General features: G+C 59.2%; 45 protein-coding genes and 1 pseudogene (2 of these 46 cut by a window edge). 10 read left to right on the forward strand and 36 right to left on the reverse strand.

Annotated elements, in window-relative coordinates:
* The 4 genes from EN885_RS01110 to EN885_RS01125 all read right to left on the reverse strand — a co-directional run.
* Window positions 1-1,072 carry the 5' portion of an ABC transporter ATP-binding protein gene (locus EN885_RS01110; RefSeq protein ID WP_128241565.1) on the reverse strand. Its footprint begins 548 nt before the window's first position, so only the first 1,072 of its 1,620 coding nucleotides appear in the window; its start codon is at window positions 1,070-1,072; its stop codon lies off the left edge, out of view.
* A gap of 1 nt (window position 1,073) precedes the next feature.
* A complete protein-coding gene (locus tag EN885_RS01115) occupies window positions 1,074-2,195 on the reverse strand; it encodes an ABC transporter permease subunit (protein ID WP_095486241.1) in 1,122 nt (373 codons plus the stop codon).
* A complete protein-coding gene (locus EN885_RS01120) occupies window positions 2,188-3,111 on the reverse strand; it encodes an ABC transporter permease subunit (RefSeq protein ID WP_095486240.1) in 924 nt (307 codons plus the stop codon). Before EN885_RS01120 ends, EN885_RS01115 begins: the two co-directional genes overlap by 8 nt.
* Before the next feature lie 168 nt (window positions 3,112-3,279).
* The gene (locus EN885_RS01125; protein ID WP_095486239.1) at window positions 3,280-4,872 is read right to left on the reverse strand and encodes a peptide ABC transporter substrate-binding protein; all 1,593 of its coding nucleotides are present in this window, start codon (window positions 4,870-4,872) and stop codon (window positions 3,280-3,282) included.
* A 384-nt stretch (window positions 4,873-5,256) separates the two neighbouring features.
* On the opposite strand from EN885_RS01125, the gene EN885_RS01130 reads away from it, so the two are divergent.
* On the forward strand, window positions 5,257-5,736 hold the full coding sequence (locus EN885_RS01130) for a TadE/TadG family type IV pilus assembly protein (protein ID WP_245492955.1): 480 nt from the start codon (window positions 5,257-5,259) through the stop codon (window positions 5,734-5,736).
* Window positions 5,737-7,521, forward strand: a complete 1,785-nt coding sequence (locus tag EN885_RS01135; RefSeq protein ID WP_245492956.1) for a pilus assembly protein TadG-related protein — start codon at window positions 5,737-5,739, stop codon at window positions 7,519-7,521. It abuts the gene before it with no gap.
* A gap of 15 nt (window positions 7,522-7,536) precedes the next feature.
* Here the strand turns inward: EN885_RS01135 and EN885_RS01140 are convergent, their stop codons facing one another.
* The 10 genes from EN885_RS01140 to EN885_RS01185 all read right to left on the reverse strand — a co-directional run bounded on the left by EN885_RS01140 (window position 7,537) and on the right by EN885_RS01185 (window position 23,610).
* Window positions 7,537-9,165 carry an alpha-glucosidase family protein gene (locus tag EN885_RS01140; RefSeq protein WP_128241566.1) on the reverse strand — a complete coding sequence of 543 codons (1,629 nt, stop codon included), beginning with the start codon at window positions 9,163-9,165 and terminating at the stop codon, window positions 7,537-7,539.
* Window positions 9,165-11,192, reverse strand: coding sequence for a glycogen debranching protein GlgX (glgX, locus tag EN885_RS01145; RefSeq protein WP_128241567.1), 2,028 nt, complete (start codon window positions 11,190-11,192; stop codon window positions 9,165-9,167). Before glgX ends, EN885_RS01140 begins: the two co-directional genes overlap by 1 nt.
* Before the next feature lie 11 nt (window positions 11,193-11,203).
* The gene (locus EN885_RS01150; protein ID WP_128241568.1) at window positions 11,204-12,832 is read right to left on the reverse strand and encodes an alpha-D-glucose phosphate-specific phosphoglucomutase; all 1,629 of its coding nucleotides are present in this window, start codon (window positions 12,830-12,832) and stop codon (window positions 11,204-11,206) included.
* A 3-nt stretch (window positions 12,833-12,835) separates the two neighbouring features.
* Window positions 12,836-14,281, reverse strand: a complete 1,446-nt coding sequence (gene glgA, locus EN885_RS01155; protein WP_128241569.1) for a glycogen synthase GlgA — start codon at window positions 14,279-14,281, stop codon at window positions 12,836-12,838.
* A 3-nt stretch (window positions 14,282-14,284) separates the two neighbouring features.
* A complete protein-coding gene (gene glgC / locus EN885_RS01160; RefSeq protein ID WP_095486215.1) occupies window positions 14,285-15,550 on the reverse strand; it encodes a glucose-1-phosphate adenylyltransferase in 1,266 nt (421 codons plus the stop codon).
* A gap of 35 nt (window positions 15,551-15,585) precedes the next feature.
* Window positions 15,586-17,799: a 1,4-alpha-glucan branching protein GlgB gene (gene glgB / locus EN885_RS01165; protein ID WP_095486094.1), complete on the reverse strand. Its 2,214-nt coding sequence runs from the start codon at window positions 17,797-17,799 to the stop codon at window positions 15,586-15,588.
* Window positions 17,800-17,851: 52 nt separating this feature from the next.
* Window positions 17,852-20,314, reverse strand: a complete 2,463-nt coding sequence (locus EN885_RS01170; RefSeq protein ID WP_128241570.1) for a glycogen/starch/alpha-glucan phosphorylase — start codon at window positions 20,312-20,314, stop codon at window positions 17,852-17,854.
* A 275-nt stretch (window positions 20,315-20,589) separates the two neighbouring features.
* A complete protein-coding gene (locus EN885_RS01175; protein ID WP_029355791.1) occupies window positions 20,590-21,372 on the reverse strand; it encodes an ATP-binding cassette domain-containing protein in 783 nt (260 codons plus the stop codon).
* A gap of 2 nt (window positions 21,373-21,374) precedes the next feature.
* Window positions 21,375-22,439 carry an ABC transporter permease gene (locus EN885_RS01180; protein ID WP_128241571.1) on the reverse strand — a complete coding sequence of 355 codons (1,065 nt, stop codon included), beginning with the start codon at window positions 22,437-22,439 and terminating at the stop codon, window positions 21,375-21,377.
* A 154-nt stretch (window positions 22,440-22,593) separates the two neighbouring features.
* A complete protein-coding gene (locus EN885_RS01185) occupies window positions 22,594-23,610 on the reverse strand; it encodes a sugar ABC transporter substrate-binding protein (protein ID WP_164897763.1) in 1,017 nt (338 codons plus the stop codon).
* A 234-nt stretch (window positions 23,611-23,844) separates the two neighbouring features.
* On the opposite strand from EN885_RS01185, the gene EN885_RS01190 reads away from it, so the two are divergent.
* The 4 genes and pseudogenes from EN885_RS01190 (at window position 23,845) to EN885_RS01205 (ending at window position 27,525) form a co-directional block, all read left to right on the forward strand.
* Window positions 23,845-25,071 carry an ROK family transcriptional regulator gene (locus EN885_RS01190; RefSeq protein ID WP_126103160.1) on the forward strand — a complete coding sequence of 409 codons (1,227 nt, stop codon included), beginning with the start codon at window positions 23,845-23,847 and terminating at the stop codon, window positions 25,069-25,071.
* Between the two features lie 16 nt (window positions 25,072-25,087).
* A pseudogene (locus tag EN885_RS01195) lies at window positions 25,088-25,216 on the forward strand (transporter); the annotation flags it as partial.
* Window positions 25,213-26,136: a carbohydrate kinase gene (locus EN885_RS01200; RefSeq protein WP_128241573.1), complete on the forward strand. Its 924-nt coding sequence runs from the start codon at window positions 25,213-25,215 to the stop codon at window positions 26,134-26,136. The pseudogene EN885_RS01195 and the gene EN885_RS01200, both read left to right, overlap by 4 nt.
* A gap of 246 nt (window positions 26,137-26,382) precedes the next feature.
* Complete coding sequence (locus tag EN885_RS01205; RefSeq protein WP_095486100.1) at window positions 26,383-27,525, forward strand: DegT/DnrJ/EryC1/StrS aminotransferase family protein; 1,143 nt, start codon at window positions 26,383-26,385, stop codon at window positions 27,523-27,525.
* A 131-nt stretch (window positions 27,526-27,656) separates the two neighbouring features.
* On the opposite strand, the gene EN885_RS01210 is transcribed toward EN885_RS01205, so the two are convergent.
* The 5 genes from EN885_RS01210 to cysD form a co-directional block, all read right to left on the reverse strand.
* Window positions 27,657-28,085, reverse strand: coding sequence for a type II toxin-antitoxin system VapC family toxin (locus EN885_RS01210; RefSeq protein ID WP_127288725.1), 429 nt, complete (start codon window positions 28,083-28,085; stop codon window positions 27,657-27,659).
* Window positions 28,085-28,324, reverse strand: coding sequence for a type II toxin-antitoxin system VapB family antitoxin (locus tag EN885_RS01215; RefSeq protein WP_128241574.1), 240 nt, complete (start codon window positions 28,322-28,324; stop codon window positions 28,085-28,087). Before EN885_RS01215 ends, EN885_RS01210 begins: the two co-directional genes overlap by 1 nt.
* A gap of 319 nt (window positions 28,325-28,643) precedes the next feature.
* Window positions 28,644-29,432: a 3'(2'),5'-bisphosphate nucleotidase CysQ gene (gene cysQ / locus EN885_RS01220; RefSeq protein WP_164897764.1), complete on the reverse strand. Its 789-nt coding sequence runs from the start codon at window positions 29,430-29,432 to the stop codon at window positions 28,644-28,646.
* A gap of 10 nt (window positions 29,433-29,442) precedes the next feature.
* Window positions 29,443-31,380, reverse strand: coding sequence for a sulfate adenylyltransferase subunit CysN (gene cysN, locus EN885_RS01225; protein ID WP_164897747.1), 1,938 nt, complete (start codon window positions 31,378-31,380; stop codon window positions 29,443-29,445).
* A gap of 2 nt (window positions 31,381-31,382) precedes the next feature.
* On the reverse strand, window positions 31,383-32,288 hold the full coding sequence (gene cysD / locus EN885_RS01230; RefSeq protein ID WP_095486105.1) for a sulfate adenylyltransferase subunit CysD: 906 nt from the start codon (window positions 32,286-32,288) through the stop codon (window positions 31,383-31,385).
* 564 nt (window positions 32,289-32,852) lie between these two features.
* On the opposite strand from cysD, the gene EN885_RS01235 reads away from it, so the two are divergent.
* On the forward strand, window positions 32,853-34,040 hold the full coding sequence (locus EN885_RS01235; protein WP_128241587.1) for an O-antigen ligase: 1,188 nt from the start codon (window positions 32,853-32,855) through the stop codon (window positions 34,038-34,040).
* Window positions 34,041-34,056: 16 nt separating this feature from the next.
* Window positions 34,057-35,004 carry an NAD-dependent epimerase/dehydratase family protein gene (locus EN885_RS01240; protein ID WP_128241577.1) on the forward strand — a complete coding sequence of 316 codons (948 nt, stop codon included), beginning with the start codon at window positions 34,057-34,059 and terminating at the stop codon, window positions 35,002-35,004.
* On the opposite strand, the gene EN885_RS01245 is transcribed toward EN885_RS01240, so the two are convergent.
* From EN885_RS01245 to EN885_RS01255, 3 genes are read right to left on the reverse strand one after another with little or no spacing between them, the layout of a single operon-like run.
* Window positions 34,992-35,531: a sugar transferase gene (locus EN885_RS01245; protein ID WP_128241588.1), complete on the reverse strand. Its 540-nt coding sequence runs from the start codon at window positions 35,529-35,531 to the stop codon at window positions 34,992-34,994. The two genes, EN885_RS01240 and EN885_RS01245, sit on opposite strands and share 13 nt — an antisense overlap.
* Before the next feature lie 9 nt (window positions 35,532-35,540).
* Window positions 35,541-36,533: a glycosyltransferase family 2 protein gene (locus tag EN885_RS01250; RefSeq protein WP_245492957.1), complete on the reverse strand. Its 993-nt coding sequence runs from the start codon at window positions 36,531-36,533 to the stop codon at window positions 35,541-35,543.
* A gap of 20 nt (window positions 36,534-36,553) precedes the next feature.
* Complete coding sequence (locus EN885_RS01255) at window positions 36,554-38,557, reverse strand: nucleoside-diphosphate sugar epimerase/dehydratase (RefSeq protein ID WP_164897765.1); 2,004 nt, start codon at window positions 38,555-38,557, stop codon at window positions 36,554-36,556.
* A gap of 363 nt (window positions 38,558-38,920) precedes the next feature.
* Here EN885_RS01255 and EN885_RS01260 point away from each other — a divergent pair, with 363 nt between their 5' ends.
* Together EN885_RS01260 and EN885_RS01265 are read left to right on the forward strand one after the other, a co-directional pair.
* Window positions 38,921-39,640 (forward strand): ABC transporter permease, encoded by a 720-nt coding sequence (locus EN885_RS01260; protein WP_245492958.1) that lies wholly within the window; start codon window positions 38,921-38,923, stop codon window positions 39,638-39,640.
* The gene (locus tag EN885_RS01265; RefSeq protein WP_128335150.1) at window positions 39,640-40,404 is read left to right on the forward strand and encodes an ABC transporter ATP-binding protein; all 765 of its coding nucleotides are present in this window, start codon (window positions 39,640-39,642) and stop codon (window positions 40,402-40,404) included. The genes EN885_RS01260 and EN885_RS01265 overlap by 1 nt, the downstream gene beginning before the upstream one ends.
* Before the next feature lie 138 nt (window positions 40,405-40,542).
* Here EN885_RS01265 and EN885_RS01270 read toward each other — a convergent pair whose 3' ends face one another.
* The 14 genes from EN885_RS01270 to EN885_RS01330 all read right to left on the reverse strand — a co-directional run.
* Entirely contained in the window at window positions 40,543-41,268 is a 726-nt protein-coding gene (locus EN885_RS01270) for a class I SAM-dependent methyltransferase (RefSeq protein WP_128244071.1), read from the reverse strand.
* 45 nt (window positions 41,269-41,313) lie between these two features.
* On the reverse strand, window positions 41,314-42,093 hold the full coding sequence (locus tag EN885_RS01275; protein WP_128244070.1) for a methyltransferase domain-containing protein: 780 nt from the start codon (window positions 42,091-42,093) through the stop codon (window positions 41,314-41,316).
* 22 nt (window positions 42,094-42,115) lie between these two features.
* Window positions 42,116-46,780 (reverse strand): class I SAM-dependent methyltransferase, encoded by a 4,665-nt coding sequence (locus tag EN885_RS01280; RefSeq protein ID WP_128335151.1) that lies wholly within the window; start codon window positions 46,778-46,780, stop codon window positions 42,116-42,118.
* Window positions 46,781-47,671 (reverse strand): dTDP-4-dehydrorhamnose reductase, encoded by an 891-nt coding sequence (gene rfbD / locus EN885_RS01285; protein ID WP_128244068.1) that lies wholly within the window; start codon window positions 47,669-47,671, stop codon window positions 46,781-46,783. It lies immediately after the preceding gene.
* Complete coding sequence (rfbB, locus tag EN885_RS01290; RefSeq protein WP_128244067.1) at window positions 47,668-48,738, reverse strand: dTDP-glucose 4,6-dehydratase; 1,071 nt, start codon at window positions 48,736-48,738, stop codon at window positions 47,668-47,670. The genes rfbD and rfbB overlap by 4 nt, the downstream gene beginning before the upstream one ends.
* Before the next feature lie 25 nt (window positions 48,739-48,763).
* A complete protein-coding gene (gene rfbC / locus EN885_RS01295; protein WP_095486116.1) occupies window positions 48,764-49,318 on the reverse strand; it encodes a dTDP-4-dehydrorhamnose 3,5-epimerase in 555 nt (184 codons plus the stop codon).
* Complete coding sequence (gene rfbA, locus EN885_RS01300; RefSeq protein ID WP_128244066.1) at window positions 49,319-50,200, reverse strand: glucose-1-phosphate thymidylyltransferase RfbA; 882 nt, start codon at window positions 50,198-50,200, stop codon at window positions 49,319-49,321.
* Window positions 50,201-50,245: 45 nt separating this feature from the next.
* Window positions 50,246-51,634 (reverse strand): O-antigen ligase family protein, encoded by a 1,389-nt coding sequence (locus EN885_RS01305; RefSeq protein ID WP_128244065.1) that lies wholly within the window; start codon window positions 51,632-51,634, stop codon window positions 50,246-50,248.
* Complete coding sequence (locus EN885_RS01310) at window positions 51,631-52,890, reverse strand: hypothetical protein (protein WP_164897748.1); 1,260 nt, start codon at window positions 52,888-52,890, stop codon at window positions 51,631-51,633. Before EN885_RS01310 ends, EN885_RS01305 begins: the two co-directional genes overlap by 4 nt.
* On the reverse strand, window positions 52,778-55,159 hold the full coding sequence (locus EN885_RS01315; RefSeq protein WP_128244064.1) for a polysaccharide biosynthesis tyrosine autokinase: 2,382 nt from the start codon (window positions 55,157-55,159) through the stop codon (window positions 52,778-52,780). The genes EN885_RS01310 and EN885_RS01315 overlap by 113 nt, the downstream gene beginning before the upstream one ends.
* Window positions 55,160-55,210: 51 nt before the next feature.
* Entirely contained in the window at window positions 55,211-55,999 is a 789-nt protein-coding gene (locus tag EN885_RS01320) for a polysaccharide biosynthesis/export family protein (protein ID WP_128335152.1), read from the reverse strand.
* Entirely contained in the window at window positions 55,999-56,808 is an 810-nt protein-coding gene (locus EN885_RS01325; protein WP_128244062.1) for a CpsB/CapC family capsule biosynthesis tyrosine phosphatase, read from the reverse strand. Before EN885_RS01325 ends, EN885_RS01320 begins: the two co-directional genes overlap by 1 nt.
* Before the next feature lie 126 nt (window positions 56,809-56,934).
* The gene (locus tag EN885_RS33450; protein ID WP_164897749.1) at window positions 56,935-57,075 is read right to left on the reverse strand and encodes a hypothetical protein; all 141 of its coding nucleotides are present in this window, start codon (window positions 57,073-57,075) and stop codon (window positions 56,935-56,937) included.
* A gap of 108 nt (window positions 57,076-57,183) precedes the next feature.
* Window positions 57,184-57,671, reverse strand: partial view of a hypothetical protein gene (locus EN885_RS01330; RefSeq protein WP_128244061.1) — the 3' portion only. Its footprint extends 19 nt past the window's final position; only the last 488 of its 507 coding nucleotides appear in the window; its start codon lies beyond the right edge, outside the window; its stop codon occupies window positions 57,184-57,186.

A 57,671-nucleotide genomic window follows, 5' to 3' on the forward strand; every position in this document is an offset into this window, starting at 1 on the left:
GCATGGCCTGACGGTCGGCGGAGGAGATATCGCGATCGCCAAAGCGGATGAGGCCATCACTTGGCAGGAGCCGCAGCAAAGCCCGCCCGAGCGTCGATTTTCCCGAACCGGATTCGCCGACGATGCCGATGGTCTGGTTCCGCTGAAGGCGGATCGAAATGTGATCGACCGCGCGCAGCACCAGCGGCTCTCCGGCAAGAAACCCGCCGCCGATCTTGAAGTTCACTTCGACATTCCTGCCTTCGAGCAGGACGGGCGCGTTTGGCGGTGGCGGCGCCTTGGTTCCGGTCGGCTCGGCGGCCAGCAGCATCTTGGTGTAGGCATGCTGCGGGTTGACGAAGATCGCTTCCGCATCACCCTCCTCGACGACTTCGCCGTAGCGCATGACGTAGACGCGGTCGGCAAAGCGCCGGACGATGCCGAGATCATGGGTGATGAAGACGATCGCCATGCCGAGCTTGCGCTGCAGCTCGGCGAGCAGCATGAGGATCTGCGCCTGGATCGTCACGTCGAGCGCCGTCGTCGGTTCGTCTGCGATCAGTATGTCGGGATCGTTGGCCAGAGCCATGGCGATCATGACCCGCTGTCGCTGGCCACCCGACATTTCATGCGGGTAGGATTTCATCCGCCGTTCGGGATCGGGAATATGAACCAGCCGCAAGAGCTTGAGCGCCTCTTCGCGTGCTTGCGCCGCACTAAGCCCGCGATGCCGGCGGATCGGTTCGATCAGCTGATTGCCGATCGAATAGAGCGGATCGAGCGAGGTCATCGGCTCCTGGAAGATCATGCTGATCTTGCGGCCGCGGACCTTGTTCAACTCGGGCTTGCTTAGGGTTAAAAGGTTGCGGCCGCGATAGTCGACGACGCCTGTCGCCTCGCCGTTCGAGGCCAGCAGGCTCATCGCTGCCATCATCGTCTGGCTCTTGCCGGACCCGGATTCACCGACCACGGCGACGGTTTCGCCTGCATTAACGTGGATGTTGATGCCCTTGACCGCCTCGACCACGCCGTCGAGCGTTCGAAAGCGGACGCGAAGGTCTTTAACGTTGAGGATCGTTTCGGAAGCGTCCATCTCAACGATCCCTAGGGTCGAGCGCATCGCGCAGGCCGTCGCCAACGAAGTTCAGCGCGAACAGCGTCGAGACGAGAAAGAAGGCAGGGAACAAGAGCAGCCAGTTGGCGGTGCCGATGTTCTTGGCGCCGGTCGAGATCAGTACGCCCCAGCTGGTCATCGGTTCCTGCACGCCAAGCCCGAGGAAGGACAGGAAACTCTCCAGGATGATGACATGCGGCACCAGCAGCGTCATGTAGATGACCACTGGGCCAAGCAGGTTGGGAATGACGTGGCGGATCAGGATGCCGCGCTGGCCGATGCCCATCGCCTCCGCCGCCTGGACATATTCCTGCCGCCGGATCGACAGCGCCTGACCGCGCACGATGCGCGCCATGTCGAGCCAGAGCACGGCGCCGACCGCAAGGAACATCAGCACGAAGTTCCGGCCGAAGAAGACCACCAGCATGATGACGAAGAAGATGAACGGCAGCGAATAAAGCACATCGACGATGCGCATCATCACCTCGTCGACCTTGCCGCCGGCAAGGCCGGCAGTAGCGCCATAGAGCACGCCGATGACGCCGGCGACGACCCCGGCGAGCAGGCCGATGGCCAGCGAGATGCGCCCGGCCATCAGCGTCCGCGACAGGAGATCGCGGCCGGTATTGTCGGTGCCGAACAGGAAATACTGCTGCCTGATCGAAGCGCTCATCACCGCTTCAAGGCCGTCAGGCGATTTGCTCTCGATCTTCGTGTTGTCGAAGGCATCGGAACGGTCGAGGTAGCGGACATTGCGGTCGTCGATCGGCTTGGAAGATGTGACGGTGACGAAGATGCGATTGTCTTCCTGCCGCCACTCCTTGATGTCGACACGCATACGCTTGATCGCCTCATTGAGCGCCGTTTCGATCTTGTCGGCCTTCGGATAGGCCGAGAAGCTCGGCGGCGTGCGCACATAGTCGGCGTAGATGGTGGTGTATCGATGCGGCACCAAAGAGGGCCCGAACACGCTGAGGAGCGCGATGAAGGCAAGATAATACAGGCTGAACATGGCGGCGCGATTGGCCTTGAGGCGCGCCCAGGCATCGGCCCACAGGGAGCGGCCGACGACGGCCGGAACGGTGGCTGCGATGTCAGTCATAGCGCACTCTCGGATCGACGAAGGCGTACATGATGTCGACGATCAGGTTGAAGACGATGGTGAACAGAGCGATGACCACCACGGTGCCCATGACCAGCGTGTAGTCGCGGTTGAGCGCAGCCTCGACGAAATAGCGGCCGATGCCGGGAACGGCGAAAATCGTCTCGACGATGATCGAGCCGGTGAGCAATGCCGCCGCCGCCGGGCCGGTGAAGGAGACGATCGGCAGAATGGCGCCGCGCAGCGCATGCTTGACGACCACCGACCAGTCCGACAGACCGAGCGCGCGTGCGGTGCGGATGTGGTGCGAGCGCAACGATTCGATCATCGAGCCGCGCATCAGGCGGGCGACGATGGCGATCTGCGGCAAAGCGAGGGTCAGCACAGGCCCGACCTTGTTGAGGAGAGCGCCATCCCCCCAGCCGCCGATCGGCAGCAGCTTCCAGGTCAGACCGAACAAAAGCTGGATCACTGGTGCGATGACGAAGGTCGGGATAGTGCTGCCAGCGGCAGCCAGCGCAATCACCGAATAGTCGGCAAGCTTGTTCTGATTGAGCGCGGCAATGGTGCCGAGGAGACTGCCGAGCAGCAGCGCCAGGATCAGGGCCGAGGCGCCGATCTGAATCGAAATGGGCAGCCCCTTGGCAAACAATTCGGTGACGGTGAAATCCGGCATGTTGTAGCTCGGCCCGAAATTGCCGCGCAGCAGATTGCCGAGATAGTGGACATATTGCAGCCAGAGCGGATCGTTCAGGCCAAACTGCGCTTCAAGATTGGCCTTGATCTCCGGACTCAGGCCCCGCTCCTGATTGAATGGCCCGCCCGGCGCGACGCGTATCAGGAAGAACGCCATCGTCACGATGACGAACAGCGTCGGAATGGCGGTCAGGAGCCGCCGAAATACGTAACGCAGCATCGGTTCCCCGCTTTGCTAGCAAACCGGAACCGCCGCCCTAACTCATGACCCCGAACCGAACCGAAGGTTCGGAAGGGGCCATGCGCAAAATCAAAGCGTTACAGCGTCCTTTGCGCGTCCCGAAGGACGCGCGGCGCTGCAAAAGAGCGGCAGTTCGGCCAAGGAAAATCAGTCCTTGGAGATGAAGCGCGACGGATGCACGTCCATGACGTTGTCCTCGAAGCCATGAAGCTTCGGAGAAACGATATCGTGATAACTATAGTAGAGAAGCGGGATGTTGCCGACCTCATCGACGAGGATGCGCTCGGCCTTGGCGAGTTCCTTCATGCGCTCTTCGGGCTTGCCGCCGGCGGCTGCCGCCTTGTCCATGGCCTCCTCGTATTTCGGGCTGTTGTAGACCGAATAGTTGTTGCCACTGGCCTTGCGGGTGATGCCGAGGAAGGTTTCCGGATCCTTGTAGTCCGCAATCCAGGCGGCACGCGCGACGTCATAGTCGCCCTTCTGCTCCAGGAAGGAGTAGTGGGTCTTGGTGTCGGTGTTGAGCAACGTGATTTCGATGCCGAGCGGCTTCAACTGTTCCTGGATGGCGACCGCGGTGTTCTTGTGGTTTTCCGAAGTGTTGTAGCGGATTTCCATCTTCAGCGGATTCTCGGGCGTGTAGCCAAGCTTCTCAAGCACCTTCTTGGCTTCGTCCTCGCGGTCGATTTGCGACATCTCAGCATACTTGGCCATTGCCGGCGTGTAACCCTCGATGCCCGGAGGCACCATCGAATAACCGGGCAGCATCGAGTTCTGCCAGACCTTTTCGGCAATGAAGTCGCGGTCGATTGCCATGGAGATGGCGTTGCGCAGCTCGACATTATCCCATGGGGCCTTGTCGGTCTTGATCGCATAATAGTAGGTGCCGAGATACGGCCCGACGCGGATTTGATCGCCAAACTTGGCCTTGAGATCGGCGAGCTGTTCGGTCGGGAGATCATCGTAGCTGTCGAGTTCGCCGGCCTCGAAGCGCTTCATCGCCGACGAGCGGTCTTCGGTCGGGATAACGTTGACGGTGTCGATCTTGACGGTCGCAGCATCCCAGAATTTCGGATTCTTGACCAGTTTGATGTGGTCGTTGGGAACCCACTCCGCCAGCGTAAAGGCGCCGTTGGAGACCAGGTTGCCCGGCTTGATCCAATCTGCGCCAAGCTTTTCGATGGAAGCCTTGTTGACCGGATAGGCCGCCTGGTGGGTCAGCATTTCGAGGAAGTAGGGCGTGGGCGCCTTCAGCGTCACTTCCAGGGTACTTGCGTCAATTGCCTTGACGCCCATCTCCTCGGGCTTGGCCTTCTTGGTGTTCACCTCCTCGGCGTTCTTCACGGGATAGAGCATCGAGGCATATTCGGCGCCGGTGGCCGGGTCTTCCAGCCGCTGGAAAGAGTAGACGAAGTCATCTGCCGTCACCGGGCTGCCGTCCGACCAGACGCCGTCCTTGCGCAGCTTGAAGGTATAGACGGTGCCGTCGTCCGATACCGTCCAGCTCTCGGCGGCGCCCGGAATGACATTCGCCTTTTGATCTTGCATGACCAGTCCCTGGAACAGGTCGCGCAAAACATTGGCTTCGTAGACTGTCGAGGTCTTGTGCGGGTCGACCGACTCCACTTCGGCGGCGCTGCCTCTGTTATAGACGACCTCGGCGAAAGCCGGCGCGTAGAACGTGCCCGCGGCCAACGTCATGGTTGTGGCGAATACCGTCGCCTTCAGCATATTTTTCAGCATGAAGTTCTCCCTGTCGAGACGGCCCTACAGCTACGCCTCTTGAGTGTTGACGCCCCGAAACCGATTAGATGGCCCCTTTGAGCGCGCCGCCGGTTCCCTTTCCGGCAGCTGGTGGCCAGACAGTAACGTGGAGAATTTTTATTTCAACAGGCTCTAGGGGTCACCCAAAGTAAGGCGCGCCGAGAGCTACCTCGTGGCCGATAGAACAGTAATTGAAACCATAGGCTTGGCTGCGTTTTCTCACTTCGAGATTTTCGTTTCCGGCAAGAAACCTGTCGTCGATTCCACTTTGTCGAAATGTCTTAAGCCGCCTTTAAGCAACCATGGGTTACATTGCACGATGGGCTTCGATAGATCTCACACATCTCCCAACGGGCAAAGGGTATGAACAGCACAGAAAGTAAGGCAGCCGCCACAAAGTGCCAAAAAACACTCCACTTAAGAATAATCTGGCGTCTATGTAGAGAAAATTCCGGCACCTCTGCAATCGAGTTTGCACTGCTTTCGCCCATTTTTATCCTGCTCTTGCTCGGAATGGTTGCATATGGTATTTATTTTGGTGCAAGCAACTCCGTGCAGCAGATCGCGGCGGACGCCGCACGCACGGCTATTGCCGGGCTGAACGAAACCGAGCGCCAAGCGCTGGTGACCAGTTTCGTCAACAACAACGCCAGCGGATATCCCTTTGTCGATTCCGACAAGCTGACCTATCAGGCTAAAGACAGCACGGCCGACGGAAAACAGTTCGTGGTGTCCATCCAATACGATGCCCGCAATTTGCCCGTCTGGAATCTATTCCCGGCGCTGCCCATGCCTGGAACCACGATCTCGCGCAAATCGACGATACGAGTCGGAGGCATCTGAATGTCGGAACTTTTGCTGGGGAGGATCGGCCGGGTCGCCCGCTCGATGCTTGGCGACTCGAAGGCGAACTTCACCGTCATGACGGCGCTTTGCGCTCCGTTCGCGCTGGCGCTGGCTGCCTTCGCCATCGATGAAGGTTCGATCTATGTGGAGCGCCGGGAGGCCCAGACAATAACCGATCTGGCGGCAATCACGGCCGCCTCAAACATCAACAACATCGAGGCCGCGGTGGTGACAACGCTCGGCGATAACGGGATGCCGGGTATCGTTGTTCAGAAGGCAGGACATGCAATCGTTCCTACTCTCGGAAAGACCATTGTGTCGGTCACCGCCGGTCGATATTCACCAGAGTCGTCGCTCGGCGTCGACAAGCGCTTCGAGGCCGGCAAGACGCCCTACAACGCCGTCCATGTCGCCCTGCAAAAGATACCCGCCCGCTATTTCGCGAGTTCGCTTATCGCGACTCCGGTGATCGGTACCCAAGCCGTTGCCAGCATAGCGCCGCAGGCGATGTTTTCGGTCGGGTCCAGGCTTCTCAGCGTCAATGGCGGCATCCTGAACTCGCTTCTCAGCGGCCTCCTGGGCGGCAACATTTCGCTCAGCGTCATGGACTACAACGCTCTGATCGCTGCCGACGTCAACCTGCTTTCGTTCTTTGACGCACTTGCCGTTCAGTTGCAGCTGACAGGTGTCAGCTATTCGGAGGTGCTGGCTTCGAAAGCTACGGTGGGCCAGATAGCGACGGCCATGGCTGATGTTTCACCCGTTGGCAGCACCAGCAAGCTTGCTTTGCAGACAATCGCCTCGAGGACCACCAGCACGGTCAAGATACGGCTCAATCATCTTGTCGACCTTGGATCAATTGGCCAACTGGGCCTCGGGCAAAAGTCGGCCGGTTTTTCGGTCGACGCTAGCGCCATGGGCATACTGACTACCGCCGCCGCACTGGCCAACGGCTCGAAGCAGGTCGAGCTCAATCTCGGAGCCACGATTCCGGGGCTTGTCTCCACCACGCTTGCCGTTGCCATCGGCGAACCTGCGCAATTCTCGCCATGGCTGACAATTGGCGAGAAGGGCGCCGTGGTGCGTACGGCGCAGACACGGATCAAGCTGGTGGCGTCGGTCGGCGGCAGCAATGCGACTCTCGGTGGCGGCATCAGCCTCCTGGCCGTCAAACTGCCGCTGCATGTCGAGGTGGCCTCTGCCGAAGCCAAGCTGACCGACATCAGTTGCCCGACGGGGCATCCCGACAGTTTGAAGGTTTCCATTGCCGCACGCCCGAGCCTAGCATCGCTGCACCTTGGCGCCAGCGATGCCGACAACAGCCCCTCCGCCTTCGCCGATTTCAGCAACCCACAGTCGTTTCAAAATGCCGAAATCGCGCAGGTCAGCGTGAAGCTTCTGTTTCTCACCCTGAATCTGATCGGCGTGAATGGCTCTGCGGCCTTCGAGATCACCAACACCGAGCCGACGACATTGACCTTCAACAGCACCGAAATCGCAAACAAGACGATAAAGACCGCTTCCACGAAAAACCTGACGCAATCTCTTACCACGTCGCTGGTCAACAATTTGTCGCTTTCGGTCAGTGCGCTGGGCCTCGGGCTTGATGTAACCGCGCTGCTTGGAACGGTGAAGCCAGCAGTTGTGGCGCTGCTGAACGGTGTGACTGCGCCTGTCGACGAATTGGTTTATAACGTGCTTGCGGCACTGGGCGTGCGTGTCGGCGAGGCCGATGTCCGGGTCCTGGGCGCGACTTGCGGGCGCTCCGTGCTCGTTCAATGACGGCCAGGTGAGAGGTCAGCCGGCTCGTCCCAGGAAGCAGCCCAAGGGCGGCAGCGACAGCATCTTATCCTGCAAGACGGCATCAGTGCCGCCAAGATCGACTGTCTCTGCAACATCTGCATCCTGAGGCAACGGCCAGTCGGCCGGCTCGTCGGCGAAATTGAAGACGCAGAGCAGCTTCTCGCCGCCGCCTTCGCGAATGAAGGCAAGGACATCACCCTCTGCATCGAGAAACCGGATCGAGCCCTGTACCAGGGCCACATGCTGCTTGCGCAAGGCGAGCATCGCCCGGTAGCTGGCTAGAACCGACTTCTCCTCGCCGTTTTGGACATCAACCGCGCGGGCGCGATGGCTATCCGGCACCGGAAGCCACGGTCTGCCAGTGGAAAAACCGGCATTGTCGGCTCCTTTCTCCCAGACCATCGGCGTGCGGCATCCGTCCCTGCCCTTGAACCCGGGCCAGAAGCGGATGCCGTAGGGGTCGCGCAGATCCTCGAACGCCAGTTCCGCCTCCTCCAACCCAAGCTCCTCGCCCTGATAGAGGCAGATCGATCCACGCAGGCACGACAGCAGCGCGATCGAGAATTTTGCCACCGCCTCCAGATCGCCGCCGGGCCTTGTCCAGCGCGTCACATGGCGAACGACGTCGTGGTTGGAAAACGCCCAGCAGACCCAGCCGTCGGAGACCGTACTCTCGAAAGCCTCGACGCAGCCACGTACGTGTGCTGCCGAGAATTGCGGACCGAGCAGGTCGAAAGTGTAGCACATGTCGAGCTTGTCGCCGCCGGCGGTGTAGGCGGCGAGCGTCTGCAACGAACGGCCCTCGTCGCCGACCTCACCGACAGCGGCGCGGCCCTCATATCCATCGAGCAGCGCCCGAAAACGCTTGAGGAAAGCGAGGTTTTCAGGCTGCGTCTTGTCGAACAGATGCTCCTGGTAGAGGTAGGGATTGGTTTCGGTGTTGGTGCCGGCGACGCTCGATGCCAGCGGCGGGTTGCTGCGCAGCCAGCGGTCATGGACGTAGTAGTTGACCGTATCCAGCCGGAAACCGTCGACGCCGCGCTCCAGCCAGAACCGCACCGTCTCCAGCAAGGCGTCTTGAACCTCCGGATTGTGGAAATTCAGGTCCGGCTGCGAGGCGAGGAAATTGTGCATGTAATATTGTCTGCGGGTCGCATCCCACTCCCAGGCGGGTCCGCCGAAAACCGACAGCCAGTTGTTGGGCGCGGTGCCGTCAGGCCTCGGATCGGCCCAGACATACCAGTCGGCCCTGGGATTATCGCGGCTCGCGCGGCTTTCGACGAACCATTCATGCCGGTCGGACGAATGCGACAGGACCTGGTCGATGATGACTTTCAGGCCGAGACGGTGCGCCTCGGCGACCACCGCGTCGAAATCCTCTAATGTGCCGAACATCGGATCGACGGCTGTATAGTCGGACACGTCGTAGCCCATATCGGCCATCGGGGACTTGAAGAAGGGCGACAGCCAGATGGCGTCGACGCCAAGCGATGGAATGTGAGCCAGCCTTGAGGCAATGCCACGCAGATCGCCGCCACCGTCCCCCGTCGTGTCCTGGAAGGAGCGCGGGTAGATCTGATAGATGACGCAGCCGCGCCACCACTCGGCATTGTCATCAGCCATCATGGGTTCTCCTCGATGCGGGCCGGCCCGACCTTGCGCTCGATCATGAAAACGACCGTTCGCCCAGGCACCGGCCGCGAGATGTCGAAAGCGCCAGCCGATGTTTCCATGGCCGGGCCCCAGAAAAATCCCTCGCGCTCCGGTAGCGTGAACATACAGGCCCGACGATCGCCATTGACGACGATCGCAAGACGGCGGCCCCCGTCGCCAGTGCCGCCGAGCACCATGGCCAGGCGATGCCGCTCAGGGTTCTGCCAGCTTCTCTCATTGACTGGCGCCCCGGTCTCGGTCAGCCAGGCAACATCCGGTACTTCCGACCCGGGCCGCGGCTCTCCGGTCAGGAAGCGCGTGTCGGAAAGTGCCGGCGCGGCGCGACGCATCGCGGCAAGTCCAGAGGCATAATGCTCCAGCGTCTGGTCCCGGCCGGCCCAGTCGAGCCAGGTGATTTCGTTGTCCTGCGCATAGGCGTTGTTGTTGCCCTTTTGCGTGCGGCCGAATTCGTCACCGGCGGTCAGCATGATCGTTCCACGCGAAGCAAACAGCGTCGCCAGCAGCGCGCATTGATCAGCGAGGCGAGCCTTCGCAATCGCGAGGTCGCCGGTTTCGCCCTCGACGCCATTATTCCATGACAGGTTCTCGTTGTGGCCATCTCTGTTCTGCTCGCCATTGGCCTCGTTATGCTTGTGCTCGTAGGCAACGATATCGGCCAGCGTCATGCCGTCATGCGCGGCGATGAAGTTGACGCTGTGGCTCGTGCGCTCTCCCGCTTTGGCAAAGACATCGGACGAGCCGGCGAGCCGCGTCGCCAGCGCGCCGACCATGCCGCGATCGCCACGCCAGAAGCGGCGGATATCGTCGCGATATCTGTCGCTCCACTCGAGGAAAGGCGGCGGAAAGTTGCCGAGCTGATAGCCGTCCGGCCCGATATCCCAAGGCTCGGCGATCAGCACCCTGTCGCCAAGAACCGGGTCGTTCCGAACAGCTCTCAGCAACGGCGCATCGGTGTCGAAAACGCCCTCGACCCGCCCTAGAATGGGCGCCAGATCGAAACGGAAACCGTCGACGCCGGCATGGCGGACAAAATGACGAAGTGTGTCGAGGACCATTTCCTGGACGACCGGATGATCGCAAGCGACCGTATTGCCGGTGCCGGTGTCGTTGACCAGGCTGCCGTCCGGCCAATGCCGGTAGTAGGCGCGGCTGTCGAGGCCCCGCAGCGACAGCGTCGGTCCAAACCTGTCGCTTTCGCCGGTGTGGTTGAAGACCAAGTCGAGGATAACACCGATGCCGGCCTCACGCAGTGCGGCGACCGTCTGCCGCAATTCCGCGAGACCGCCGGGCGCGAGGCGCGGATCGAGCGCCATGAAGGTCACGGGATTGTAGCCCCAGGTGTTGCGGAGCCCGAGTGGCGGCAGATGTCGTTCGTCGATCGACGCCGTCATCGGCATCAATTCGACCGCGCCGACCCCGAGTTTTTTCAAGTGCTCGACGACGGCCGGATGGGCAAGGGCGGCAATCGTGCCGCGCTGCTGCTTCGGGATGTCCGGATGCAACATGGTGAAGGCTCGCACCGGCACTTCGTAGACCAGTCCACCGGGCTGGAACAGCGGCGGCAGAGCAGCCAGCGGCTCTGCCAAGGCGCCGGCAATCGCCTTCGACAGCAGCGGGGCGGTGTCGGTGCCCTCGCCCCGGCGAGCGGCGAGCCGGTCGTCATAGACATACGGCCTGTCGATCTCGACGGCATAGGGGTCGACCAGCAGCTTGTCGGGATCAAACCAGAGCCCTCGCTCGGGCGCATAGTCGCCATCGGCGCGAAAGCCGTATCGGGTGCCTGAAGCGAGGCCGGCAACGAAAAGCGCGTGAACGCCCTCGCCTTCCGGCTGAAGTTCGAGCCGGTCGATCTCACGGTTTCCCCGTTCGTCAAAGATCGAGACCCAGAGCCGGCTGGCCGCAGACGACCATGCGGCAAAACGAATGCCGCCTTGCCCGACAAGTCCGCCAAATCGCGGCCGATAATCGGCCGGCATTCCAGATGGCATCAGGTGATGACGCTCGGCTTGACGCGGCCGGTATGGCCGCGAATCCCGGCGATATCATCGGCTGCCGCAATCAGATCGGCAAGCGCCTCCTGGGTGTCAAGATCGTGCCTAGACTTGTCGGGCTCGTAGCGCTCGATATAGACGCGCAGCGTCGCCCCCGAGGTGCCGGTGCCGGAGAGACGGAAGACGACGCGCGATCCGCCTTCGAACAGCACCCTGATCCCCTGGTGCTTGGCTATCGAGCCATCGACCGGATCATGGTAGGCGAAATCGTCGGCGCCAGCGATCTTCATGCCGCGCACGCTGGTGCCGGGCAACGAAGCGAGCTTGGCGCGCAATTCGTCGACCAGCGCGTCGGCGCGGTCGGTCTCGACCTCTTCATAGTCATGGCGCGAATAGTAGTTGCGGCCATAGGTCGCCCAGTGCTCGGTGACGATCTGCTTGGCGCTTTCGCCGCGGGCAGCAAGGATATTGAGCCACAAAAGCACGGCCCACAGCCCGTCCTTTTCGCGGACATGGTTGGAGCCGGTTCCGGCACTTTCCTCGCCGCAGATCGTCGCCATGCCGGCGTCGAGAAGGTTGCCGAAGAATTTCCAGCCGGTCGGCGTTTCATAGATGCCGATGCCGAGCTTTTCAGCGACGCGGTCGGCCGCACCGCTGGTCGGCATCGAGCGGGCGATGCCTTTCAGGCCGGCCTTATACCCCGGCGCCAGATGGGCGTTGGCGGCGAGCATGGCCACGGAATCCGACGGGGTGACGAAAATACCCTTGCCGATGATCAGGTTGCGGTCGCCGTCGCCGTCGGAAGCGGCGCCGAAATCCGGCGCATCCGGTCCCATCATCTCGTCATAGAGGTGTTTGGCGTGAACCAGATTGGGATCGGGATGGTGGCCGCCAAAATCCGGCAGGGGAATGAAGTTACGGGCGGTGCCGTTCGGCGCGCCGAGACGGTTTTCCAGGATCTCCTTGGCGTAGGGACCCGTCACGGCATGCATGGCGTCGAAGCGCATGCGGAAACCCGATTTGAACAACGCGCGCAAGGCATCGAAATCGAACAGGCTTTCCATCAACTCGGCATAGTCGGCGACCGGGTCGATCACCTCGACCGTCATGCCGCCCGCCTCGACGGTACCGATTGTGTCGATGTCGACGGTTTCGACGTCGGCGATCTTGAAGCTGGAGATCACCTTGGTCTTGGCGAAGATCGCGTCGGTCAGCTTTTCCGGCGCCGGGCCGCCATTGCCGGCATTGTATTTGATGCCGAAATCCTCATGCGGGCCGCCTGGATTGTGGCTGGCCGACAAGATGATGCCGCCGAAAGTCTTGTATTTGCGGATGACGTTGGAAGCTGCCGGCGTCGACAGGATACCGCCCTGCCCGACCATCACCTTGCCGAAGCCGTTTGCTGCCGCCATGGCGATGGCCTTCTGGATGACCTCGCGGTTGTAGAAGCGGCCGTCGCCGCCGATCACCAGGGTCTTGCCCTTGAATCCATCCAGCGCATCGAAGATCGACTGGATGAAGTTCTCTGCATAGTGCCCCTGCTGGAACACCGGCACCTTCTTGCGCAGCCCGGAGGTGCCGGGCTTCTGGTCGAGATAGGGTTTGGTGGGGACGGTTTGTGTCATGCTTCAGGCAACCCTTTTCGAAAGCAGCAAGCGATAGAGCTCAACATATTTTTCCGCGCTTTTGTCCCACGACACGTCGGCCTTCATGCCTTGCCGCTGCATCGACGTCCAGACCGTGGGGTTGGCGTGCGCTTCGACCAGCCGGCGGATGGCGTGCAGCAAGGCGCCGGCATCGGCGGGCGCGAACTGGAAGCCGGTCGCGACGCCTGCCGAAACGGACGCTTCATTGGCATCGATGATCGTGTCAGCGAGGCCGCCGGTGCGGGCGACGACCGGCACGCAGCCATAGCGCAGGCCATAAAGCTGCGTCAGTCCGCAAGGCTCGAAGCGCGACGGGATGACGATGGCGTCACAGCCGCCCTGCATGGTGTGGGAAAGGCCCTCGTCGTAACCGATAACGACGCCGATGCGACCGCGGTGGCGGGCGGCGGCGGCCAGCAGCGCACCTTCGAGGCCGGCGTCGCCGGATCCGAGGATCGCCAGGCGCGCACCCCTCGCAATGATCCCGTCAACGACCGCCGCCAATATATCCATGCCCTTCTGCCAGGTGAGCCGGCTGATGACACAGACGATCGGACTGTCGTCGCGGTTGAGGTCGAAACGATCCTCGACGGCGGTCCGGTTGGGGTGCCGCGCCTTCAAAGTCTTGGCCGTGTAATTGGAGACCAGATGCTTGTCGGTGGCCGGGTCCCATATCTCGGTATCGATGCCGTTGACGATGCCATAGAGATCGACAGACCGCATGTTGACCAGGCCATCAAGGCCCATGCCGAATTCGGGCGAGCGGATTTCCTGGGCATAGGTCGGGCTGACCGTGGTGATGGCCCAGGCGGCCTGCAGGCCGGCCTTGAGGAAGCCGACGCCGCCATAATATTCGACGCCGTCGAGCGCCATGGCCGACGCCGGCAAGCCAAGCTCGCCAAAGATGCCGGCGCCGAACCGGCCCTGGAAAGCGAGGTTGTGGACGGTGATCATCGACGGCGTTCCGACCGCCTTGCCGTAGCGCATATAGGCCAGCGTCATCGCCGATTGCCAGTCATGGGCGTGGACGATGTCCGGCTGGTAGCCCGAGATGGCGCCGCCGGCGATGTCGCCGCCAACCTGGCTCAGGGCCGCGAAACGCCGCCAATTATCCGGCCAGTCGGCGCCGGTGGCATTGCCATAGGGACCGCCGGGACGATCGAACAGATGCGGCGCGTCGAGCACGAAAAGATCGAGCCCTGAAATCTCCACGGCATGGACCGAAGCTTTGCCGCCCTGCAGCTGCGAGTATTGGTGAACGGCCTTTTTCTTCTTGAAGGCATCCATGATCTGGGGATAGCCGGGAACGAGCGTGCGCATCGTCACGCCGTTGCCGGCGAGCGCGATGGGCAACGCGCCGGTCACGTCGGCAAGCCCGCCAGTCTTGATCAGAGGGAATATTTCGGGCGTGACCGACAGAACCTGCATCCACTACAACCCCAGTTTGTCGATCATGACCTGCGTGACGAGGCAGATGCCCTTTTCGGAAACGCGGAAGCGCTTGGCGTCGAGAATGGGATCCTCGCCGACCACGAGCCCCTCCGGTATCCTTACGCCATGATCGATGACCACGCGCTTCAACCTTGCGTTCCGGCCGACATGGCAGTCGGGCAGCATGACGACGTCCTCGAGCGTCGAATAGGAATTGATGCGCGCGCCCGTGAAGATCAGGCTTCGCTTCAGTGACGCGCCTGAGACGATGCAATCGCCCGAGACGAGCGACGACACGGCAGAGCCGCGGCGGCCATCCTCGTCATGCACGAACTTTGCCGGCGGCTTCAGCTCGGCATAGGTCCAGATCGGCCAGTCGCGGTCGTAGAGGTCGAGCTCCGGCGTGATGTCGGTCAGGTCGATATTGGCTTCCCAATAGGCGTCGACCGTCCCGACATCGCGCCAGTAGGCTTCGTTCTCGGCGGTCGAGCGCACGCAGGATTTGGCGAAGCGATGGGCGATCGCTTTCCCATGCTCGACGACATAGGGGATGATGTCCTTGCCGAAGTCTCGGCTTGAGCCCGGTTCGGCCGCGTCGCGGCGCAGTTGCTCCATCAGGAACTTGGTCTTGAACACATAGATGCCCATCGAGGCCAGGGCGAAATCCGGCTTGTCGGGAATGCCGGGCGGATCGGCGGGCTTCTCGATGAAGGAGATGATGGTGTCCTTGGCATCGACATGCATGACACCGAAGCCGGTCGCCTCCATGCGCGGCACTTCGAGGCAGCCGACGGTGACATCAGCACCGGCTTCGACATGCTGGCGAAGCATCAGCTCGTAGTCCATTTTGTAGATGTGGTCGCCGGCTAGGATGACCATGTATTCGGGCCCGTAGGCCTCGATGATGTCGATGTTCTGGTACACGGCATCGGCCGTGCCCTCATACCATTGCGTTTCCGACACGCGTTGGCTGGCCGGCAGGATGTCGAAGCTCTCGTTACGCTCGGGCCGCAGGAAGTTCCAGCCGCGCTGCAGGTGGCGGATCAGCGAATGCGCCTTGTATTGCGTGGCGACGCCGAGGCGGCGAATGCCGGAATTGAGCGCGTTGGAGAGCGCAAAATCGATGATGCGCGTCTTGCCGCCGAAATAGACCGCCGGCTTGGCGCGTCGGTCGGTCAACTCCCTGAGGCGGCTGCCGCGGCCGCCGGCCAGCACATAAGCCATGGCATCGCGCGCCAGCGGCTGGGTTCGTTTTATCTCTGCCATTTTATCCTCCCAAGTTACGCGCTGCGAGACATCGCTCATTCCGAAGCAAATTCGAGCATGATCGTTGACAGCGGCGGTAACAGCATCGTCGCCGAGATGCTTCCTCCTTCCGCCCGAGCCTCGACGGCGCCGCCATTGCCCTTGCCGGAACCGCCATAGTCGGCGGCGTCCGTATTGATGATCTCGCGCCATTTTCCGGCCGTCGGCAACGGCACGCGATAATTGTCGCGTGGCACGGGCGTGAAATTGGAGATGACGGCGACCGGATTTCCGCCCGGCGCGCTACGCAGCCAGGCAAAGACGGAGTTCGCGCTGTCGTCGACGATCAGCCAGGAAAAGCCCTCCGGCTCGCAGTCGCGCGCATGCAGCGCCGGGCGCGAACGGTAAAGATAGTTGAGATCGCGCACCGTTTGCCGGACGCCGCGGTGGAGCCGGAAATCGAGCAAGTTCCAGTCGAGCGCGCGCGCCTCGCTCCACTCGCGGCGCTGGGCGAATTCCTGTCCCATGAACAACAGCTTCTTGCCGGGGTAGCCCCACATGAAGGCGTAGTAGGCGCGCAGCGTTGCGAATTTCTGCCAGTCGTCGCCGGCCATCTTGCCGAGCAGCGTGCCCTTGCCGTGCACGACCTCGTCATGGGAGAGCGGCAGCACGAAATTCTCTGAGAAGGCGTAGACCAGGCCGAAGGTGATATCGTTGTGGTGATGCTTGCGAAAAATCGGCTCCTTGGAAAAATACTCCAGCGTGTCGTGCATGAAGCCCATGTTCCACTTGAAGCCGAAACCCAGTCCGCCCTCATGCACCGGCTGCGAGACCTTTGGCCATGAGGTCGATTCCTCGGCAATCGTCATCACTCCCGGATGATGGCCATAGACCTCCTTGTTCATCCTCTGGAGGAAGCTGACCGCCTCGAGGTTCTCGCGCCCGCCCTTTTCGTTGGGAATCCATTCGCCGGCCTTGCGTGAATAATCGAGGTAGAGCATCGAGGCGACGGCATCGACCCGCAAACCGTCGACGTGGTATTTCTCAGCCCAGAACAGCGCATTGTTGACGAGGAACGAGACCACCTCGCGACGGCCGAAATTGTAGATCGCGGTGTTCCAGTCGGGATGGAAGCCCTTGCGCGGGTCGGCATGCTCATAGAGCGCGGTGCCGTCGAAATTGGCCAGGCCATGCGCGTCCACCGGGAAATGTGCCGGCACCCAGTCGAGGATGACGCCGACGCCGGCGCGGTGGGCGCCGTCGACGAAGCGGGCAAAACCGTCCGGATCGCCGAAGCGGGCCGACGGCGCGTAGAGGCCTGTCGTCTGGTAGCCCCAGGACGGGTCATAGGGATGTTCGGAGATCGGCATGAATTCGATATGGGTGAAACCCGTGTCGACGACGTAGGGGATCAGCCTTTCGGCGAGTTCGTCCCACGACAGGAAGCTGCCGTCGTCGTGAAGCTGCCAGGAGCCGGCATGGACCTCATAGATCGACACCGCCTCGCGCCTGGGGTCGGTGTTGCGCCAGAAATTGCGGTGCGCCTCGTCACCCCATTGATGCGCCGGCGGAAGCGCCGTCACCGAAGCGGTGGCCGGGCGCAGTTCGGATTTGAAGGCGAACGGATCGGCCTTCAGCGGCAGCCTCACGCCATCGGGTCCGATGATCTCGTATTTGTAGGGCCGGCCGGCGCCGATGTCGGGAATGAACAACTCCCAGATGCCGGTGTCGCGGCGGACGCGCATCGTATGCCTGCGGCCGTCCCATTCGTTGAAGTCGCCGACCACCGACACACGCCTGGCATTGGGCGCCCAGACGGCGAAATGCACGCCGGACGCACCCTCGTGGTCGATGAGATGCGCGCCGAGCTTGTCGAACAGCCTGAGATGCGAACCCTCGGCGATATAATAGTCGTCCAGCGGACCAAGCACCGGACCGAACGAATAGGGATCGGTCAGCCACCAGTCGCCACCGGCATTGCGCGCATGATAGCGCAGGGGCTGTCGCTTTTTGAGCGACAGCCTGCCCTCGAAGAAGCCGCCTTCGTCGCGCCTGGAGAGTTCGCCCGCTTTCTTGCCGGTCAGCGTATAGGCAGTGACGAGCTCGGCATGAGGGACGAAGCAGCGGGCGACAAAGCCCTTGTCAACCTCGTGCACACCGAGGACAGCGAAAGGATCACCATGCGTGCCGGCGACAATCGCCGCGACATCACCGGCTGACGCCAGTCCATCCGGCCCGCTTGTCGCAGCGGTCGCGCGCGGCTTCCTCATCAGGCAGTGACCCTCCCCGGGACCACGTTGTTCGTGGCCTCATGCAATCATATCAGACGGGCACGTTCCAGATTTCTTTCGCATATTGGCGGATCGTGCGGTCGGATGAGAACCAGCCGACGCGGGCGACATTGCGGATTGCCTTGGCGTGCCAATCCGGGCTGTTGCGCCAGACGGCGTCGACGTCGCGCTGGGTGGCGGCGTAGGCATCGAAATCCGCTGCGACCATGAACCAGTCGCTCTGATAGAGGCCGTTCATCAGGTCGCGATAGCGTTCCGGATCGTCAGGCGAAAAGACGCCCGACGAAACGGCAGCCACCGCCTGCGCCAGTTCGGGAGAGGCTTCGATCACGGATCGCGGATCGTAGCCGTTGCTGCGCCGCTCGGCGACCTGCTCAGTGGTCAGGCCGAAAATGAAGATGTTGTCGTCGCCGACGCATTCCTTGATCTCGACATTGGCGCCGTCGAGCGTGCCGATGGTCAGCGCACCGTTCAGCGCGAATTTCATGTTGCCGGTGCCGGAGGCTTCCATGCCGGCGGTCGATATCTGCTCCGAAAGGTCGGCGGCCGGCATCATGATCTCGGCCAGGCTGACATTGTAATTCGGCACGAACACCACTTTCAGCAAGCCGCGAACAGCCGGGTCGCGATTGATGACCTTGGCGACGTCGTTGGCGAGCTTGATGATCAGCTTGGCGTTGTGATAGCTGGGCGCCGCCTTGCCGCCGAAGAACTTGACGCGGGGCATCCAGTCGCGCTCCGGATGGGAGCGGATCTGGTCGTAGAGCGCGATCGCTTCGAGGATGTTCAGCAGCTGGCGCTTGTATTCGTGGATGCGCTTGATCTGGATGTCGAACAGCGCCGAGGGATCGACCTTGATGCCGAGGCGGTCGGCGACGAGATTGGCAAGCCTGACTTTGTTCGCCCGCTTGACGGTCGCGAACTTGTCGCGGAAGGCGGCGTCGTCGGCAAAGGCATCGAGCTCCTTGATCGCGTCGATGTCGTCGAGGAAGCGATCGCCGATTGCCTCGCGGGTGAGCGCGGTAAGACCGGGATTGCATTGGATCAGCCAACGACGCGGTGTGATGCCGTTGGTCTTGTTGTTGATGCGGTCGGGGTAGAGCTTGTGAAGGTCGGCAAACACCGTTTCCTTCATCAGCTCGGTGTGAAGGGCAGAGACGCCGTTGATCGAGTGCGAGCCGACAAAGGCCAGATTGCCCATGCGTACCCGGCGGTCGCCATTTTCCTGGATCAGCGAGATGCGACCGATCTGTTCATCCGAGAACTGGTCGGAGGCGCGCGCCTCCAACAGCACTTCAGCGTTGATGGCGTAGACGATCTGCATATGGCGCGGCAAAAGCCGCTCGAACAGCGGCACCGGCCAACTTTCGAGCGCTTCGGGAAGCAGCGTGTGGTTGGTATAGCCGAAGGTGCGCTTGGTGATGCTCCAGGCCTGGTCGAAATCCATGCCGTGGACATCCATCAGCAGGCGCATCAGCTCGGGCACGGCGATGGCCGGATGGGTGTCGTTCAGATGGATCGCCGCCTTGTCGGGCAGCGACTGCAGGTCGCCATACTGGCTGAGATGGCGCTGGATGATGTCCTGCAACGAGGCGGTCGAGAAGAAATACTCTTGTCTTAGCCGCAGCTCCTGACCGGCCTTGTGGGAATCGGCAGGGTAAAGGACGCGCGACAAGGCATCGGCCTTGTTGCTTTCGGCGAGCGCACCAATGTGGTCGCCGGCGTTGAACTTGTCGAGCAGGATCGGATCGATCGGCATGCCGGACCAGAGCCGCAGCGTGTTGACGCGGTTGGCCCGCCAACCGACCACCGGCGTATCGTAGGCAACCGCCAGAACATGTTCGATTGGCTTCCAGACATGGCGCTCAAGCCGGCCGTCCTTCGAGGTGATCGATTCCACCGCGCCGCCGAAACCGACCTCGAAGGAGCGTTCGCGCCTTTCGAACTCCCAGGGGTTGCCGTGATCGAGCCAGGTCTCGGGCAGCTCGACCTGCCAGCCGTCATGGATTTCCTGACGAAACATGCCGTTGGCGTAGCGAATGCCATAGCCATGCGCGGGGATGTCGACGGTTGCCATGCTTTCCATGAAGCAGGCGGCGAGCCGGCCGAGGCCGCCATTGCCAAGCGCTGCATCCGGCTCGAGGGCCGCGATGAGGTCGAGGTCGACGCCGAGAGACCGCAGCGCTTCGCGCATATTGTCCATCAGGCCGAGATTGGAGAAGGCATCGCGCATCAGGCGGCCAATGAGAAATTCCAGCGACAAATAGTAGACGCGCTTTTCCTGCTGGGCATAGGCCTCCTGCGTCGCCTGCATCCAGTGATCGACGATGCGGTCACGCACGACTTTGATCGAGGCGGTGAGCCAGTCGTATTGCGTGGCGACTGCGGTGCCCTTGCCGACCCTGTATTTGAGGGCCTTGAGGACTTCGTCAGCGAGAGTCTTGGGATCTGGGGTTTCGAGAATGGGAGCTTTGGATGCCATCGCGTGCGTCATGTCGCCTCTCGTGCGGTTGCCATGATCATACTGGCTTTCACCATTCCTCCCAGCCCATGCTAGCGCATATTTTGTTATACATTCAATCGAGTTAGATTGCCGCGGGGCAGCTTACCCTGCGGCAGTTTAGCAACGTAAAGCGCGTCGCGTTTGGGCGGCTTCCGCGATGCGTGCATGTCGTTATCCCAAAACCGCTACGCACTTTTGGGCGACATGCTTTCTCGTTTATGCATGTCGTTATCCCAAAACCGCTACGCACTTTTGGGCGACATGCATCAGGCCGCCAGCGCCGCCTCCGGCGGAAGCTTCGCTCCGGTCATGAAGGCGACGGCGTCGGACATCGTATATTGCTTGGGATCGATGACACAGAGGCGACGGCCAAGCCGATGGATGTGAATGCGGTCGGCCACCTCGAAGACATGTGGCATGTTGTGCGAGATCAGCACGATCGGTAGGCCGCGCTTCTTCACGTCGAGGATCAGTTCGAGCACGCGGCGGCTCTCCTTGACGCCCAACGCCGCCGTCGGCTCATCCATGATGACCATCTTCGAGCCGAAGGCGGCCGCGCGCGCCACCGCCACGCCCTGGCGTTGGCCGCCCGAGAGCGTTTCCACCGCCTGGCTGATGTTCTGGATGGTCATCAGACCGAGTTCGGTGAGCTTGTCGCGGGCGCGCTTTTCCATTGCCGGCCGGTCGAGCATGCGCAGCCAGTCGCCCAGAAAACCCGGTTTGCGGATCTCGCGACCGAGGAACATGTTGTCGGCGATCGACAGCGCCGGCGACAGCGCCAGGTTCTGGTAGACGGTCTCGATGCCGGCCTCGCGGGCCTCGATGGGCGATTTGAAGAGCACCTGCTTGCCGTCCAACTCGATGATCCCCTCGTCCGGGATCACGGCGCCAGAGATCGCCTTGATCAGCGTCGACTTGCCTGCGCCATTGTCGCCGATCACGGCCAGGATTTCTCCCGGATAGAGATCGAAGTCGCAGCTGTTCAGTGCGGTGACGCGGCCATAGCGCTTGACGAGGCCGCGCGCAGTGAGGATGGGCTCCTGGGTCATGGTTACACCGAAACCTTTCTGATCCACTGGTCGATCGCCACGGCGCCGATAATCAGCACACCGGTAAGCAGCACTTTCCATTGCGGATCGGCGCCCAGCATGTTGAGGCCCATCGAAACGACGCCGACGATCATCGCGCCGAACAGCGTGCCCAGGATCGAGCCGCGCCCGCCGAAGAGGGAAATGCCGCCGATCACCGTCGCGGTGATCGCCTGCAGATTGTAGTCGGTGACGGCGGCGGACGGCGAGATCGAGCCGTTGCGGCCGATAGAGACCCAAGCAGCGAAAGCAGCGATCAGCCCGGCAAGCGTGTAGACCGAGATCAGCACCTTCTTGGTCTGGATGCCAGACAGCTTGGCCGCCTCCGGATCGTCGCCGACGGCGTAGACATGGCGGCCCCATGCCGTGTGATTGAGCACGTACCACAGGATCAGCACCAGCACGACCATGGCAATGACACCGAACGTCAGCACCGCCGTGCCGACCTTGAAGTTCAGGCCAAACAGATGCAGCAGCGGCGCCTGGGCGTCGACGTCGGCGTCGCGGATCGTCTCATTGGCCGAATAGATGAAGTTCGTGGCCATGACGATGTTCCAGGTGCCGAGCGTGACGATGAAGGGCGGCAGCTTCATGTAGGCGACCAGCAGCCCATTGAGCAGCCCGCAGGCCCCGCCGGCGGCAAGCCCGATCACCACCGCAAGCAAGGTCGGCAGGCCATAGGTGACCGCGCAATTGCCCATGATCACGGCCGAAATCACCATGATCACGCCGATTGACAGGTCGATGCCGGCTGTAAGGATGACCAGCGTCTGCGCGGCTCCGAGAATACCGACGATGGCAATCTGCTGCAGGATCAGCGTCAGCGTGTAGGACGAAAAGAACCGCCCTCCGATGGTGACGCCGAAGACAGCGATCGACAGAACCAGCACGATCAGCGGCACCGCAGCCGGAGTGGAATGCAAAAAATGCTGGATGCGCTTGACGATCGACGTGCCGTGCTCGTCAAAAGCAGCAACGCTTGTCTCGCTGTTCGAGAGAGCCTTTTCGAATTCCTGAACCTGAGCCATGTTTCCTCCCATGGGGCCTCAGCCACGCCGACGCCCGTCCAACCATTCCCGATCTGCCGCCGGAATTGTTCGCGCTTGCGATAGCGCATCGTCCGCCCGAAACGACCGGGGATCAAGCCCCGGCCGATCGGTTCTGTTGCCTGTCAGACCAGCATCAGCCCCAGCACTTGGCGAGGCCTTCCTTGGTATCGATGGACTTCACGCCTTCCGCCGGCTTGTCGGTAACGAGGTTGACGCCCGTGTCAAAGAAATCCTTGCCTTCGGTCGGCCTGGGCTTCGTCCCATCCTTGGCGAAAGCGGCGATCGCTTCGATGCCGAGTGCCGCCATCTGGAGCGGATATTGCTGCGAGGTCGCGCCGATCACACCCTCGGCGACCGACTTCACGCCGGGACAGCCGCCGTCAACCGAGACGATCAGCACGTTGCCTTCGAGGCCCACGGCCTTGAGCGCCTGGTAGGCGCCGACGGCTGCCGGCTCATTGATGGTATGGATGACATTGATGCCGGGATCCTTTTGGAGAAGGTTCTCCATCGCCTTGCGGCCGCCTTCCTCGTTGCCGTTCGTGACATCGTGGCCGACGATGCGTGCATCGTCCTCATCGCCGATCTTGTTGGGGTCCTTCACGTCGATGCCGTAGCCCATCATGAAGCCCTGGTCGCGCAAGACGTCGACCGTCGGTTGCGAGGGCGTCAGGTCGAGGAAGCCGATCTTGGCATCCTTGGCCTTGTCGCCGAGCGTCGCGGCGGCCCACGCGCCGATCAGCTTGCCGGCCTCCAGATTGTCGGTCGCGAAAGTCGCGTCGGCGGCGTCGAGCGGATCAAGCGGCGTGTCCAGCGCGATCACGAGCAGACCGGCGTCACGTGCCTTCTTCACCGCCGGGACGATACCCTTGGTGTCCGACGCGGTGATCAGGATGCCCTTGGCGCCGTCGGCGATGCAGCTTTCGATCGCCGCCACCTGGCTCTCGCTGTCGCCGTCGATCTTGCCTGCGTAGGCTTTAAGCTCAACGCCGAGCTCTTTGGCCTTGGCGGCCGCGCCTTCCTTCATCTTGACGAAGAACGGGTTGGTGTCGGTCTTGGTGATCAGGCAGGCGCCGACGTCGGCAGCGGACGCGGCCGAGGTGAACGCCATCAGACCCAGTCCGGCCGCGGCAAAAACGGTGGACTTCAATAGTGCTGTCTTGGTCACGATTTTCCTCCCAGTGGAACCATTTCAGATGCCAGCCAACCGGCATCCGCACAAGCATCCAGACGACTTCTCCCGGCGTGGACGCCTGGCCCAACACAACACCAGGCCGAGGTTTCTGTCAATAATTAAATCACTCTTATTTATTATTGACAGGGCTGCATCGTTCACTCATTCTGGCCCCAAAAGCTTTGAGGGGAAACGACGGGAGGAACAAGGGTGGAGACCGGCATTACGGGGCACGGTTCGCCCGAGGCAGCCGAAAGCCGCATTCATCGCGGCACCAACCAGAGCGGCATGCGAGACCACAATGAGCGGCTGGTGCTGTCTCTGGTGCGTCGGCACGGCAGCCTGGCCAAGTCCGACATTGCGCGCATGACCGGACTTTCGGCTCAGACAGTTTCCGTCATCATGCGCGAGCTCGAGGTGGACAAGCTCCTTGTCCGCCAGGCGCCGTTGCGCGGCAAGATCGGCCAACCTTCCATTCCGATGGCGCTCAATCCCGATGGCGCCTATTTCATTGGCCTGAAGATCGGCCGTCGCAGCGCCGAACTCGTGCTGATCGACTTTCTCGGCAATGTACGCTCGATGCTGCAGCATTCCTACCGCTATCCGGCACCGCGCGAGACCGTCGAATTCGTCACCTCGGGCATGAAGACGATGCGCGGCGAGCTCACCCCGGCGCAGGACAAGCGCATTGCCGGGCTCGGTATCGCCATGCCGTTCGAATTGTGGAACTGGGCCGATACGGCAGGTGCGCCGCGCGACGTCATGGACGAATGGCGCCACCGCGACATCCGCGCCGATATCCAGGCGCAGTGCGAATTCCCCGTCTATCTGCAGAATGATGCCACCTCGGCTTGCGGCGCCGAACTGGTGTTCGGCAAGGCGGGTGCGGCGCGCGACTTCGTCTATTTCTATATCGGCGCCTTCGCCGGCGGCGGCATCGTGCTCAACGGTCACCTTTTTGGCGGGCCGACCGGCAATGCCGGCGCGCTGGGTTCGATGCCGGTGCCCGGACCGGACGGCAAGCCGACCCAACTGATCGACGTGGCGTCGATCGCCATGCTGGAAAAGGCGCTCAACGCGCGCGGTGTCGAGGCCTCGCATCTGTGGACGTCACCGGAGGATTGGGGCGAGATCGGCGTCGAGCTTGACGACTGGATCGCCTGCGCCTCACAGGCGCTCGCCTATGCCATCGTGGCGGCGTCCTCGGTTATCGATTTCGAGGCAGCGGTGATCGACGGGTGGATGCCGAAGGCCGTGCGGCGCCGGCTCGTCGATGCCGTTGTCGAAGCCATCGGCAACATCGACGGCGAAGGCCTGAAGCTCCCAGCCGTTCGCGAGGGGACTGTCGGTATTCATGCACGTGCCCTGGGCGGCGCCAGCCTGCCGCTTTCCGAGCGCTTCCTCATCGGTTCGACGACGATTTCCAGGAGTGCCTGAGTTTGCTGACCGGAATGGTTGCAAGGCGGTTGCGCTTGCCGGCGCCGGCTTCTATCTACGGTTCAGATCCGCGCACGCGATCGTCGCGGCCAACATCATCATCCGCAAGGGTGTGATCTATCCGCCGGAGAACAGCAAATCATGATCCTCTGTTGCGGCGAAGCCCTGATCGACATGCTGCCGCGTACCACGACGGAGGGCGAGCCGGCCTTTGCCCCCTATGTCGGCGGCGCGGTGTTCAACACCGCTATTGCGCTCGGCAGGCTGGGAGCACCCGCCGGTTTCTTTTCCGGCCTGTCGTCGGACCTGTTCGGGGGCCAGTTCAGGGACGCACTTGGAGAGAGCAAAGTCAGTTCCACCTATGCGCACACATCTCCCCGGCCGACCACGCTCGCCTTCGTGCGGCTGGACAACGGCCAGGCGACCTACACGTTCTACGATGAAAACACAGCCGGACGCATGCTGACCGTCGACGATCTGCCGAAACTCGGCAGCGAGATCGAAGCCATGCTGTTCGGCGCCATCAGCCTGATCTCGGAGCCTGCCGGATCGGCCTACGAGGAGTTCATGCGGCGCGAGCATGAGCGCCGCGTCATGATGCTCGACCCCAACATTCGACCCGGTTTCATTCCGGACAAGGCCAAGCATCTCCGGCGCATCCGCTCGATGATGGCGATGGCCGACATCGTGAAGCTGTCAGATGAGGACCTCAACTGGTTCGGCGAAGCGGGCTCGCACGAAGACGTCGTCCGCAACTGGCTGGATCGGGGCCCGACCCTGATCGTCGTCACCCATGGCAGCGAAGGCGCTGCCGGCTACACCAGGGATCACAAGGTCACGGTCGTGCCGGACAAGGTCGAGGTGGTCGATACGGTCGGCGCCGGCGACACGTTCAACGCCGGCATCCTGGCCTCGCTGCACGAGCAAGGCCTGCTGTCGAAGGAGGCGATCGCCAATCTGCCGGAAGACGCCATCCACAAGGCGCTGACGCTCGGCGCCAAGGCTGCGGCGGTTACCGTGTCGCGAGCCGGCGCCAATCCGCCATGGCGGCACGAAATCGCCTGATTGGACGGCGATACACCCAGCTTGGCGATCACTTTATGTTTCGCCGGCCGGACGCGACGCGATATGAAAACCAAATGATGCCTGATGAAGCCCGGATTTCCGGCATCTTCAAAGGGCACCTCGGAAATCAGAGGTAACAGGCTGCGACACTTGAGCAATTCGCGGTTTGGTTCGTGCAGCTTTCTCGGCTGGCGCAACTCTGATACCAGCGGCCGGTTATCTGGCTAGTACCGTTTTGAGGCCGACATGCAGTTCATCGATCTTGGCGCGCAGCGCGAACGAATCCGCGACAGGCTGAAAGTGGCGATCGACCGCGTCGTCGATGAGGGACGCTATATTCTGGGACCTGAGGTCACCGAATTCGAAAATAAGCTCGCCGCCTATATCGGCACCAAGCATGTCGTCGCCTGCGCCAACGGCACCGACGCGCTGCTGTTGCCGCTGTTTGCGGCCGGCATCGGCCCAGGCGACGCGGTGTTCGTGCCGAGCTTCACCTTCGCCGCCACGGCGGAAGTGGTGGCGCTGGCCAAGGCCGAGCCGGTTTTCGTCGATGTCGATCCCAATACCTACAACATCGACATCGCCAGCCTCGAGGCTGCCATCGCCATGATCAAGGCGGAAGGCCGGCTGAAGCCAAGGGCGATCATTCCCGTCGACCTGTTCGGGCTTGCCGCCGACTACGAGGCGATCATGGCGATCGCCAACCGCGAAGGGCTGATGGTTATCGAGGATGCTGCCCAGTCGATGGGCGGCTCGATCGACGGCAAGATGTGCGGTTCGTTCGGCGCGGTCGGCTCGACCAGCTTCTACCCGGCAAAGCCGCTCGGCTGCTATGGTGACGGGGGCGCGATGTTCACCAATGACGATGCGCTGGCCGAACAGCTCCGCTCGTTCGCCTTCCACGGCAAGGGCGAAACCCAGTATGACAATGTCCGCGTCGGCATCAATTCGCGGCTCGACACGTTGCAGGCGGCGATCCTGATCGAGAAGCTGGCCATTCTCGAAGACGAGATGGTTGCCCGGCAAGCGGTTGCAAATCGTTACGCCGAAGGGCTCGGCGACATCCTCAAGGCGGCGCGCAACCTGGACGGCGGCCGTTCGGCCTGGGCGCAATACGCCGTCGAGACGCCGAAGCGCGACGGGCTCAAGGCGCATCTCGGCGAAAAGGGTATTCCTTCGGTCATCTATTACGTGAAGCCGCTGCACAGCCAGATCGCCTACCGCGACTATCCGCGCACGCCGTCCGGTCTTGCCGTTTCGGAGGAGCTGCCAAAGCGGATTCTCTGCCTGCCCATGCACCCTTACCTGAGCGAAGCCGATCAGGACCGGATCATCGAGACGATCCGCAACTATATCGGCTCGAATTCGGCGGATGTCGCCGCAGCGTAGAGCTTCACGCGCGCGAGTCTAGCCGGTATGCCTTCCAGCAGCACGCCGATCGCGGCATCAACAGGTCAGTTGCGACGACGCGCTTCCCCGGCGCCAGCGCATGGCGGATGCCGCCCTCCCCTTCCGATATCTCAAGTCTTGGCACCCACAGTCGCGACATCGGTAAGCGCAAATCCCGCATCTATGGTCAGGATCGGCGCCTGGTAGGATTTCGCGGTGGCATAATGGAAGCAATCGGCAAGATTGAGCGCACTATTGCGTTCAGCGTCCGGATAGCGGTGCCGTCCATAGCGATCGAAGGCTTGCAGCGCGGCGGTCAACTCACGGCTCGAAATCGCCAGAACCTCGACCCCAGCCGCTTCAAGGAACTCCTGCACTCGCGCTTCAGCTTCTGCCATGGGAATGCGCTTTTTGCGAAACAGCCCAACAGTCGCTTCCCATGCAGCCACGACCGATGTGATCGGCCGCGGCGAGCGCGCGGCATCGAGCGCCGCCGCAAGGTCCTCGGCCTCAGGCTCTTCCGTCATAATTGCGATGATTGCCGACGCATCGACGAACATCAGTAGTCGCCGCTGAGGTCATCGAAAAACGCCCTGTCTGCCGCAAGGCCGGTGTCCGGATAGGCCGCAATTTTCGCGCGCAAAGGCTTCAGCCGCTCCCACAGAGGGATCGCCTCCTCGACACGGCGCAGTTCGTTTTCCAGGGCCAGCTTCACGGCAGCCGTTTTGTTCAACCGCGTGCGCGCCGCCAATTTTTCGGCAAGCATATTTACTTCTTCACTGCGAATGTTGAGCGGCATAGCGAATTCTCCTATGTGTAGACGTACATATAGAAACGCCAACACGTGATGGCAACCGCCCATCAGGAGAGCATAAGGTTTTGTGTGCGGCGGAATGCGAACGTAGCCAAGAAGAACCTGTTCTTGGGGCACGTCTGATTGCCCGCGGCCGGTTCATGTATTTTGACTCGAGCGGCGATGTTTTGGGCGAAATCGTTTCGTCGAAGAGTTCTGTGCGCCAGATGCCACGACCGAAGCGGGGATCGTGACGCGCGGTTTCAGCCGGATTTATGCTTCGCACGGCGACCCACGCCCTGCAGGGCTAGCGACGTTATAATCGTCAGATTGGCCCGACTGCCTTGCCGCTGGCTATGAAATGCGGATTGGCGAAGTCCTCGTCATCGCTCTGATTGCGCTTGCCGTAGGCCAGCGGTTTGCCGTCAAGCGTGCGCGTCATGCCGCCGGCGGCGCGCAGCACCGCATCGCCGGCCGCGGTATCCCATTCCATGGTGCGGCCGAAGCGCGGATAGACATCGGCCTCGGCGCCGGCGACAAGACAGAATTTCAGCGACGAGCCGACCGAGACGATCTCGGCAGCGCCTACCGTGCGGATATAGGCTTCGGTCTCGGGCGTGTTGTGGGACCGGCTGGCGACGATGGTCAGTGGCGCCACACCGGTCCTGGCCGAAATCGGCCGACGGCCGATGATCTGGTAGTCGCCATCGACGTCGATTGCTTCCGCCCTGCCCGGCCGGCCGGAAAAAAAGCGTCCGGTGCATGGCGCAAAGACCACGCCGATCTCCGGCACGCCGTGGCGGACGAGCGCGATGTTGACGGTGAAGTCGGTCCTGCGGTTGACGAATTCCTTGGTGCCGTCGAGCGGATCCACCAGAAAAAAGGCGTCGTCGAGGTCGGGCGGCACGATGCCGGCCGATGCCTCTTCCTCAGCCACGCAAGGGATGTCGGGGAACGCGGCGCGCAAGCCGGCGAGGATGATCTTTTCGCTCTCGCGATCGGCCTCGGTCACCGGCGAGCTGTCTGATTTCTGATCGACCGCGCAACCAGCATCGAAAACCCGCATCACCTCTCGCCCCGCCGCCAAGGCAAGGCGCTCGAACACGCCGAGCATCGCTTCGTCGTCAGATGCCGCCGCCGCTATCGTATTGGTTTTCGGCAATGTCGCGCTCGTTCAGCCAGAGTTCCAGGGCCTCTACCATCTCCTCGGCAGACTTGCCGAGTGTCTTGAGATGGATTTCGGGGTTTTCAGGAGCTTCATACGGGGAATCGACGCCGGTGAAATTCTTGATTTCGCCATTCAACGCCCGCGCATAGAGACCCTTCGGATCGCGTCTGGCGCATTCCTCAAAGGGTGTATCGACAAACACCTCGACGAATTCACCGTTGGCCATCAACTCCCTGGCCATGCGCCGCTCCGCGCTGAAGGGCGAAATGAAGGAAACAATGACGATCAGCCCGGCATCGGCCATCAGGCGCGCCACTTCCGCAACGCGGCGAATGTTTTCGACGCGGTCGGCGTCGGTGAAGCCAAGATCGCGATTGAGGCCGTGGCGAACATTATCGCCATCCAGGATGTAGGTGTGGCGGCCGGTGGCGAACAGCTTCTTCTCGAAGAGGTTGGCGATGGTCGACTTGCCCGAGCCCGAGAGCCCGGTGAACCAGAACACGGCAGGCCGCTGGTTCTTCAGATCGGCGCGACCGTGCTTGCCGACATCGAGCGATTGCCAGTGGATGTTTTCGGCGCGGCGCAGCGAATGCAGGATCATCCCGGCGCCGACCGTGGCGTTGGTGATGCGGTCGATCAGGATGAAGGCGCCGGTCGTGCGGTTCTCAGCGAAGGTGTCGAAGGCGATCGGCGCCCGCGTCGAGATGTTGCAGATGCCGACCTCATTCATTTCGAGCGACTTGGCCGCCTCATGGGCAAAGTCGTTGACGTTGACGCGGTATTTCAGGTCGGTGACGGTGGCACTGGTCTGATCGGTCTCGGTCCGCAGGATGTAGGAGCGGCCCGGCAACAGCGCATGCTCGTCGAACCAGACGATGTTGGCGGCGAACTGGTCGGCGACCTGAGGCCGCGCCGCCGGCGACACCAGCATATTGCCGCGCGAGACCTCGACCTCGTCGTCGAGAACTAGGGTGATGGCTTGGCCGGCAACCGCTTGGCTCAGATCGCCGCCATGCGAGACGATGCGCCTGACGTGAGCGGACTTGCCAGATTTGGCGACAACGACCTCGTCGCCTGTTGAGACGGAACCGGAAGCAATCGTGCCGGCAAAACCGCGAAAATCGAGATTGGGGCGGTTCACATACTGCACCGGAAAACGGAACGGCAGTTCGACAACGGCTTCATCGACCGACACGGTTTCCAGATGTTCGATCAGCGTCGGCCCGGAATACCACTTCGTCTTGTCCGAGCGGCTGGTGACGTTGTCGCCGTAACGGGCAGACATCGGGATGGGCACGATCGTCTGGAAGCCGAGCTTGTGCGAAAATTGCCTGAAATCCTCGATGATTCGTTCGAAGACGGCCTTGTCGAAGCCGACGAGATCGATCTTGTTGACGGCGAGCACGATGTGCCGGATGCCCAGCAGCGAGGCGATGATCGAGTGGCGCCTTGTCTGGCGCAGCACACCTTGACGGGCATCGATCAGCACGATGGCCAGATCGGCGGTCGACGCGCCTGTCGCCATGTTGCGCGTGTATTGTTCGTGGCCTGGCGTGTCGGCAACGATGAACTTGCGCTTCGGCGTGGCGAAAAAGCGATAGGCGACATCGATTGTGATGCCCTGCTCGCGCTCCGCCTCTAGGCCATCGACCAGCAGCGCGAAATCGACGTCGTCGCCCGTCGTCCCGTGCTTGCGCGAATCACGCTCAAGCGCGGCAAGCTGGTCCTCGAAAATCTGCTTGGTGTCCGAAAGCAGACGCCCGATCAGCGTCGACTTGCCGTCGTCCACCGAGCCGCAGGTCAGGAAGCGCAGCAGCGACTTTCGTTCCTGCACCGCAAGATAGTCACGAATGCCGTCGGTGGAGGCGAGGCTCTTGGCCATGATGTGGCGCATGCTCAGAAGTACCCCTCGCGCTTCTTCTTTTCCATCGAGCCCGCTTCATCCCGGTCGATCAAGCGGCCCTGGCGCTCTGACGTGCGCGCGGTGAGCATTTCGCCGACGATGGCCTCCAGCGTATCGGCGTCCGATTCGATCGCGCCGGTCAGCGGATAGCAGCCAAGCGTGCGGAAGCGCACCAGCCGGTTGTCCACTGTCTCGCCGGGGCGCAATACCATGCGGTCGTCATCCCTCAGAATGAGCATGCCGTCACGTTCGACGACCGGCCGCTCCTTGGCGAAATAGAGCGGCACGATCGGGATGTCTTCCTGGAGAATGTACTGCCAGATGTCGAGCTCGGTCCAGTTCGACAATGGAAAGACCCGGATCGATTCACCGGTCGCGATGCGGGTGTTGAATATCTTCCACATCTCCGGCCGCTGATTCTTCGGATCCCAGACGTGCTGGGCGTTGCGGAAGGAGAAGATCCGCTCTTTGGCGCGCGACTTCTCCTCGTCGCGACGGGCACCGCCAAAGGCTGCATCGAAGCCGTACTTGTCGAGCGCCTGCCGCAGCGCAACGGTCTTCATCACATGCGTATGGGTATTCGAGCCATGGTCGAAGGGATTGATCTTGTCGCGCACACCGTCTTCGTTGACGTGGACCAGGAGATCGAAGCCGAGCTTTTGCGCCATCTGATCGCGAAAAGCGATCATTTCGCGGAATTTCCAGGTCGTGTCGACGTGGAGAAAGGGAAACGGTGGTTTGGCGGGATAAAACGCCTTCATCGCAAGGTGCATCAGCACGGAGGAGTCCTTGCCGACGGAGTAGAGCATGACCGGCTTGGCGAACGCCGCCGCAACCTCGCGAAAGATATGGATGGATTCAGCCTCGAGCCGCTGAAGGTGCGTAAGCGCGATGTTCATGGACTGTGAGCGTTCTCTCGTGCCATCCAGACCTTGCATCGATGCATCAGGCGCAATTTTCAGCTACCCGGTTCAAGCGTCACTTCTGGATAATGTCTTTTCGTGCAGGCGTTCTAGCAGATCGCCATTGTTTATAACAATGCAAGACAAGCCTGCCCTAGAGTGGTTCGGGAATGAATTTTCCACGCTGGCGCCAGAACTCGGAAATTCCTGCCCAATGAGCTAAGGGATCCCGTGGCCCAAGAAAAATATTCGCGGAACACGAGTGGTGGATTAAGCCGCACTGTCGATTTTGATGGCAGCCCGACCCTGCCGTACTATCGAAAACCATGATCAGCCGCTATACCGGCTCCTGAATGAGCCACCGCGCGTAGCGCATGTGCATGAATCTTGAAGATCATTGCACCAGCCACGGCCAAGTTAAATCCTCATCTCAAAAGATCCCGAAGAATGCGAATCATTCCCTTGGACCGGCTTTCATCGATAAAACAACAATTCACACCTTCGCGGATCAATACCTACTTTTCAATTCTTTGCTTCTTTTCTCCCCCCGTTTTGGGATCGGTGGTTAGCTTTGTATTCAATGGCGGCGGCCTGTGGTCGAGCTTGCTGGTTGCCTTGAAGAGACGGCGCTTCAATGTCGATCGGCCCATGGCCGCCCTCACCGTCGCGATCTATGCATTTTGCGGCGCCGTTGTCCTTGCTTCCATCGTCAACAACTCGATTGCGATGGATGCGACGCATCTTGTGCCGCTGATCACCTTCCTGTTTTTCCCCTTCTCATATTCGGTCTGGAGCATTTCGCACAAAATCACCCTTGCCCGCGTCATCATACTGAGCAGCACGGCCGCTTGCTTCGGCGCATTGCTGCTGACGGCCATCCAGTACTATTGGCTCGGCATGCCGAGGGTTGAAGGTGGTGCTGGAAATCCGATCGTGTTCGCGACGGTCACCTGCCTTAGTGTTTTGGTATGCATGGCTGGCGCTTTGTCGGGCATCGAAAAGGCCAGGGGCCTTCTCGCCTGTGCGGCGCTGGCCGGAACAATTGCCATCCTCTACTCCGGTTCGCGTATCATCTGGCTGGCGATGCTGATTGCAGGCATAGCCGTTCTGCTGATCAATCGGCAGAGGCTCAGGGGCAAGTACGCCCTTCGTCTGTTGTTGATGCTGGGCGTGGCCGGCCTCGCGATCGCCGCCTTTGGATTCCAAACAATATTGGAGCGAGCCGAGTTCCTCCGTTCCGACTGGGAGGCGCTCACGGCGCATGGCAACTACGGCACCGCCTTGGGATTTCGCGTTGCCATGTGGCAAATTGGCCTCGACGCATTTCGCGAAATGCCGCTTTTCGGACATGGGGTGGGCGCGACGCCGCTGTTGATGAAACAGGGATTCCAAGAGCAGTTCGGCATGGACAAAGGCTTCAGCCACTTCCACAACGGCTTTCTGACCGCACTGGTGGAAGCAGGAATCGTGGGAGCTGTCGCGCTGGCGGCCATCTTTATCGTTGCCGCCAAAAATGCCGCCACAGTGCTGCGCATCAGTGCCGATCCGGTCGAGCGGTTCGGCGCCACCATGATCGTCATTGTGGTGATCACCTATCTCACAGGCGGAATGGTGGGCATTCTGATCGGTCATGATATTCTGGATTCGGTGCTGATGGCATTCCTGGTGTCGGGGACATATCTTGCATCGGGGCGCACCCTTCCGATAACGGAAGAACGAACGCTGCCGGTGACACCGGCGGGCCCATAGAGATTCGGCGACAGCAATGAAAGTGTTGGTGACTGGCGCCACAGGGTTCATCGGGCGCCTTGTCGTGCAACACCTCCGAGACGCGCAGTTCGAGATCCGGATCGCCTCCCGGCACCCGGAAAAGCTCGGTTCGGGAAACGACATCCTCCTGCTGCCGAATTTCGACGCGCCTGCCGAGGCCTTTGCGACGATCCTGAAAGACGTCACGCATGTCGTCCACTGCGCCGGGTTGAACAACGATCGTGGCAATCCAACCGAAGCCGATTACCTGAAAGCCAATGCCGAATTGACCGAGCAGCTCGCGCGCGCCGCGGCTGCACAGGCCAACGGACGCTTTATTTACCTGTCTTCGACCCGGGCTGTGGTCGACGCCGGCTTCAGCGGGAGGCTCGACGAAGAGACTATCCCTGCCCCGCAATGCGCCTATGGGCGTTCGAAACGCGAAGGCGAGATCAGGGTCCTGGACGCTTATGCATCGTCCGGCCGCTCCGATGCCGCAATGCTGCGCCTGCCGCCGGTCTACGGATCTGGCATGAAGGGAAATCTGGCGACACTGATGCGCTTGGCCGACACCGCCTTGCCGCTGCCCGCAGCGGCCCTGGCGGGGGTCCGCTCGCTGATATCCTCCGAGGCAGCGGCCCGGGCGGTTTTGCACCTGTTGACCCATTCGATCCCGCTTCGCCCCGTCTATATCGCCAGCGATATACGGCCAATCCCGGTCGCCGCCATCATCGAAGCCTTTCGACAAGGCTTTGGACGGCCGAAACGCCTGGTTGCGGCCCCTGCCGGCCTGATACGGCCGGTCGCATCGTTGCTGGGCAAACGCAAATTTTGGGAAAGCTTGACCGCAACGCAGATATGCGATCCGTCCCTGCTCATTTCGGAGGGCTGGCTGCCGGAAACCGATACGATCGAGCGACTGACCGCAATAGCGCGGGGCAGCAGACTTGCTCAGGTCCGATAAATCGTTCCAAGCAGAATCCTGACATCGAGACCGAACGACGCCGCCTTGAGATAAGCGGCATCGGTTTCGGCACAGAGCGTCGGGACCGACATGTCGATGCCTCGAATCTGAGCCAAGCCGGTTATGCCCGGAAGCATGGATGACACGCCCAACTGCTTGCGACGCTCGATCAGCTCCGTTTGTGTGGGCAAGCATGGACGTGGCCCGACCAGGCTCATTTCCCCCTTAAGGACGTTCCAGAGCTGCGGCAATTCATCAAGCTTGAACCGCCGCAAGACTTTTCCGACCACCGTAACCGAATTTGCCGGCGCCTCGTGCGAGGGCAATGACGGCGTCCCCAGATACATCGTTCTCAACTTGTGGCAGCGAAAAAGCCCGCCGTTGCGGCCTACCCTCGTCTGGGAAAAGATTGCAGGCCCGGGTGACGATAGCCGAATAGCCAGGATGGCAAGCAACAGGACAGGCGACGTGATCAGCAGCAGCAGGGCCGCCACCACGAGGTCGAAGGTCCGCTTCGCTGCCCCCATGAACATGGATTAAATCCGGCCGGAGATGATTGCCAAATAGAGCCCGAAGGTTCCAAAAGGCGTCTGCCGATAGACGCCGCTTTGGCGCAGATAGCTCAGACGACGGAAGATATTGCCCTTTCGCGCCAGGATGAACAAGCCTAGGCACGCAGCCGCGTCTGTCGTGAGAAGATCACGATTGGCGGCCAGACCACTGAGATTCTCATCCGTCCAATTGGCAAATCCGCCTTTCAGCAGATGTGCGAGCCGGGAAAATCTCGCCCTCCACGAAACGTTGGCCCCGACCAAATTTGCCCCATGCTGGCGGTAGCGCACCAGAGGCCGCGGATCATACCGAACGATGCCGCCTGCACCCGTTACGATGAGGTAGGCCCACCAATCGTGACTGACAAATCGGGTCTTTGACGACGCCTTGGCCAGCAGGTCGCGTGCCGCCCCGTTGATCATGATGGTGTTGCCGCCGGCAATGCTTTGCACGAGAGCGTTGCGGAAGGACGGCGGCCGTTGGAACAGCGGCGAGCAGCCGATCACGCTTCCGGTTTCGGTCATGGTTGCGGTTCTGGAGCAGAACATAGCCGGGATTTCTGCGTCCAGCGTCCGCATCCAGCGGATAGCGCTGTCCAACCTGTCCGGCTCCCAAATGTCGTCCTGGTCGCAAAAGGCATAGTAGTCCGCCTCGATCCGCGGATCGACGATCATTGATCGAAAATTGGCAGCGAAACCCTGGCGGGGGCCGTCCACCAAGGTCAGCCGACCCTTGTGCCAGCGGGGTTTCCAGGCGCCGATGAGGGCGGTCGTGCCGTCGGTCGAACCATCATCGGAAATCCACAGATCGACGGGGGAATGCGACTGCGTGAGGAGAGAGCCGAGCTGTTCTTCGATGAAAGCCGCGCCGTCCTTCGTGCCCATCAGTATGGCAACGCGCTGATCTTGTTTGCTCACGATTGTGGTGTCATCTGCAAATGCCTGAGAACGGCTATCGGATTTTTTCCCATCATCCAATCACAACCGCCCGAAGGGTCCTATCCTGCATGTCCAATTCTTTTCGGACCTGTTGGCCGACGTGCGTCACCCGGGGATCTTTCTGCTTGATGGAGCCCTTCCAGCACGGCAAGCGCCGAGCCCTTGTCCTGGCTCTTCATCGCTGTGTGCAGCGCCGTAAGCGCGGTCTCGACCCGCGGCCAGTCGACAACATCCGTCCTGAGGCCAAAAACCTTGGAGGTGCTGAGCTCAACGACTTCTTCATCTTCGCCGTGAAGCGTTTCATGAAGTTTCTCGCCTGGCCTTATCCCGGTGAACCGGATTGGGATATCCGTGTAGGGGCTCTTTCCAGCCATGCGGATCATCGTCTCGGCGACTTCAACTATGGACACCGGCTTGCCCATGTCGAGCATATAGACGGCATAGTCGTCCCTGCCCTGTCGCGACGCCGCATCGGCTGCCGACATGATGACGAGGTCGACGGCTTCGGCCACTGTCATGAAATAGCGCGTCATGCGCCGATCCGTAATGGTGACAGGCCCTCCAGCCTCGATCTGCGCCTGGAATATGGTCGCCACTGATCCATTGCTGCCAAAAACGTTGCCGAACCGGACGGCAATGAACTTGGTGCCGGAATGATGCCCTCGCGGTTGATGCCCGTTTGGTTGGGCCGCATGGCTTTCATGTAAGGCGCTCACGATCTGCTCGGCTGCTCGTTTTGTCATGCCGAGCACGGATGTCGGATCCACCGCCTTGTCACTCGAGACAAGCACGAATTGCGGAACCCCGCATTTGGCGGCTACCTCTGCACAGACAAGCGTTCCGAAAACATTGGTCTGGATCGCCGCATCCCAGTTTTCCTCGAGCAGGGGGACGTGCTTGAGCGCGGCGGCATGAAAGATGATGCAGGGTTTGAATTCGCTTATGACACGCGTCATTTGCCGCCGGTCCGCCACATCGACTATGCGGGCCTTGAGACGATCGTGGTCTTTCTCGTCGATATATTGGCTCAACTGGAAAATGCCGAACTCGGAGAGATCGGCGACCAGCACCGCCTCGGCGCCCAGTTCCAGCGACCGCCTGACCAGAGTTCGCCCGATGGAGCCGGCGCCGCCTGTCACCAGGACGCGCTTGCCGCGGACAAAAGTGCCGATACGCTCGATGTCGGAAGGCACCGCTGGACGGCGCAGGATCGTTTCCATCTCGACGGCGTCGAGAACCAGCTTTCCTCCTTGCCCCAGTTCGGAAAATCCCGAGAATTGCACAACGGCTATGCCACTATGCCGGGCGACACGAACTAGCTCCGAATACTCCTCGATCTCCCGCCCGGCACCATTTCCGAAAATCAGCAGGTCCAGGCTTTTCGTGCCCTTTGTGTAGTCCTCTAGGAATTCCGTCAAACGGGGGCGGACTGCCACCACCGGAACCCCTTGAATCCGGGTGCCCAACGGCGCGTCGTTCTCGATCGCCATGACCCCTGCGATGGAATAGTCCCCAGGCTGCGCCGTGCGCGTAAAGCGAATGATCAGATCGGCCTCGCCGAGCCGGCCGACGAACAGGGCTTGCTTTGTCAATCCCTTGTCGGCGGCCCTGTTCAAGATACGCCAGCTCGCTCCGTCACGAAGAAAGCGATAGAAGAGCCGAGGGGCCGATATGATCGTAAAGGACACAAGAAAGAAGACGATGAACTGGCGCTCGTTGAGGCCCGTCACCGGCTTGAAGAAACGAAACGAAAGCGAGGCGCAATAGAGTACGACGGTCAAAATCGCGCAGCTCTTCAGGATGTTGAAAAAGTCCGGCGTCGAAGCGAAGCGCCAGACCGTGTTGTAGAGGCCGCAATATCTGAACAGCAAATGGCTGGAAACGACGATGCACGCCCAGGTGGTCAGGCCCTCGTAGGAAAAAGCTTCGAAAGAGAGATTGGACCGCGACAAAACCAGACTGAGCGCGACCGCGACCAGGACCATGACGGCGTCCTGGATCATGATAAAGGCGCGCCGCATGTCCGGCCGAAGTCTGAATACGGCTTCCAAGTATGAATTCATTGGGTAGTACTGTACTCCAGGCGCAAGCATACGGACACTACAATGGCGCCAGATCGAATATCGTCCGTCACCGACCCCCTGTTTATGGTGCCAATCCTCAGTGCACCGCATAGCGCGGAGTTGGAGGCATCGCCAGATATTTTTTGAGTCTGTTTGGCTAACGACTATTGATTCCAAAATCTTGGTCCTGCGCGACCAATCGGCTTTGAACGTGTGCGAATGCCATGTGCGCACGACAGGCCCGCTTTGCATCACGCCGGGCCTGTGATACCAGCGCCAGGCTTTGCAGGGACGATTATGTTGAAGGTGGTACGAAGCGCGCTTGCCGATTTCGATCGCGGCCTCAGGATGCGCAGCGTCTGGATGGCGCTCGCCCATGAGGATATCGGCGACCACCACAAGCGCACGGCACTCGGCCCCATCTGGCTCCTGATCAATTATCTCGCCTTTGCCGGCACCTTTGTCGTCATCTTCGGCGACAATCAGTCGGTGCCGCATTTTGCCGCCTATGTGGCGACGGGGCTGTTCGTTTGGCTCTATCTCACGGAAGTAACCACCCAGAGCGTAACGCTCTTTAACCGCGAGGAGAGCTTCATCAAGGGCACCACCCTGCCGCTCACCGTCTATATCTTGCGCATGACCATGCAATCGGTGATCCGGGCGGGCTATGCGCTGATCGGCTGCCTCGCCATCCTGCTGCTCGTCGGCACGCCAGTCACCGTTGGCTGGCTTTGGTCAGGGTTGGCGCTCATCATGATCGTGGTGGCGACGCCGGCGGCGATCCTGGTCTTGGCCGTCGCCGGCGCCTTCTTCCCCGATTTGAGCTTCATCGTGCAGAACCTGATGCGCATCGGCATGTTCATCACCCCGATATTCTGGATGCGTCCGGACGGGGGCGTCCGTGGCGAGCTTTATCGCTGGAACCCCTTCACCTATTTCCTCGAGATCGTGCGCCTGCCGGTGATCAACACTGAATTCCCGGTCGCCGCCTTCGGCATTTGCGCCACAATTATCCTCTTCTTGTGGGTATTGGCGGCGCTGCTTTTGGGCGGCTATCGCAAAAAGATCGTGTTCATGCTCTGATGGTTTCGATCCGCGCCGACAATCTCGGCCTCACCTACAAGATCCGTCAGAAGCTGACGCTTGCCCAGCGCGACAGGCGCATGCCGACGGGCGGGCGCATCGAAGGGGTGGGCCGCGCACGCCATGTGACGGCGCTCGAGGGTGTTAGCTTTTCCCTCGAGGCGGGCGACCGGCTCGGCCTCGTTGGCGCCAACGGCGCCGGCAAGACCACGCTTTTGAAAGTGCTCTACGGCATTTACGAGCCGACAAACGGCACGGTCGCAATCGACGGGCGGGTCGATGCGCTTTTCAACATCGCGCTGGGCTTCCGCACCGAAGCCACCGGACGGCGCAACATCGAACTGCGAGGCCTCATCAATGGCTGGACCCCTGATGAAATCAGGGCACGCATGGATGACATCATCGAATTCAGTGAGCTCGGCGATTTCATCGACTTACCCTTCAAATCCTATAGTCAGGGCATGGCGGCGCGGCTGGCCTTTTCCATCGCCACCAGCTTCGAGCCCGAGATCCTGCTCATGGACGAGTGGATCGGCGCCGGCGATCCGAAATTTCAGGACAAGGCGCGCCGGCGTATGAACGAGATGGCTGAGAAAGCCGGGATCATCGTTCTGGCGAGCCACAATCACGCGCTGTTGCAGAAGACCTGCAACAAGATTCTGGAATTGGAGGAAGCCCGGGTGAAAACATTCAGCGGGGCTGAAGAGTGGTTCGGCAAACAGGCCGATACTGCGCCAGCCAAACCAGTTCGTGCTTCATGCTGATGATTTGATCGAGCTGGGAGCGGACGGGAATGACCGTTCGCGTCGCAGGCTGTTGAAAAAATCGTTTGCTCGCGGAATGTCCCAGCGCGAACAGACCAGAATCGGAACGGGTACATCGTTCACTTTTACAATAGCCTGCTAGATATCTTTTCTCCTAAAAACGCCGCAACATCCGTAAATGCCTACGAATTCGAACAGATTGGTATCAAGCGAATCTTCAATACCGGCTATGATCCCATATTCGTTGCTGGTTTCCCCCAATCCGGTGCGCCTCGAATTTCGCTTGTCATTGTAATCGTGGAACACACAGAACGAACCGGGCTCAATCAATTGTTTCAACCTATGGCATGCCTTCACAACATGCTCATAGGCATGCGAATGATCAATGAAGGAAAAACCAAACTTTCGATTGCTATCCACTAAGCGTTGGCAGGTAGCGTCGGCGTCTCCCACTTCAAGACGAATGGTTCCATTCACTCCGTGAGCCGTGAGGTTTTTGTGAGCCGTCGCTGAAATCTCCGGTGACAACTCCATAGAGACGATTTCAGCCTTACGCCCAGAATTTGCGACTGCATTGGCGAGAATATAGGCCGATAGTCCCTCGTTCGTACCGAACTCGAGAATATCTCCTTCGGCAAATCTGGCCAGTTCGTAGAGCTTTAGCGCATCTTCGCGCCTCAACCATCCTGGTATTCCGATATCGATAAGACTGCCTCGCATAGGGCAGTTTCTAAGGAATGTCTGAAACTCGTCAATGTCCGGACCAGCGTAGGAATAATTGGGTTTGTAGCCCATGTTGGGCTGAAACTGTCCGACTGTAATCGCCCGATCTGAGTGGTATGTGAGGTGCGCGTTTGCCGCCATAACCAACCCTCCTCGTAAATAGTTTTCTCGCCGCCACAGGAAATGTTACTTCCTCAGAACTGTCCAAAATTCGTTTCGACCCCGTCTGGTCGGCTCAACGTGCTCCACCGACAATCCAACCAGGCCTGGCAGCCGCAAATCATTGATGGCGATTTCGAACGAACTTGGAGTGAACACCCAACAGTGAGCATCAGTATACTCGTTGCTGGCAATTTCTGATCGCTTTATCGCTTCACTAAAACTGAATCTCGATTTGAATTCCGAAGGCGGCATTCCATTCCAAATTGCTTCAGCATCTACCTTTTGGTGGTAATAAAAATGATCAAATATCTGCCATTTATCTGGCCTAGAAAGCTTTTCCTCATGCGCGCGTACCATTTGGATCGCAGTACTCTCCGATCGAAAATAGTCAAAGGTGTAACGCCGATCCGGGATAGCGAGGAAGACCGCCCCTCCAGGCCTAAGTAGCGCTTCGATCTCTTTAAGCCATGTCACAACGTCTGCGATGTGCTCTATTACATGACTTCCACTGATTAAATCGAATTTCGCATCGACGTGTCTCGCAAATAGGTGATCCTTGATTACATAGTCGACATCAACCGCTCTATTAAAATTTCTTTTGTGATTAGACTTGTGCATGTCAAGCAATTCTTCTTTCCCAAACCAATCTGCGTATTTAACCATGTCTCCAAGTTCTTTCCTGAATACTGGATTATCAAACGCACCGAGTTCCAAAATCGAACCAAAACGCGGCAGTCTTCGTTGAAGATATTCCCGTCTTTCAACAGCGACTCTTGATAGAACAGATTGAGGGCTAATGAGCATCGATACTCCACTCCCGAAAATCTCAGTCGGCTCCACCGCCAACAATTTTCACTTCCGACTGTACGGCGGACAAATCCATGACGATATTATCCAGCTGTTCTGCCGCCGCCTTCATTCCGTGATGATGAAGCATCTCGTCAAATGCCCTGGCAACTATCTGGCGCTTTTCATCCGGTCTATCAATTGCGCGCCGTAAACTGTCCGTCCAGGCTTCAACGTTATTATCAACTAGGTAACCCGTTACTCTTGATCGAACGGCGGACTTGTATGGCTCGACCGCGCTGTAGAGTCCACACAATTTGGCGGCGGAATATTCATAGAATTTCAACGGCGACTTTGCGGCGTTGAATGATGTGTCATCGAGCGGGGCAACAGCAATGTCCATTTCCGCCGCGAAATTTCTGAACCATGGTACAAAATTCGAGTAGGGCTTATACTTGTCTCTGATATTGACATTTTCGAACCAGTTTTCAGATATATCGGTAATGCCAATGGTAAAGAATCGGAGATTCGGAAATTCAGACCGTAAGACTCTGATTGGCTGCTCCAAAAGTGCGAGATCTGCGGTATGAGTTTTTGTTCCCATGTAAACTATGCGGATTTCCTGGCTGGCACGCTTTTGGAGGTTGGGAACTCCGAGGTCATCCAAGCCGGAAGCAATTGGACCAAACCAGAGCCGCTCGCTTAGCGCATTCTCCGCAATCACAACTGAACGGTTGATGGTTCGGAGACGACCGGCCAAAATCGGCGTAGACGCGATGACGACGTCAGCCGTCTGAGCAATTGATTTTACCGATTGCTTGAATGCTTCGTAATTCACAGTCAGATCCCGTCGGTCGCCCATGTCGATCAAGTCGTCGTCTATCTCGAAAATGACTTTCGTGCCGCTAGAGGAGCATGCCGACGTAAATTTGGTCAGATCATATGGCTGCAAAGCCGTACGCTGAACGAGGATAGCGTTAAACTGGCCGACCACCGATTCATTGGCTACATCACCGGGCTGTATGAGATCATATCTGACAGGTCGTCGTATATTATCGCGGATTTTTTCCAAAACTCTGATGTGACTTGAAGCGGGATAACTCGGGCCATTTCCGGGCAGGACCACTCCGACACGGGGACGATGCAGCCCCTCAGAGACGTGTGTTTCTCGCGTCAGTAGATTGCGATATATTTCGTCATAGTACTGCGACATCCAAAGCGTCGAGTTGGTACGGCCAATCGCGTCCTGCCATAGATGCACTTCATCGACTTTTTGCGAATAGTCTACGAAATCCTGGGTGATCGCCTGCAACCGCTCAAACAGGATCTGCGGCGAGGAATTTGCAAGAAGCCATCCGCCTCCCGTCTGGCGTATACGTTCGGCCACCGCGCCGAAGTCCAGCGCCAGCACGGGCAGCCCGCACGCCCACATTTCCGTCAAAGTATGACAAAATGTTTCAGGCCAAATCGATAAGATAGCGCCGAAATGAGGTCGGATCTTCTCCACCTTCTGAATGAACTCTTCTCGCTTATACGGTCCGTGAAAAACGAAATTCCTCGTTAGCGGTATTGTCGTCCTGCCGAGGAGGTGGAATTCAAATATTCCGTCCTTATCCAACTCCGCTAGAGATTCAAGTATCCCAGCACCTTTTGAAATATCTATGTTTCCAGGTACCAATATGCGAATTTTTTCTTTTGTCGATCTAGCGGTTGTGGTTACATTCTTTATTTGTAGATCGCGGCCATGCGTAATCACAACAAATGGTTTTTTCTGCGTGACAGGATAGATTTGCATGATCTGATCACGCGATCCATGCGAAGTGGTCACGTAACTATCGCAGTGTGCCAGCATCTCGCTCATCGCCGATTGCCAGTCTTTTATGGCGTTGCGCTTTAAGGGAGGGAAGTCTGGATCGGTCCACAATTCATGTTTGCACTGGCCGAGCGAAGCAGTACACGTCCCACCGCAAAACTGTAAATTCTCATCAAGAAGTTTGACTGTTGGGCAAATAGTATAGAAGTCATGAAATGAAAAAACGACCGGCACCTGCAAAGATTTGCAGATTGCCGGTAGTTTGAGGCTATGCCAAGCTATGTGCCGAATATGCACGAGCTCAATCTGATGCTGGATTAAAAGTTGTCGGACGATCGCGTCATATTCCTCCGATGCATGTGGGAATGCTTTGAGCGGCTGCTCAAGCTTGACCGTTTCCAATAGTATTTGCTCGCGTCCAGCGATTTGGAAAAATTCGACGGTTTTCGCATCGCAACGCAATAGATAGGCCTCGTAGCGGTCGTGCAAAGCCTCCATAAGATCTTGATTGGTTTGTGGCGTGCCGCCAGTTCGGGTCGATATGACGAACACGGCGCGGGGGCGCACCCCGTTCTGTTGCAGCGGGATAGAAGCAGCCTCGCCAACTCTTTGGCGTGCAGCCGAAACGATTGGATCATCGATTAAGCTGCGAACGCGGTTCGAGTATTCTGGGAAGCGTTTGTCGACAGCAGCGCGACCGTCTTTCATTAATTGCGTTTTTTCATCACCAAAACTGGCTGAGCGCACATGGTGAATCAGAGTCGCGTCATCGATCACATGCTGCCAGCCCTTCCTGCCGGCGCGCATGCAGAAATCGTTCTCTTCGCCGTAGCCACGCGGAAACGTCTCGGCATCAAGTGTGCCGACTTCATCAATACAAGCCCGCCTGACAAACATGCAGAAGCCATTTCCGGTCGGAACCTTGGGGTAATGCCGCTTGCTGTTACGCGTGACGAGACGAGCGTAGTCATCGAGTTCCAACCATCTCGGGATGGGGTTCTTCTTGCCAATCTCCGGCGCCGAAAACGCCCCGGCATTGTCCGAAAATGGTGTCGCTGTGGCGATACGATCTTCCGAGTACGCCGCGAATTGAAGATTGCGCAGCCACTGCGGCGTGACGATTGTATCTGAATTTAGAAATACGACGTCAGCTGAGCCAGCCAATTCAATTCCACGATTGATCGTTCTCGTGAAACCAATATTGGTTTCGTTGTGGACCACTTCGACATTTGGCAAATCAGTATACTGGGCCAACACCTCCCTTATTTTCGGATCCGAACTAGCATCGTTTATCACAATGAGTTGAACTGACGGGTCGCTGTGCCGCAAAACAGACCGGATGCATTCATCCGTTTCTTGTGGAGCATTGTAGACGGGGACAATGATTGCAACAGAATTAAACTGCGCTTCTATGCGCTTGCGAATATATCTGGCTTCGACTTGTTCGGTTGCTGGCCCTGGCGATCGCTGAGCAACCGAAGGCGTCGTAGCTCCTTCGGTGCGTTTAATAGCGAGCACGTTTCGATAGTATTTGTAACGCGTAGCCCAAAGGCGAGGTGTAATGGTCCACCAAGCCAACTTCGCAAGAAGTCTAGCTGGAGCGCGTATCCGGGCAGGCATCGCGCGAACCGGCGCGGTGATACGCCAAGACGTGGAAGCTAAGAATTCCTGCTTTTCTCGACGAAGGCCCACTAGATGGGTTTCGAGTTCCCGCCTCTGGATCTCATAGGCCTTCTTCTCGACCTCCAGCTTCGCGATTTCGGCATCGCGTGTACTGATCAGTTTGTGAGCCGCCTCCCGCTCCTGGTTTCTATCATGCGCTACGGACTCGAGTTCAGACTTAAGTCCATCGTTGGCTCGGAGCAAATCTGCCCGCTCCTGGTTTCTATCGTGCGCTATGGACTCAAGTTCAGACTTGAGTCCATCGTTGGCTCGGAGCAAATCGGCCCGCTCCTGGTTTCTATCGTGCGCTACGGACTCAAGTTCAGACTTGAGTCCATCGTTGGCTCGGAGCAAATCGGCCCGCTCCTTCGCTGTAGTCTCCAGCTGCTTTCGAAGAGACGCCGCTTCTTCGGCTTGCTTACCAAGTCGAGCCTCGATTTCGGTTGATTGGCGCCGCAATCGCGCATCTAGGGCCCACCTCTCTCCTATGGCTTGAAAGCGTTCCCGCAGTTTTTTGGCCCTCCCGCTGTCGAGATTGCACAGCTCGATTGCAGCAGGATGGACTTGGTTGCCGAAACAAAGGACGCCTAGTCCGTGGCTATGGAGAAATTCAAAGGTTGGAAACTGTTGTTTTAGTTCTTCCCAAAGGCGCCAGATCCCGAAGCCCTCTCTGTGTTCGTTAGTGTCGTGGAACAAAACGATCGCGCGGTCGGAGAGCTTTGGCTTCCACGTATTGAAATCGTGGCTACCTGCCTCATAGGAGTGAAAACCATCAATATGCAAAAGATCAATGGTCCCATCAGCGAAATGCTCCACCGCATCATCAAAGGTTCGCCGCAATAGGGTCGAGAAACTGCCATAAGTCGCGTCGTTAAACCGTGAAAAATCTAGATAAATCTGTTCTGGATAATGACCTGCATGATCGTCACCCTTCCACGTATCGACAGCGAAACAACGAGTATTGAGATTTCCACGTGCGACTGTCGAGCAGAACGCGGAATACGAGACGCCAGCGTGGGTACCCAGTTCCACCAACACTCTCGGGCAAGTGGCGTTGACGAGCCACTGCGCAAAGGGGATGTGCCCGAACCAGGCGCTTGCGCGATCGAGCGACGCAGGCGGCCAAAATAGGGGAGCAAGTCCGTCATCTAGAATCGGACCTAGCTGGTCTCGGTGCGCTTCGTCCAGGGCTGCGTTCCCGCCATTGCGTGGGGTCAATGATTCATCCATTTAAAGGCGCCTTGTAAGCAGTTGCTCGACAACTCGGCCTGTCGCCCCCCTCCATTCCGGCAAGTTCCATCCGAATGCGTCTGCGAACTTCGCGCTCGAAAGCCGCGAATTGGCCGGGCGCTGCGCCTTGGTCGGGTAGTCCTTCATGGCGATGTCCCTCACCACGGCATCGGGGCCACCAAGCACGCGGCTTGTGTCCAGGATATGACGGGCAAAGCCGCTCCAGTTGGTCTCGCCGGTTCCCGCCAGATGATAGACGCCGAAGGAAGCAAAGCCCTTGTTGCCGTGCAGCATCGCCGCGACATGCAAGATCGCGTCGGCGATATCAAGCGCCGAAGTGGGATTTCCCCACTGGTCGGCCACCACTGCAATCTCGTCGCGATCCGCTGCCAGCTTCAGCATCGTCTTGACAAAATTCCTGCCGAACGGGCTGTAGACCCATGCCGTGCGCAGGATGAGGTGACGCGGGTTGGCCTTGGCGACCGCGTGCTCGCCGGCGAGTTTCGAGGCGCCGTAGACGCTGCGCGGAGCGGGCTCGTCTTCTTCTACATAAGCCCCCTCGCCGCTCCCGTCGAAGACATAATCGGTCGACAGATGGATCACCGGTGCACCGATCCGTGCTGCAGCCGCGGCGACATGGCCGGCGCCGATGCCGTTAACGGCGAAGGCAAGGTCCGGTTCGTCCTCAGCCTGGTCGACGGCGGTGTAAGCTGCGGCGGATACGACCAGGTCGGGTCGGGTAGCCACAAGCGCCCGTTCGATCGTCTCCGGCTTCGCCAGATCGAGTTCAGGCCTGCCGAGGGTGACGACCTCGATGTCCGCGTGTGTGCGCGCACGCTCGACAAGGCTGCTGACGACCTGGCCCTCGCGTCCGGTGACGACAAGCCTCACGCAGCACCCTTCCGCGCTTCGCCCAACCGCTCGCCGGCGTAGTGCTCGCGGCGGATCGGACCCCACCACCACTCGTTCTGAAGATACCAGTCGACCGTCCTGGCGAGGCCGCTGTCGAAGGTCTCGCGCGGCGTCCAGCCGAGATCGCGCTCGATCTTCGAAGCGTTGATCGCGTAGCGCCGGTCATGGCCTGGGCGGTCGGCAACGAAGGTGATGAGATCGCGATAGCGCCGACCGGCGGAACGCGGCCGCCTGCTGTCGAGGATATCGCAGATCGCCTCGACCACCGCCAGATTGGTGCGTTCCGAGCCGCCGCCGATATTGTAACTCTCGCCGACCGCCCCTTGAGTCGCGACCATGGCCAAGGCGCGCGCATGGTCCTCGACGAAAAGCCAGTCGCGCACGTTCGCGCCGGCGCCATAGACCGGCAATGGTTTTTCGTCGAGCGCGTTCAATATGACGAGCGGGATCAGCTTTTCGGGGAAATGGAACGGACCGTAATTGTTCGAGCAGTTCGACAGGACAACCGGCAGGCCGTAGGTGTCGTGCCATGCGCGTACCAGGTGATCGGACGCGGCCTTCGACGCCGAATAGGGCGAAGACGGTGCGTAGGGCGTCTGTTCGGTAAAGACGCCGCCGTCGAAGGGCAGATCGCCGAACACCTCGTCGGTCGAAACATGATGGAAACGAAAACGGTTTTTCTTCTCGTCGGGAAGTCTGCGCCAATATTCCAGGGCCGAATTGAGCATTCGGTAGGTTCCCACGATGTTGGTCTCGATGAACGCGCCCGGCCCGTCGATCGACCGGTCGACATGGCTTTCGGCGGCAAGATGCATGATGACGTCGATGTCGTCGCGGTGCAGCATTTCCAGAATCGTCCTGTCGTCACAGATATCGGCGTGCACGAATCTGTAGTTGTGCGCGTTTTCGATCGGCCGCAACGAGGCGAGGTTTCCCGCATAGGTGAGCTTGTCGATGTTGGTCACCCGGTAGGCCGGATTGCCGCACAAATGCCGGCACACCGCCGAGCCGATGAAGCCGGCACCTCCAGTCACCAGAAAATTCATGCCGCTCTCCTCACGTAAACGTCTTTCACACAAACACCTCGGCGGCGGCGAGCGGCGGCGCCTTGAGGTCCTTGTCCGAAAGTTGAAATCCGCCTGATAGCGATGGCCATTCGACGCCGATGGCGGGATCGTCGAAACGGATCGATCGGTCATGTTCCGGCGAATAGGTGTCGGTGACCTTATACAGCACCTCGGTGTCCGGCACGAGCGTGACGAAACCGTGCGCAAAGCCTTGCGGCACCAAAATTTGATTGCCTTTTTCGGCGGAGATATCGAGGGCCACCCATTTTCCGAATGTCTTCGAACTGCGGCGAATATCGACCGCAACGTCAAGAATCCTGCCGCGGATAACGCGCAGCAGCTTGTCCTGGGCACGCGGGGGAAGCTGATAGTGAAGCCCCCTCAACACACCCGCGGCAGCGGAATAGGAGTGGTTGTCCTGCACGAAACGCAGATCGATACCGGCGTCTGAAAACCGCTCGACGTTGTAGGTCTCGACAAAGAACCCCCGCGTGTCGCCGAACCGCTTCGGGATGATCTCCAGCACGCCGTCGAGGCCGAGGGGCCTGATCTCCAACACCTAGTTCTCCGTCAACTCGATGACGCGCTTGCGCAAATAGGCGGCATATTCATTCTTTCCCAGGCGGGTGGCGCGCTGCAGAACCTTGTCCGCCGTCAGCCAGCCCTGCTCGAAGGCGATTTCTTCCGGGCAGGCAACCTTGATACCTTGACGATGCTCGATCGTGCGCACGAAGGAAGAGGCTTCATGCAGGCTGTCATGGGTGCCGGTGTCGAGCCACGCATAGCCGCGACCGAGTTGGTGAACCTGCAACTGCCCGCGTTCCAGGTATACGTTGTTGACCGCCGTGATCTCGAGCTCGCCACGCTCCGAAGGTCGGATCGTCGGGGCTATATTCACGACATCATTGTCGTAAAAATAGAGGCCGGTGATGGCCCAATTCGACTTCGGTGCCTGCGGTTTTTCCTCGATCGTCAAAGCGGAGCCGCTGATCTTGTCGAACGAAACCACGCCATAGCGTTGCGGATCCTCGACATGGTAGGCGAACACCGAGGCGCCGCTTTTGCGCGAAGCTGCCGTGCGGCAGAGCTGCGACAGCCCTTCGCCGAAATAGATGTTATCGCCGAGGATCATCGAGACGCTGTCATTGCCGATGAAGTCACGGCCAATGATGAAGGCTTCAGCAAGGCCGTTGGGATGCGGCTGCTCAGCATAGGACAGGTCAATCCCGAATTCCGATCCGTCACCAAGCAAATCTTGAAAAACCGGCAGGTCGCGCGGGGTCGAAATAACCAGAACCTCGCGGATTCCCGCCAGCATCAGGACGCTCAGCGGATAGTAGATCATCGGCTTGTCGTATATCGGCAAGATTTGCTTAGAGACCGCCAGTGTCAGCGGATAGAGCCGGGTTCCGCTGCCCCCAGCCAAGATAATGCCTTTCAACAAGCTCTCCTAAAAACCGCCTTCGCGCTCCCCAGCCGACGCAACTTATTCGTGTTTATATCTCGCGCGTTCGTGCTTATGTTTCGCGCGGCGGCTTGTCAATCTTGGCTTGCGTTGGGACGAAGTTTCGATCGGGACGAACAATTTGTCTCCGTTGTGGTCGATCTCGATCAATTCATTCTTCTGGGCCAAACGGTCCGCAAATCCTTTGTGGAAGATGATTGCATTCATAAAGGCAAACGTCATTGCAAGCGCTTCGGTCCGCAACGGATAATCAACCAGTGAATGGATGAGAAGAAAGGACACGGAGAGAAACGCCGCCTTTTGAAGAGGATCGCGGCGAATTCTAGTAAACGCTATCAGAAGAATTACGAAATAAAGCACCATCAGCAGAATAGCAAGAGCTCCGCCTTCGAAAGCTATTTCAAGATACTCATTATGGGCATGATTGACGTATTGCTTAAAAATCATCTCTTCTTTTTCGTATATCTGATAAGCCTTTTGAAAATTCCCAAACCCAACGCCAGTAGCCCAATTCTCTTTGATTCCTTCGACAGTGGTACGCGCAAATTCTCCTCGCCCGAAATCCGGATCAACCGCCTCGGCATCGATCTTTGTCCACGCGCCCATGGTGTAGACCGAAAGCGCAATGAAAATCAGCAGGATGCCGAATCCACTCACCTTGGAACGCGCTGAAAGAAAGACGATGGACAGTACGGTGATCGCCAGCCCAATCAGAACACCGGCGCGCGAACCGGCTGCCAAAAGGAGCAGCAAAAGCGTCACCAGCCCAAGCGATCCAGACAAAAAATGTCCTCGGAACAGACCATAATAAACGACGAACGGAATAGAAACAAAAAGTAAAGCCGCGAAATGGTTCTGATTGGCAAAAAGCCCGGCATTGATCGTGAAGGGCAACAATCCTTCTATGGCGATATCATCTGACAGCGAATATTGAATCGCGCCTGCCAAGCCGTTGCAGATAACACCCATAAAAAAGAACGGCAGAAGCCCGTGCACCTGCTCGACGCGCAAACGCAATACGCTCAAAAAAAATGCCGCCGCCGCCATCAGATACAACAGACATTCAATCGTCCGTCCAACTCCGACGCTGACGAAGCGAAAACGAGTTTCTCCAACCAGCCCGGAATCTGCGAGCAACAGCTCTGGTCGCAATCCACTGAAAATCGCCGCAGGCAGCGGGACAATTTGCAAAATCACCAACGCCACAGCGAAGATAAGCAGCCACAGAACAGAATGGGGGATCCTCTGGCCAGAGGTCTGTGAAAAGACAGCCGCCGCCGAGACAATTGCCGCGATCTCAATCAGCGTGTCCGTATAGAGGCCGTTTGCAGTGCCACCGCCGAACAGCAGCGATATAAACAGAACCGATCCGAGGAGATATTTATCCCATTCCGATGGCCGGTCGCTCAAGATGAAAGTCTCTCGATGCTCAATTTGTGCATTATCAACGTACCGACATATCGAAAGCGCCAGCTCTCGGCGATGGCGGCAGTTTCCAGCTTCAATAATTGCATGGGGCACCCAGCCGGTCCAACCGAAAAATCCTGACTGAGCGCCTGGCGGTTGTATGTACCCTCCGGAATATTGAAACGCGCTATTTCGCCGGTCGGCCCCACACATCTGATCGACCAGAACAACTCCTTTGGCAGCTTCAAGTTTCTCGCAGACGCAGCGAGAGAAATTTTATAGGAGCCTGGAGGCAGTTCGATATATTGCTGAAGAGCTGTGTTCTTGACGGGCGTGTTTAGGAAGCGGACCGTCGCTCCACCCTCACCTTCGACCGCATCTTGAGATGATAGAAACGTAACTTCCAGGCCCGACTGATCGCCGACCTGCCAGTCAAAAGGCTTACCGCTGGATACCGGTTCAAAGGTGCTGTTGAAAATGTACCCGCCCAGTTTTCGTTCTTGATCGGACAGGCTGAAAAGAAACAACCGATACGCTTGTTCATATTCTTTCTGTCGAATATGGCCGGAGATCACATAGGACAATTCGCTTGAGTTTGGTGGCACGCTTGACCCAATCAAATCGAGCAGCAGCCGATTTGCGAAATCAAGCCCGTCGGGCGTTTTGCCCAGCTCGACCAACAGCTTGGCTCTCCAGGGCGGCGCGGCCCTGATGGCCGCCAGTACAGCCTGGTATCCATCGGGGTTCGAGAGGATTGTCGGCAGCCCCTCGGCGATCGCCGGAAATTGATCTGGCCATCGCCGCAGCAAAATGTCGATCTCGCCAACAGCCTTTGACAGATCGCCTGTTTCGATCGAGCGGCCGATCGACCTCTGGAGCGCGTGGATTTCAGTCTTGGATAAATTTCGAGCCTGATCGAAAAATTCATAGGCTTGGACTTTGTCACCCTGTCGGTACTTGATCTCGCCGATCAGGCTGTAGAGACGTGCGTCCGCAAGGTCAAAGCGAAGCGCGCTTTCGGCCTTGGCAAGCAATGCGTCGAGATCGGGAGCGGTGCTTGTATCGTTCAGGTCGTTGGTAATTTCGCCTATCAGGGCATTGACGTTCAGCGGATCCAGCGCAAGGGAAACGGTTGGCGTTTCGGTTTCAAGAAATCGACTTAGCCCGATCGACGAAGCCGCCAACACCAGAACGGATGCGACGAACCAAACGCCTGAACGCCGGAGATTTTGCATAAGCGGGCTGGTCTGCTCCGTCATCGACTTTGCCCTCAATTTTCGCGGTACCGGTGCCGTAGTCGTAATACTGATAGTTCATATATTTGTAGGCGTAGTTGTAATCGAACTTGTTCACCGCAAACTTCGACATCGCGGCTCCGACCACGTTCGCGCCGGCAGCTCGCAGGCGCTTCAACGCCGTCTTCGCCGACTTGCGCGTCACCTGCTTGGTAGAGACGACCATCAATGTGCCCTCGGCAAGCCGGCTGAGGATAGGTGCATCTGAAAGTCCGACGATCGGTGGGGCATCGATTATGACAAGATCGAAGCGCTTGCCGAGATTGGTGACGATCAGCGCCATCTTCGGCGAAGAGAGCAGGTCAGCCGGGTTCGGCGGGATTGTTCCAGAGGTCAGAACGGTCACATTAGGATATTTCGTCGCCCTGAAGATGCTTGCCAGATCTTCTTTGCGGACAGTGTTCGTCAGGAGATTGCTCAGTCCGATCGTGTTGTCGAGGCCAAACAGCCGGTGAAGATTGGGCTTTCGCAGATCGCCGTCGACAATGAGAACCCTTGCACCGAGTGCGGCAAAATCCTGCCCGAGCTTGAACGCCGTGGTCGACTTGCCTTCCGAGGGTTCCGAACTCGTGACCAGCAGCGAGCGCGGCGCACCTTCGGCGCCGGAGAACTGCAATGACGTTCGAAGCGAACGGTAGGCTTCGGACAGTCCTGATTTCTGATCGGCGACGCTCGCTATGAGTTCCCGGTCATCGACAAGCGGCAGGATGCCGAGCATCGCCAATCCCAGTTCCTTTTCGACCTGCTCAGGATTGGTGAAGGTGTTGTTCAACAACTCGATGATATAGATAATTGCTGCGCTCAGAGCCATGAAAAGAAACAGAGCGACGCCAAGGTTGATGGTCAATCGCGGAGAATACGGGCTGCCAGGCTGTGTTGCGAAATCAACGACTGCGGCGGTTTGTGACTTGAGCTCTGAGCTCACGCCAACCTCGTTCAGCTTGGCAATAAGATTGTCATACTGGGAGCGGTTAGAATCAACTTCTCGCTTCAAGATCGTGTACTTGATGTTTTTATCGTTGAAGATGACCTGCTGCATCTCCATCTCGGCAAGTTTTGACTTGAGGTCGGCCTCCTTGTTCTGGGCCTCCTGGTATTTCTGACGCAGCGAGTCGGTTATAGTCAAAACGCCGTTGTCATAAAGTCGTTGCAGCTCCTTGATCTGCGCCTGGAGCTGCTGCATCTCTGGGAAGCCAGGCTTCAATATGCCTAGCTTCTGCTGATACTGGCTGGTCAAATCCGACAGCTTCTCGGTGATCTTCTGCAGACCTTCGCTCTCCAGGACGGGGCCGAGGCTCGCCCCGCGACCTTTGTCTATCTGGTCCACCATCCGCCCGGCATCGAGACGTTCCTGGATTGCTGTCGCAAGCGCGGAGTTCAGAGTCTCGATATTCGACCCTATCAACGATTTCTCGTCGCCGGTTATCGTGATGCCTGCGTCCTTTGCATAAGCGACGAGTTCCTCCTCGGACTTCTGAAGCTTTTGCTTTACGACCGAAACCTGTTCCTGGATAAACTGCCGTGCCAGGTCGGAAGTCTCGCTGGTCTGATCGAGGCGCTGGTCGATAAAGCTTTGCGCGACCTGGTTGGCTATATCAGTCGCATATTTCGGTTTCTGATCGGCAAACGTAATCGACAGCAGGCTGGTGTTGGGGACCAAATCGACTGTGAGGTCACCTCGAACGCGACCGATTGCAATCTGCTCACGTTCCTCCGGGGTGGTCTCTTCAATGGCAGGCGATTTGGAAATTCCGAACGCACGATAGAAAATATTGCTAGGCGAGAAGTTCGGGGTCGGAAACAGGAAATCCGGCTTTTCGCTAAGCCCTAGCTGGAACACCACGCGCTGCGCCAAAGCCCGGCTTTTCAGCTTTTCCCGGGCGGTTAGAAAGACCCGATACTCGTCGCCGGCTTCAGAGACCACTTCAATGTCCTGGAAGACCTTGGCCGACGGAACCAGCACTTCCAGTTGCGCTGTTGCCCGATATTTTGGCGTCTGCATCATGGTAACGACGATGCCGGCGACAAGCCCGGCCGCAGCCATCATGACGATCAGCCACCGATACTGGACAGCGTAAAAAACCAGTTTGAGTGGATTGAAGCCCTCGTCCTGCTCTGCGTAATCGCGGCCATACGGGCTATAGTTTTGCGCACCGTCATAATACAGGTCGGCAGACAAGGCTTGGCCATGCCCTGGGCCTGCAATTTGATGCTGTCTGTTACGGTCGAGCATTGCGTGACAACCTTCGGTTTGTCTCTGGGCTTAATTTTGACCGGCCGTGCTTTACAATCCGGGGACCACCGCAAGTCTCGCCGCACTTGATGCAACTCCGAGAGCGTCCTTGAGATTGTTCATCGCAATTTTCGATTTCGAGGCGAAGACGACAATCTTGTCGCCACCATAGATACGTGGATTGCGGCTCTTGCCGGCGCGAATCTGTTCCACATCGTAATTTGCGACCAATGTGTTTGGGCCGATATTGCGGTAGACAAACACCTTTTTTGCGTCGCCGACGGCATTGAACCCTCCGGCAAGGGCCACCGCGTCGATGAGGGAAGAATTGCTCGACACCGGAAAGATTCCGGCCCTGGTGACTTCGCCATCGACGGTAACGCGCTGTCCGATCGATTCCTTGATGTAGACCGACACATCGGGCGACTGCAGATAGTTGGCGCCGTAGGCCGTCTCGATTTCCTGCTCCAACTGACGGACGGTTTTCCCTGCCGCGGTGACGGTTCCGATAAGTGGAAGCGAAATTTGCCCGCCGGCGTCGACTTGCACGGTTCTGTTGAGATTGTCGACCTGGAACACATTCACCTCGAGCACATCGTTCGGCGACAAAGGCTGCTCGTTGCCGTTCTGGGAGTTCTGCGGCGCAGGCAGTTCCTTTACGACCTGAAGGGCGCCGCCGCCCGAGAGCGGCGCCGACGATGCCGTCAGTTGCAGAGCATCGACCGAAGTCGGCGAAGACGATGCCGTCGACGAGGCGCTGGGGCAGGCGCACATAGAGAGCGAAGCGAGCAAGACACATATCGTGCCTGTATAGCTTTTTGCGAAATGAAAAACGTCCATTACGCTGTCCCACCCTTCAACAAGCGACCCAATCCTGCAAAGCGACCGGCGTTGCCGGGGCTTGGCTTTTTCGACCGCGCCTTTCCGACCGGATCGAGCGGCCGGTTCGCCAATATTTCGCCTGGACGTTTCAACACCATGTTGCGGGCCTCATCTTCCCCACATCGCTTCGCCGCCGCGGCGACGGCCTGCGAAAGCCCAGGCGGCCGGCGGGTAGCGCCATGGGTGTCCGATGCGATAATATCTACCCTGCCCTCGTCAATCAGCTTTTCCGAATAGTAAAGTGCCGTGCGTCCAAAAGCACCAGCAATCGAGTCTGCCGTAAGCTGAACAAGGCAGCCGATTGCATTCAACCTCTCGACAATATCGTAATTTGCTTTGATCCAGGTTAACCGCTCAGGATGGGTAAGAATCGGAATGAACCCGGCGTTTATGAGGCGCAGAGCCAGATCTTCCAGCCTTGGCGGTAGAACGTGATGCGGCGGTTCGAATAGAAAATAACGAGATCTGTTCAAGGTCGGCACGCTACCTAGCGCCAATTGCTCCGGAAGATCCGGCGCTATATGCACGTCGGCGCCAACATAAAGAGCAAGCGGTATTGCCGCGTGGCATAGCGCCTGCTCGAACTCTTGAACCGCTCGGGCAATATTTGCCGATCCGTTTTCATACATGCCTGGCACGATATGCGGCGTACACGCCATATGGGTCGTTCCATCGGCCACCGCCAGCCGCGCCATTTCCAGCGATTCAGCAAGACTGGGCGAGCCGTCATCAAGACCGGGCAAGATGTGGGAATGCAGGTCGATCATAGGCGTTTGTGGCCGCACTGAAGCAACGTGACGACTTCTCCCGAATAAAAGGTAAATGCGCCACCCGCACGATAGCGAATGACGCATTTATCAAATTCATGCAATGCTTTAGCTGCCAGATTCAAGCTATTCGCCGACGGCGCTGCCGTCATCGTGCAAGCGAATGATCAGCGTTGCCGCGCCACCTGTCACGGTGCGAGTTCGCCCAAGACGAACCGCACCCAGCTCCAACTCAAGCAATAGAGCGGTATGGTTGAAGAGTTTCATCAATACCCCGGCTCCAGCCGGCGCGCTAAGCCCAAGGCACAGAGGGCACCGGCGATACAATCGCAGCAGAGGCAGTGACATGCCTTTGCTGCGATTGTCCTGTTGCGCCTAACGGCTCACGCCGTCGTCGTCATCCTGCGTTGCGGCCAGAATACCGGCGGCGGCAGCCATACCACCGAAAATGAATAGCGGAGTGTTGGACCGGTTGCCGCCCGGGGGAATCTGACCCGTATACTCAGAGCTAACGGCGGCTGCCGTCTGCTCAGAGCCCACAACTTTCAGGCAGATATTGTTCTCGACACGAGAAATGTCGAGGCTTGAATTAGCCGGCACATCCAGGTTGCAGCCACCGACCTTGACGGAAGCCGACCCCTTGGCTCCGACCACTACGCGGCTGCCGAAATCCAGCGCATTTCCCGCTTTGGCCGGGCCATAGCCGGCGGCTTGCGAAACCATTACGTCACCATTGGCGTGCCCGATGGAACCAATCGAATTCGCCGCTCCCTGGTAAGGGGTCGTACAGGTGCATGGCGTGTCCTGAGCGAAAGACGAAACCGAGCCGGAGCCGATTGAGGCGACAAATCCGGCCAACGCAA

This window comes from Mesorhizobium sp. M6A.T.Cr.TU.014.01.1.1 (genome assembly GCF_004022765.1).
GTDB lineage: Bacteria > Pseudomonadota > Alphaproteobacteria > Rhizobiales > Rhizobiaceae > Mesorhizobium > Mesorhizobium mediterraneum.

What these genes read in the sequence shown, in the direction of transcription:
- EN885_RS01115 (WP_095486241.1), bottom strand. Translation starts at nt 2,195, where the DNA reads ATGACTGACATCGCAGCCACCGTTCCGGCCGTCGTCGGCCGCTCCCTG.
- EN885_RS01120 (WP_095486240.1), bottom strand. Translation starts at nt 3,111, where the DNA reads ATGCTGCGTTACGTATTTCGGCGGCTCCTGACCGCCATTCCGACGCTG.
- EN885_RS01125 (WP_095486239.1), bottom strand. Translation starts at nt 4,872, where the DNA reads ATGCTGAAAAATATGCTGAAGGCGACGGTATTCGCCACAACCATGACG.
- EN885_RS01130 (WP_245492955.1), top strand. Translation starts at nt 5,257, where the DNA reads ATGAACAGCACAGAAAGTAAGGCAGCCGCCACAAAGTGCCAAAAAACA.
- EN885_RS01135 (WP_245492956.1), top strand. Translation starts at nt 5,737, where the DNA reads ATGTCGGAACTTTTGCTGGGGAGGATCGGCCGGGTCGCCCGCTCGATG.
- EN885_RS01140 (WP_128241566.1), bottom strand. Translation starts at nt 9,165, where the DNA reads ATGGCTGATGACAATGCCGAGTGGTGGCGCGGCTGCGTCATCTATCAG.
- glgX (WP_128241567.1), bottom strand. Translation starts at nt 11,192, where the DNA reads ATGCCGGCCGATTATCGGCCGCGATTTGGCGGACTTGTCGGGCAAGGC.
- EN885_RS01150 (WP_128241568.1), bottom strand. Translation starts at nt 12,832, where the DNA reads ATGACACAAACCGTCCCCACCAAACCCTATCTCGACCAGAAGCCCGGC.
- glgA (WP_128241569.1), bottom strand. Translation starts at nt 14,281, where the DNA reads ATGCAGGTTCTGTCGGTCACGCCCGAAATATTCCCTCTGATCAAGACT.
- glgC (WP_095486215.1), bottom strand. Translation starts at nt 15,550, where the DNA reads ATGGCAGAGATAAAACGAACCCAGCCGCTGGCGCGCGATGCCATGGCT.
- glgB (WP_095486094.1), bottom strand. Translation starts at nt 17,799, where the DNA reads ATGAGGAAGCCGCGCGCGACCGCTGCGACAAGCGGGCCGGATGGACTG.
- EN885_RS01170 (WP_128241570.1), bottom strand. Translation starts at nt 20,314, where the DNA reads ATGACGCACGCGATGGCATCCAAAGCTCCCATTCTCGAAACCCCAGAT.
- EN885_RS01175 (WP_029355791.1), bottom strand. Translation starts at nt 21,372, where the DNA reads ATGACCCAGGAGCCCATCCTCACTGCGCGCGGCCTCGTCAAGCGCTAT.
- EN885_RS01180 (WP_128241571.1), bottom strand. Translation starts at nt 22,439, where the DNA reads ATGGCTCAGGTTCAGGAATTCGAAAAGGCTCTCTCGAACAGCGAGACA.
- EN885_RS01200 (WP_128241573.1), top strand. Translation starts at nt 25,213, where the DNA reads ATGATCCTCTGTTGCGGCGAAGCCCTGATCGACATGCTGCCGCGTACC.
- EN885_RS01205 (WP_095486100.1), top strand. Translation starts at nt 26,383, where the DNA reads ATGCAGTTCATCGATCTTGGCGCGCAGCGCGAACGAATCCGCGACAGG.
- EN885_RS01210 (WP_127288725.1), bottom strand. Translation starts at nt 28,085, where the DNA reads ATGTTCGTCGATGCGTCGGCAATCATCGCAATTATGACGGAAGAGCCT.
- EN885_RS01215 (WP_128241574.1), bottom strand. Translation starts at nt 28,324, where the DNA reads ATGCCGCTCAACATTCGCAGTGAAGAAGTAAATATGCTTGCCGAAAAA.
- cysQ (WP_164897764.1), bottom strand. Translation starts at nt 29,432, where the DNA reads ATGCTCGGCGTGTTCGAGCGCCTTGCCTTGGCGGCGGGGCGAGAGGTG.
- cysN (WP_164897747.1), bottom strand. Translation starts at nt 31,380, where the DNA reads ATGCGCCACATCATGGCCAAGAGCCTCGCCTCCACCGACGGCATTCGT.
- cysD (WP_095486105.1), bottom strand. Translation starts at nt 32,288, where the DNA reads ATGAACATCGCGCTTACGCACCTTCAGCGGCTCGAGGCTGAATCCATC.
- EN885_RS01240 (WP_128241577.1), top strand. Translation starts at nt 34,057, where the DNA reads ATGAAAGTGTTGGTGACTGGCGCCACAGGGTTCATCGGGCGCCTTGTC.
- EN885_RS01245 (WP_128241588.1), bottom strand. Translation starts at nt 35,531, where the DNA reads ATGGGGGCAGCGAAGCGGACCTTCGACCTCGTGGTGGCGGCCCTGCTG.
- EN885_RS01255 (WP_164897765.1), bottom strand. Translation starts at nt 38,557, where the DNA reads ATGAATTCATACTTGGAAGCCGTATTCAGACTTCGGCCGGACATGCGG.
- EN885_RS01260 (WP_245492958.1), top strand. Translation starts at nt 38,921, where the DNA reads ATGGCGCTCGCCCATGAGGATATCGGCGACCACCACAAGCGCACGGCA.
- EN885_RS01265 (WP_128335150.1), top strand. Translation starts at nt 39,640, where the DNA reads ATGGTTTCGATCCGCGCCGACAATCTCGGCCTCACCTACAAGATCCGT.
- EN885_RS01270 (WP_128244071.1), bottom strand. Translation starts at nt 41,268, where the DNA reads ATGGCGGCAAACGCGCACCTCACATACCACTCAGATCGGGCGATTACA.
- EN885_RS01275 (WP_128244070.1), bottom strand. Translation starts at nt 42,093, where the DNA reads ATGCTCATTAGCCCTCAATCTGTTCTATCAAGAGTCGCTGTTGAAAGA.
- EN885_RS01280 (WP_128335151.1), bottom strand. Translation starts at nt 46,780, where the DNA reads ATGGATGAATCATTGACCCCACGCAATGGCGGGAACGCAGCCCTGGAC.
- rfbB (WP_128244067.1), bottom strand. Translation starts at nt 48,738, where the DNA reads ATGAATTTTCTGGTGACTGGAGGTGCCGGCTTCATCGGCTCGGCGGTG.
- EN885_RS01310 (WP_164897748.1), bottom strand. Translation starts at nt 52,890, where the DNA reads ATGACGGAGCAGACCAGCCCGCTTATGCAAAATCTCCGGCGTTCAGGC.
- EN885_RS01315 (WP_128244064.1), bottom strand. Translation starts at nt 55,159, where the DNA reads ATGCTCGACCGTAACAGACAGCATCAAATTGCAGGCCCAGGGCATGGC.
- EN885_RS01320 (WP_128335152.1), bottom strand. Translation starts at nt 55,999, where the DNA reads ATGGACGTTTTTCATTTCGCAAAAAGCTATACAGGCACGATATGTGTC.
- EN885_RS01325 (WP_128244062.1), bottom strand. Translation starts at nt 56,808, where the DNA reads ATGATCGACCTGCATTCCCACATCTTGCCCGGTCTTGATGACGGCTCG.
- EN885_RS33450 (WP_164897749.1), bottom strand. Translation starts at nt 57,075, where the DNA reads ATGAAACTCTTCAACCATACCGCTCTATTGCTTGAGTTGGAGCTGGGT.